The following is a 55586-nucleotide window of genomic DNA, read 5'->3' on the forward strand; positions in this document are numbered from 1 at the left end:
GGGCTTCCTGATTGGCGGCGTGCCGCAGAATTTCTCGGTGTCGGCGCGTCTGGGTGGCACACCGTTTTTTGTGATCGAAGCCGATGAATACGACAGCGCCTTTTTCGACAAGCGCTCCAAGTTCGTTCACTACCGCCCGCGCACGGCGATCCTGAACAACCTGGAATTCGATCACGCTGACATCTTCCCTGACCTGCCGGCCATCGAGCGGCAATTTCACCATCTGGTACGAACCATCCCAAGCGAAGGCCTGGTGATTCACCCGACCACCGAACCGGCCTTGCAGCGAGTGATCGAGATGGGCTGCTGGACGCCGGTGCAAACCACCGGGGCTGGCGGCCAGTGGCAGGTCAAGCTGCTCAGCGAAGACGGTTCGAGATTCGAAGTGATGTTTGAAGGCGTGGCCCAGGGCGTGGTGGATTGGGACATGACCGGCCAGCATAACGTTGCCAACGCCCTGGCTACCCTGGCGGCTGCGCGCCACGTGGGTGTGGTGCCGTCCATGGGCATTGCGGCACTGAGCGCATTCAAAAGCGTGAAGCGTCGGATGGAGAAGGTTGCGGAGGTGCGAGGCATCACCATCTACGACGATTTCGCTCACCACCCGACCGCCATCGCCACCACCCTCGACGGCTTGCGCAAGCGTATTGGCGATGCGCCGTTGATCGCGATCATCGAGCCGCGCTCCAACTCCATGAAGCTCGGCGCGCACCGCGACGGTTTGCCGGAAAGCGTGGTCGATGCCGACCAGGTGATCTGGTACGCGCCGGCCAACCTGGGCTGGGACCTGGCGGCCACCGCGGCGCTGTGCACGGTGCCGTCGATTGTCAGCGATTCGCTGGAGGGCATCATCGATCGCGTGAAGAGCCAGGCCCAGCCCGGTACCCACGTGGTGATCATGAGCAACGGCGGTTTCGGCGGCCTGCACGGCAAACTCGCCGAGGCGCTCAAATGAACAACGGTCCGGACCGCATCACGCTGGCAATGACCGGCGCTTCCGGCGCCCAGTACGGTTTGCGCCTGCTCGACTGCCTGGTGCGGGATGACCGCGAAGTGCACTTCCTGATTTCCAAGGCCGCACAGTTGGTGATGGCCACCGAAACCGACGTCACGCTGCCGGCCAAGCCGCAAATGATGCAGGCCTTCCTGACCGAATACACGGGCGCTGCCGCCGGGCAGATTCGCGTGTACGGCAAGGAAGACTGGATGTCGCCGGTGGCCTCGGGCTCCGGCGCGCCGGCGGCGATGGTGGTGGTGCCGTGTTCCACCGGCACGCTGTCTGCCATCGCGACCGGGGCCTGTAACAACCTGATCGAGCGTGCCGCCGACGTGACGCTCAAAGAGCGCCGCCAACTCATTCTGGTGCCGCGTGAAGCGCCGTATTCGAGCATTCACCTGGAGCATATGCTCAAGCTGTCGAACATGGGCGTGACGATCCTGCCGGCATCGCCGGGCTTCTATCATCAGCCGCAAACCATCGATGACCTGATTGATTTCGTGGTGGCGCGGATTCTCAACCTGCTGAACATTCCCCAGGACATGCTGCCGCGTTGGGGCGAACACCATCTGACCAGCGATGAATAAGCTGCTGCTGATTCTGCTGGCGTTGCAATTGGCCGGTTGTGCCACGGCGCGCACGCTGGATGCCGCCAAGCCGGGCGCGCCGGTGGTGTACGCAGGCACGCGGCTGGATCTGTATGCGATGAATGGCGGGTGTTGTGCCAAGGACCGTTTCGGCGCCGAGGCGCCGAGCTATCCGGGGGTTGACCTGCCGGCCAGTGCGCTGCTCGACACGCTGCTGTTGCCGTTGTCGTTGTTGACGGTGTTGGGGGTGAATTTTCAGGCGACGGGCGGGTTGTAGCGTTCGGTCTTGAATCGGTCGCGCTCCCTTCGCGAGCAAGCCCGCTCCCACATTCGATAGCGCTCATCCAGGCGATTCAGTCAACTGTGGGAGCGGGCTTGCTCGCGAAGGCAGACGTACAGGCACCGCAGATTATTTGCCCAGCTTCCTCAGCTCATCCGACTCGACAATCCGCACCCCATCCTGCTCTTCCAGCGCCAGGCGCCACATCGCGCGGGCCAGTTGGCAGGCTTCGATCCCGCGGTATTTGCCAGGGATCAAGCGGGACAACGGCCCGACGAATTGCTCGGCCGCCCGTCGTTCGAGTCGCTCGCCCAGCAAGAGTGAAGGTCGGCAGATGGTCAGCTGTGGCCAGTCCTGAGCCCGCAATGCGTGCTCCATCTCGCCTTTGACTTTGTTGTAGAAAATCGAAGATCGGCGATCAGCCCCCAGCGCGCTGATCACGATCAGGTGTCGTGCGCCCATCTCCCGCGCACGTTTGGCGAAAGCCACCACCATGTCCAGGTCCACCGCGCGAAACGCCTGTTCCGAGCCGGCTTGCTTGATGGTGGTGCCCAGGCAGCAGTAGGCGATGTCGACGCGACCGTTCAATTGCGGCAGAAACACCGCCGGGTCACCCACCGGGTTTTCAAGGTGAGGGTGCTTGGCCAATGGTCGGCGTGAAGGCGCCAATACCCTTGAAATCGTCGGCTCATTGAGCAGACGGTCGAGTAGATGTTCACCGGTCAAACCGGTGGCTCCGGCAAGCAATACGTGCTGAGGCGTCAAGTACATAGTGTTTCTCCCTTGATACTGTCAGCTTAGTTGGTCTTTGCATCCTTGCTGTCAATGGAGACACTTTGCAGGGCTTTTCGTGCTTGCTGTTTACGCAGCAACTGCCAGTGCGATAGCACGGTTTTCGGGGCCCAGATCTGTGGTTCGGAGGCTTCGAAGCTGTCGGCCAGCTCACGCTCGGCGACGGTGGCCTTGGCCAGCTTGAAGGCTTGTTCCAGGTCATCGGTCTGGTTCAGGGCCTGGGCGAACAGGGCGTCGCCGAAGTAGGTGAAATTAGCTTCTTCCGAGCAACCGAAGGACACGCGGTCGGCCCGTGACGCGGTCATGATCAGGGTGCGTTCGTCCTTGAGGGCGGGAATGAAGCCGCCGGAGTAGCAGGACGAAATCACGATGACCTTGTCGCGGTTTTTCAGCGGCGCGAGCACCGCGGCCAGTTCGTCGGCCGGCAGGTCGGCCAGCTCCATGCGAGGCTGGTCGAGCACCAGTTCGTGTTCACTGGTGCCGTGGCTGGTCAGGTAGATGAAGATCAAATCTTCGGGGCCGCTGCGTTCGGCCAGCGTCAAGGCTGCGCGGCGCAGGTTTTCCCGAGTGGCCATTGGCCGGTCGCCGAGGTGATCGCGATGGTTCACCAGGCGGATCTGACCAAAGGCGCCAAAGCGACTGGTGAGCATGTTGGCGACGTAGTCGGACTCTCGCAGGAACACGCTCTGCTTGCCGTCGCCGCCCAGGGTCAGGGTGTACAGCTCTATGGCCGGGGTTGAGGCGGGCACGTTGCTCAGCGCCTGTTCGAGCAGGCGGCCCTGGGCCAGCAGGCCGAGTTCAAGGGTGTCGGGCAGCAACTTGCCATCGGCGTCACGCACGCGTTGGCCGTTGATCCAGGTGCCGCTGAGCACTGAGCCGTCCGTCAGCACCAGGGTGCCGCGTCCGGAATAGGCGTCGCTGTCGAACTGGCCGGTGTAGAAGCTCCCGTCGGCCAGGTTCAAGCGACCTTGGCCGCTGAAGCGCCAGTCGTTGAAGTGACCGATGTAGTGGCTGCCGTCGGCGCCGATCAGTTCGCCCTTGCCATTGAGCGAGCCTTCCTTGAATTGACCCAGCCAGACATCGCCATCCGCGTTTTCGTAGCGACCCTTGCCGTGCAGTTGATTGTTCTTGAAGCCGCCGACGTAGATGTCGCCGTCAGCGCTGTTGAATGTCCCGTTGCCCTCCAGTTGCCCGTCGACGAAACGGCCGGTGAACTGATTGCCGCTGCCATCGCCGCGCTGGCCTTCGCCGTTGGGTTTGCCATGGGCGAACTGGCCCTGGTACGCGCTGCCGTCTTCGAGTTCCAGGCGACCCAGCCCTGAATACTGATCGGCCTTGAATTCACCACGGTAAGTCATGCCGTTTTCTTTGAGGGTGCCTTCACCGTCGCGCCGGCCGAGCTTGAAGCCGCCGTTGTAGCTGCCGCCACTGGTGGTCAGGCTGCCCTGGCCGTCGAACAGGCCTTGACTGAATTGACCCCGGTAGACCTCGCCGTTGCTGCCGTGCCATTCGCCCTGGCCATGCCATTGGCCCTTGTCGAAATCGCCGGCGTACCAGCTGCCGTTCGGGTAATCGATGCGGCCCTGGCCTTGCAACAAGCCATTGACCAGATCTCCGCGATAACGTCCGCCGTCCGGCAGGCGGGCGTCGGGAGGCAGCGGTGATTCGCCGTCGCCGCAAGCGGTGAGCAAGAGGGTCAAGGCAAGGAGTGCAAGTGGGCGCATAGCGGGTTCCGGGCAATTAGGCGACCGAGTATGCCGCAGCTATGTGTCCTTATACAGCCGGTAGAAACGCGGGAGCGCGAAACAGCATGAGCTGCTTCGCATCCAGGAGGAGTTACACGAAGCAGAGCGACAGGGGTTCGGCGATATACGCCGGTTTGTCCGAGCCCTCGATTTCCAGGGTGGTGGTGGCCTTGAGCAGCCATTGGCCAGGTTTCTTCTCGGTGACTTCAGTGAGGTCGACCTTGAGGCGCACCCTTGAATTGACCTTGACCGGCTGAATGAACCGCACGCTGTCCAGGCCGTAATTGACCACCATCTTCAGTCCCTGGGGGACGACGAGGATGTCTTCCATCAATTTCGGGATCAGCGACAGCGACAGGAATCCGTGGGCAATGGTGCTGCCAAAAGGCGTTTGCGCGGCCTTGACCGGATCGACATGGATGAACTGAAAGTCCCCTGTGGCTTCGGCGAACAGGTTGATGCGCTCCTGATCGATCGTGAGCCATTCGGAACGTCCAAGTTCCTTGCCGACATAATCATTGAGCTCTGCAACTGGAACATAGGGCATTGAGACTCTCCTTGGGTTCATCGGTTTTATAGTTTTGAGGTTGGGGGGATTTGACCTCCCGGCTTACTACTTTAGATCAACATGGCAAAACGCTGCGGTCAACTGACCATGCTTTTGGCGAATGCCGGTCTATAGCGCCAGCATGCTTATAATGCTCACCCGCCATTGCGGGTGACGGTTTTCGCGGGAGATTAAAGATGTTGTTACGAGGTTTGACCTGGCTGGTGCTGTTCCAATTGCTCGGCACCGCGATCAATCACTTGTTTTTACCGGTGCTGCCGGGGCCGATTGTGGGCCTGCTGTTGTTGCTGGTGTTTCTGATCAGCCGCGGTCAGGTCGGTGAGCCGCTGAACCAGGCTGCCAGCAGCCTGCTGCGCTACCTGCCGTTGCTGCTGGTGCCGCCGGCCGTGGGTGTGATGGTTTATGCCAAGGACATCGCGGCGGACTTCTGGGCCATTGTCGGCGCGCTGGTCCTGTCGCTGTTGTTGTCCATGGCCTTCGCGGGCGTGCTGATGCAGCGCCTGATCAAGCGTCACGCGCACCCTGGCGAGGACAGCCAATGACCCTTGACTGGCACGGCGCCTGGACCTCGGTTATCCATCATCCGTTGTTTGGCATCGGCATTACCCTGGGTGCCTATCAGCTGGTGCTGGCGGCTTTCGAGAAAACCCGCTGGATCTTTTTGCAGCCGGTGCTGGTCTCCATGTTGCTGGTGATCGGTGTGCTGGTGGGCTGCGGGCTGACGTACGCCGAGTACCGCAAGAGCACCGAGATCCTCAGCATCCTGCTCGGCCCGGCCACGGTGGCGCTGGCCGTGCCGCTGTATCTCAACCTGCGGCGCATTCGGCAGTTGTTCTGGCCGATATTTACTACGCTGGTGATAGGCGGTGTGGTCGCCACGGGCATGGGCGTGCTGCTGGGCTGGTGGTTCGGCGCCGAACACATGATCCTGATGACCATGGCGCCGAAGTCGGTGACGTCGCCGATTGCCATGCTGGTGGCCGAGCAGATTGGCGGTGTCGCGGCACTGGCGGCGGTGTTTGTGTTGATCACGGGAGTGATTGGCGCGATCTTCGGTCCGAGCCTGTTGAGTCGGCTTGGCGTCCACAGCCCCGAGGCGCGCGGCATGGCGTTGGGCATGACGGCCCATGCGGTCGGCACCGCGGTGGCGATGCAGGAAAATGAAGAGTGCGGCGCCTTCGCGGCGCTGGCGATGAGTTTGATGGGCGTGGCCACGGCGGTGTTGCTGCCGTTGGCGGTGTCGATGGTGGTTTAAGGAAATGTCTATGAGTCTGCCGCTTTTTCCGCTGAACACGGTGCTGTTTCCAGGTTGCACCCTCGATTTGCAGATTTTCGAGGCGCGCTACCTGGACATGATCGGCCGCTGCATGAAGCAGGGCGGCGGCTTCGGCGTGGTGTGCATTCTTGACGGTGAGGAAGTGGGCATTGCACCGGCAGGTTATGCACTGGTCGGGTGCGAGGCGCTGATCACCGATTTCAAACAACAGGACAATGGCCTGCTGGGGATTCGTGTGCAGGGCGGTCGGCGCTTCCACGTGTTACGTACCGACGTGCAGCGCGACCAGTTGATCCTCGCCGAGGTCGAGTGGCTGGAAGAGGAACCGGAGCAACCGCTGCAGGATGAAGACGCCGACCTGGTGGCCTTGCTCAAAGCCCTGGCCGAACACCCGATGGTCGAAGCGCTGAACATGGGCACCGAAGCGACCGGGCAACAGTCGCTGGCCAATCAGTTGGCGTACCTGTTGCCGTTCGCCGAACTGGACAAGATCGACCTGTTGCAGCTCGATGATCCACAGCAACGGCTGGATGCGATCCAGGCGTTGCTGGACGAGTTGCAGGGTGAGTTGTTTGCCTGAAAGATCGCAGCCTTGTGGGCGCTGCCGAAGGCTGCGATCTTTTGGTCTTCAATACGCGTAACGCAACATCGTATGCGGCAAATGCCGCAGCACGAAGAACCCGAACAGCGCCACCAGCGAGGGCAGCACCAGCCACCAGACCTTGGACGGCATGGCGGTGAGCGAAGTCCGGTACTGAATCAACCCCAGGCTCGCCGCGCAGACACAGGCCGCCAGCATCGCGCCTGCCAGTACATCCGTTGGCCAGTGCGCACCGAGATATACCCGCGACAGTGCAATCGCCAGTGCCGGCAGACAGCCCACCAGCAACCAGGTCAGGCGCATCCGTGGCGGTTGTCCGCGCCCCGCCAGCACGGCCAGGGTCAGGAACAGCGCGAAGGCGCCCGATGCATGGCCGCTGGGCATGCTGTAGCTGGTCAGCGGGTCGCTCAAGACTTCCGGGCGCATGCGGGCGAAAAAGTGTTTGGTCGCGGTGTTACCCAATGCGGTGAACAACAGCGTGCTGCACGCGAAGATCGCCTGGCGCCACTGCCGGGTGATCAGCAGCAGCGCCACCAGCAAGGCACTCATCATCAGCATGTTGCGGAACTCACCGATCAGCGTGAACACCACGGCCACTTCATCGAGCATCGGGCTGCGATGTTCCTGCACCAGGGTCATGACGCCTTGATCGAGGGCGCTCAGGTGCGAAAAGCCAATAAACAGTGCCGCCAGGATCAGAAAACTCATGCCGGTGATGAATATCGTGGCCTTGCGATGCTTGCGCAGGCTGCTGGTCGCGCTCAGTCCGACCATGACCGCAATGCTGCCGGCGACGACCCCGGCCTGCGGCCAGAAGCCTTCGGGCAATGGCAGGCGAATCGCTGCACCGGTCGCCCAGCCCGGTAGCAGGTAGGCCACCGACCATCCCGCACCGGCCAGCAGGCTGACGGCGAAGAAGCGCGGGAACGGCATGTCGAACATCCCCGCGACCATCGGCAGCATGGGGCGCAAGGGGCCGATGAAGCGACCCACCAACAGGCTGGCGATGCCATAGCGCTGGAAGTACGCCTCGGCACCGGCGATCCACTCCGGGTGGTGGCGCAGACCCGGCAGGCGCCGGATGTTCTGATGGAAATGCCGGCCGAGGAAATACGACACCACATCGCCGAGCACGCCGGCGAGGAAACCCAGCATCAGGGTCTCACTCAGCGACAGCGCGCCGCTGCCGGCCAATACCGCCACGGCGAACAGCAGCACTGTGCCGGGGACGATCAGCCCGGCAATGGCCAGGCATTCGACGAACGCCACGATGAACACCGCGGCGGCCAGCCATTGCGGGTTGGCCGTCAACCAGCCGGTCACGCTATCGAGCCATGGGCCCATAAAGACAACTCCATCTTTCTTCATTTGACTGTAGGAGCTGCCGCAGGCTGCGATCTTTTGCCTTTAAAAGATCGCAGCCTGCGGCAGCTCCTACAGGGGATTGTGTTCACAGCACAAAGTAATCGCGACCTTCGACTTGCCCCCGTCGCAACGGGTTCCGTGTGCAATAGGCCGCATACGATGCGTCGACAAACCGGTACATCAGGTGTTCGTCACGCCCATGGGGAATGCCCAGGCGCGTGGTCTGGATGACATGGGCGGGCATCTGGCCGACATCTTCCACCAGCAGCACCTCATGATCGAAGCGCTTGGCGTCCCAGACGGGCACCTTCAAACCCAGGGATTTGCACAGCAAGGTTTGCCCGGCGCAGAGTTTTTGCGAAGGGCGAGGGCGGCCCTGGCTGTCCGGGTTATTCAACAGCATTTGCGCCAGGCTCGCCGACCCGCTCAGTTCGTCGACCCAGGGGTAGGCGGATTTGATCAGTACCGCATTGCCCGGACCGTGCGCGCTGAAGTTCAGGGAGTCACCGCCTCGGGCGTAGTACATATAGATGTGCCCGCCATCCAGAAACAAAGCCTTACGTTTTTCTGTGTAGCCAAGGGAGGCGTGGCTGCCTTTTTCTACGCAGTAATAAGCTTCGGTCTCGATGATTCGAGCGCTGAGCCACAAGTCCCCGACCCGATGACGAATGACTTTACCCAGTAAGTCCCGGGCCAGGGTTTGCGCGTCCCGGTCGAAAAAAGCGTCCGGCAGGCCCTTGGGCAAACTCGCGGCGGGCGCTTGAACAGTCAGGTTGGACATGATGAACGGCGTTTATCAGGGCTGATTGAGTCGTGATGATAACAATTTGCAGCTTAATCCCGGCTGAACGTCGGCAAATCGCCCTCCATTTCGACCATCCGCCCGTCACCGCTGTTAGTCGGGAGACGCGACAGCTATAATCTGCCGCTTTACTCTTTACCAAGACCTTATCAAAGACCACGCCAGACCATGACTGAGTCCGTTCTTGACTACATGACCCGCCTGGGTCGCGCTGCCCGCGAGGCTTCCCGCGTCATCGGCCGTGCCAGCACTGCGCAGAAGAATCGCGCGCTGCAGGCCGCCGCCAACGCGCTGGACGCTGCCCGCGCCGAGCTGACGGCTGCCAATGAGCTGGATCTGGCGGCTGGTCGCGCCAATGGCCTGGAACCGGCATTGCTCGAACGTCTGGCGCTGACGCCGGCCCGTATCGACGGCATGATCGTCGGTCTGCGCCAGGTGGCGGCATTGCCGGATCCGGTCGGCGCGATCCGCGACATGAGCTATCGGCCGTCGGGGATCCAGGTCGGCAAGATGCGCGTGCCGCTGGGCGTGATCGGCATCATTTACGAGTCGCGGCCGAACGTGACCATCGACGCCGCCAGCCTGTGCCTGAAGTCCGGCAACGCGACCATCCTGCGCGGCGGCTCCGAAGCCATTCATTCCAACCGTGCCATCGCCGCCTGCATCCAGCGCGGCCTGGCCGAAGCCGATCTGCCGGCTGCGGTGGTGCAAGTGGTCGAGACCACTGATCGTGCCGCCGTGGGCGCGCTGATCAGCATGCCCGAATACGTCGATGTCATTGTGCCCCGTGGTGGCCGCGGCCTGATCGAACGGGTCAGCCGCGATGCCCGCGTGCCGGTGATCAAGCACCTGGACGGCATCTGCCACGTCTACGTCAGTGCCCACGCTGACCTGCCGAAAGCCCGGCGCATTGCGTTCAACGCCAAGACCTATCGCTATGGCATCTGCGGTGCCATGGAGACGCTGCTGGTCGATCAAATCGTTGCCAAAGATTTCCTGCCGTCGATGGCGGCCCAGTTCCGCGAAAAAGGCGTCGAGCTGCGCGGCTGCGAACGCACCCGGGCGATCATCGATGCGCTACCGGCCACCGAAGAAGACTGGAGCACCGAATACCTCGCGCCGATCCTGTCGATCCGCGTGGTCGACGGGCTGGAGCAGGCCATCGAGCACATCAATCATTACGGCTCCCACCACACTGATTCGATTGTCAGCGAACACCAGGGCGACACCCGGCGTTTCGTGGCTGAAGTCGACTCCTCGTCGGTGATGATCAACACCCCGACGTGCTTCGCCGATGGCTTCGAATACGGATTGGGTGCCGAGATCGGCATTTCTACTGATAAGCTGCACGCCCGCGGCCCCGTGGGTCTCGAAGGTCTGACCTGCGAGAAGTACGTTGTGGTCGGTGATGGCCAGTTGCGCGGACAGGAGCCGGTCTGACTTGGGCGACCTCGGCCCGTCAGCCCCGATGACCGCCAGCGCGCCTCGATCCAGGCGCATCGGCATACTGGGCGGGACTTTCGACCCGGTGCACGTCGGCCATCTGCGCGGTGCGCTGGAAGTCGCCGAATCGCTGGCGCTCGATGAGCTGCGCCTGGTGCCCAGTGCCAGGCCACCCCATCGGGATACGCCGCAAGTGTCGGCGAATGACCGTCTGGCGATGGTCGAGTGCGCGGTGGCCGGTGTGGCACCGTTGGTGGTGGACGCCCGCGAATTGCAGCGGGACAAACCGTCCTACACCATCGATACCCTGGAGCTGATGCGTGCCGAGCTGGCCGCTGAAGACCAGGTTTTTCTGCTTTTGGGCTGGGACGCATTTTGCGGCCTGCCCACTTGGCACCGCTGGGAAGAGTTGCTCCAGCATTGCCATATCCTGGTGCTACAGCGCCCGGACGCCGACAGCGAACCGCCGGATGCCTTGCGCAACCTGCTGGCAGCGCGCTCGGTAAGCGACCCGCTGGCCCTCAAAGGGCCGAGCGGACAGATTGCATTCGTCTGGCAGACACCGCTCGCGGTATCCGCCACCCAGATCCGTCAACTGCTGGCCAGCGGTAAGTCGGTACGTTTCCTGGTGCCCGACGCGGTCCTGGCCTACATCGATGCGCACGGACTTTACCGTGCGTCGAACTGAAGAGGAGTGCCTCAAGGCACGTGGCAACAACGTGTATTGAAGCGCCCGAACATACGAGCAAAACGAGTTTTATATGACGAACAACGACGTAAGCAAAGTTAAGCGCAAAGGCACGTTCAAGAGTGCCCCGCTGCCGGAAAAAGTTCTCGCCGCCGAACCTCCGAAAGGTGACGAGCTGGTCAAGATCGCCGTAGCGGCCCTGGAAGACGTCAAGGCCCAGGACGTGCTGGTGATTGATGTCCGTGAGAAACAAAGCATCACTGACTACATGATCATCGCCACGGGTACGTCCAACCGCCAGATCGGCGCGATGCTCGATAAGGTCCGCGAAGCGGTAAAGGCCCTGGGCATCAAGCCGTTGGGTGAAGAAGGCAAGGGCGACAGCGACTGGGTGTTGCTGGACATGGACGATGTGATCGTCCACATGATGACTTCCAACGCCCGTCAGTTCTACGACCTGGAGCGCCTGTGGAAAGGTGCCGAGCAGAGCCGTGCCGCCGATGGCAAACACCACAGCCCTGAAGTTGGTCACGAGCATTTCAACAAGCTCAACAAAGACCAGGAATAAGGAACGGCTGTGCGACTGCGACTGATCGCCGTCGGTTCACGCATGCCCAAGTGGGTGGAAGAAGGCTGGCATGAATATGCCAAGCGTCTTCCGTCCGAGCTGGCGCTGGAACTGGTGGAAATACCGCTCAATACCCGTGGCAAGAACGCCGACGTGGCGCGCTTCATCCGTCAGGAAGGCGAAGCCATGCTGGCCAAGGTCGGGCCGAACGAGCGCGTTGTCACCCTCGAAGTCCACGGCAAGCCCTGGAGTACCGAGCAACTGGCGGTCGAGCTCGATCGCTGGCGCCTGGATTCGCGCACGGTCAATTTCATGGTCGGCGGCCCCGAAGGGCTGGCGCCGGAAGTCTGTGCGCGTGCCGATCAGCGCTGGTCGCTCTCGCCGCTGACATTGCCGCACCCGTTGGTGCGCATTTTGATCGGCGAACAGCTGTATCGTGCCTGGACCGTGCTGTCCGGCCACCCTTACCACAAGTAATCCTGCCCTCATGTCTCAACCGATCCGCATCAAGGACCACGAAAAAGACGCCCGTCTGGTGCGTGGCCGCGTCGTGTTCGGGGCAATTGCCGTGGTGGCGCTTATTTGTGTGCTCATTGCGCGCCTGTATTTTCTGCAGGTGATCCAGTACGAGTACCACTCGACCCTGTCGGAAAACAACCGCGTCCATGTGCAGCCGATTCCGCCGACGCGCGGGCTGATTTTCGACCGAAATGGCGTGGTGATTGCCGATAACCGGCCGAGCTTCAGCCTGAGCATGACCCGCGAACGCTCCGGCGACTGGCAACAGGTGCTGGACGTGATCGTCGAGGTGCTGGAGCTGACGCCCGAGGATCGGGTGATCTTCGAGAAGCGCATGCGCCAGGGGCGCCGGCCGTTCGAACCGGTGCCGATCCTGTTCGAGCTGACCGAGGAACAGATCGCACGGATCGCCGTGAACCAGTTCCGGCTGCCCGGGGTAGAAGTGGTGGCGCAATTGGTTCGCCACTACCCGCAGGGCGCGCATTTCGCGCACTCGGTGGGCTACATGGGGCGGATCAACGAGAAAGAGTTGAAGTCCCTTGATCCGGTCAACTACAGCGGCACCCACCACATCGGCAAAACCGGCATCGAACGGTTCTACGAGCCGGAGTTGCACGGCCAGGTGGGATACGAGGAAGTCGAGACCAACGCCCGGGGCCGCGTTCTGCGCGTGCTCAAGCGTACCGATCCGATTCCCGGCAAGGACATCGTCCTGAGCCTGGACATCAAGTTGCAGGAAGCCGCCGAAGCCGCGCTTGGCGGTCGACGCGGTGCCGTGGTGGCGCTGGACCCGAAAACCGGCGAGGTGCTGGCGATGGTCAGCCAGCCGAGTTTCGACCCGAACCTGTTTGTCACCGGCATCAGCTTCAAGGCTTATTCCGAGCTGCGCGACTCCATCGACCGACCGCTGTTCAACCGTGTGCTGCGCGGTTTGTATCCGCCAGGTTCGACGATCAAGCCGGCCGTGGCGATTGCCGGCCTGGACGCAGGGGTGGTGACGGCCTCGTCCCGGGTGTTCGACCCGGGCTACTACATGCTGCCCAACTATGACCACAAGTACCGCAACTGGAACCGTACCGGTGACGGCTTCGTGGATCTCGATACGGCGATCATGCGTTCCAACGACACCTATTTCTATGATCTGGCCCACAAGCTGGGGATCGATCGGTTGTCGGCGTACATGAGCAAGTTCGGCATCGGCCAGAAGGTCTCCCTGGACATGTTCGAAGAATCGCCGGGGTTGATGCCGACCCGGGAATGGAAGCGCGCGACGCGTCGTCAGGCGTGGTTCCCGGGTGAAACGCTGATTCTCGGGATCGGCCAGGGCTACATGCAATCGACACCGTTGCAGTTGGCCCAGGCCACGGCCCTGGTGGCCAACAAGGGCATCTGGAACCGCCCGCACCTGGCCAAGACCATCGAAGGCGAGAAACCGGTGGATCAGAACCCGATGCCGGACATCATCCTGCGCGACCCGTCTGACTGGACCAAGGTCAACCACGGCATGCAGCAGGTAATGCATGGCGCCCGGGGTACGGCACGCAAGGCTTCAATCGGTGCGCAATACCGGATCGCCGGCAAAAGTGGTACGGCCCAGGTGGTCGCGATCAAGCAGGGCGAGAAATACGACCGTTCCAAGGTTCAGGAACGCCATCGCGACCACGCCTTGTTCGTGGGTTTTGCACCCGCCGATGATCCGAAGATCGTGGTGTCGGTGATGGTCGAGAACGGTGAATCCGGCTCCGGCGTCGCCGCGCCAGTGGTTCGTCAAGTCATGGACGCCTGGTTGCTGGACCAGGACGGCCACCTCAAGGCCGAGTACGCCAACCCTATCAGTGCGGAGGCTACCGCCCATGATGAATAACTTTGATCGCATGCTCTCCAGCGAGGATGTGATGCGGCGTCGCGCGACGCTGTTGCAGCGAATGCATATTGATGGCGTGTTGCTGATCCTGCTGTTGACGCTGGCCGCCGGCAGCCTGTTCGTCCTCTATTCCGCCAGTGGCAAAAGCTGGGACCTGCTGGCCAAGCAGGCCACTTCATTCGGCATCGGTCTGGTGTCGATGATCGTCATCGCCCAGTTCGAGCCGCGCTTCATGGCGCGCTGGGTGCCGGTTGGCTATGTGGTCGGCGTGTTGTTGCTGGTGGTGGTGGACGTGATGGGCCACAACGCCATGGGCGCCACGCGCTGGATCAACATCCCCGGTGTGGTCCGCTTCCAGCCATCGGAGTTCATGAAGATCCTGATGCCGGCGACCATTGCCTGGTACCTGTCCAAGCGCACCTTGCCTCCACAGCTCAAGCATGTGGGCATCAGCCTGATGCTGATTGGTGTGCCGTTCATTTTGATCGTGCGCCAGCCGGACCTCGGCACTTCGCTGCTGATCCTGGCCGGTGGCGCGTTCGTGCTGTTCATGGGTGGCCTGCGCTGGCGCTGGATTCTCAGTGTGCTCGCCGCTGCCGTGCCCGTGGCCATCGCCATGTGGTTCTTCATCATGCACGACTACCAGAAGCAGCGGATCCTGACGTTCCTCGACCCGGAAAGCGATCCGTTGGGCACCGGCTGGAACATCATCCAGTCCAAGGCAGCCATTGGCTCCGGCGGCGTGTTCGGCAAAGGCTGGCTGCTGGGCACCCAGTCGCACCTGGATTTCCTCCCGGAAAGCCACACCGACTTCATCATTGCGGTCCTGGGGGAAGAGTTCGGTCTGGTCGGTATCTGCGCACTGCTGCTGATCTACCTGCTGTTGATCGGGCGCGGGCTGGTGATTACCGCGCAGGCCCAGACGCTGTTCGGCAAGTTGCTGGCGGGCGCCCTGACCATGACGTTTTTTGTATATGTTTTCGTAAACATCGGTATGGTCAGCGGCTTGTTGCCGGTGGTGGGGGTGCCGTTGCCGTTCATTAGCTACGGAGGAACTTCGCTGGTGACGCTGCTGTCAGCGTTTGGGGTTTTGATGTCGATCCATACCCATCGCAAGTGGATCGCGCAGGTTTGAATAAGGTGAAGAGTTCAATGCAAGCAATGCGTGGCTGGGCGACTCGATATGCGCCGTGGGTCGGCCTGGTAAGCATCCTTGGCACCGCGCAGGAAGCGTTGGCCGGCGATTACGAAGGTTCACCCCAGGTGGCGGAGTTCGTCGGTGAAATGACTCGCGACTACGGGTTCGCCGGCGAACAGTTGATGGGGGTGTTCCGTGAAGCCGAGCGCAAGCAGTCGATTCTGGACGCGATCTCGAAACCTGCCGAACGGGTCAAGCAGTGGAGTGAATATCGCCCGATGTTCATCACCGACGCGCGCATCGCCCGTGGCGTGGACTTCTGGCGCCAGCACGAAGCGGTATTGGCCCGTGCCGAGCAAGAGTATGGCGTGCCTGCGCAGGTCATCGTTTCGATCATCGGCGTCGAGACATTTTTCGGTCGCAATACCGGCAATTTCCGCGTCATCGATGCCTTGTCGACCCTGGGTTTCGACTATCCTCCCCGTGCCGAATTTTTCCGCAAGGAATTGCGCGAGTTCCTGTTGCTGGCCCGGGAAGAGCAGGTTGACCCGTTGACCCTCAAGGGCTCCTACGCGGGTGCCATGGGGTTGCCGCAATTCATGCCGAGCAGCTTTCGCGCCTATGCGGTGGATTTCGACAGCGACGGTCACATCAATATCTGGAACAACCCGGACGATGCCATCGGCAGCGTCGCCAGCTATTTCAAGCGGCATGGCTGGGTCGCCGGCGAACCGGTGGTCAGCCGCGCCGATGTGCGGGGCGATCAGGTGGACGAAGGTTTGACCACCGGGATCGAGCCGACTAAAACCGTTGGAGAGTTGCGAGCCCTGGGCTGGTCAAGTCATGATGCGCTGCGCGATGATATGCCGGTTACCGCTTTCCGCCTGGAAGGCGACAATGGCCCTGAATACTGGATGGGCCTGAAGAATTTTTATGCAATCACGCGTTATAACCGCAGCGTGATGTACGCCATGGCGGTACATCAACTGTCTGAACAGCTGGTCCAAGCACGGGGCGTCAAGTAATGCGGGCATTGCCTATGAATAAACCCCTGAAGCTGATGGCATTTGCCGCGTTGGCCCTGCTGGTCGCCAGTTGCTCGACCAGTCGCTCTCCGACGCAGAAGTCGTCCACCGCCGTGCGCTCGGCGCCGGGGCTGGACATCAATCGCGCCCACAAGGATGGCGCGCCGTGGTGGGATGTCGATGTGACGCGCATCCCGGATGCCACGCCGACCCTGCACACCGGTCCGTACAAGGCCGCTCCGTACTCGGTACTTGGCAAAACCTACTTTCCGCTGCAAGAGTCCAAGACCTACGTGCAATCGGGCACGGCGTCCTGGTACGGCACCAAGTTCCATGGCCAGAACACCGCCAACGGCGAAGTCTATGACCTGTACGGCATGAGTGCCGCTCACAAGACCCTGCCGCTGCCGAGTTACGTTCGGGTGACTAACCTGGACAACAACAGGACCGTGATCCTGCGGGTCAACGACCGCGGGCCGTTCTATTCGGACCGGATCATCGACCTGTCCTACGCCGCCGCCAAGAAGCTCGGTTACGCCGAAACCGGCACCGCGCGCGTCAAGGTCGAAGGCATCGATCCGCAGCAGTGGTGGGCAGCCAAGGGCCGTCCGGCGCCTTTAATGCTCAACGAGCCGCAGGTCGCGCAGAATAGCGCCCCGGTGATCACGGCCTCGGCCGGCACTGTCGAGCAATGGACACCACCGCCGCAGCAACACGCCGCCGCAGTCGTCCCTGTTCAACTTGCCGACGCAAAAAAAAACGCTTCTGCACCAGCCTCTGGCCAGTATCTGCAGGTGGGCGCGTTCGCCAACCCGGACGCTGCAGAACTCCTGAGGTCGAAGCTCAGCGGGATGGTGAACGCTCCGGTGTTCATCAGCTCGATCGTGCGTAACCAACAGACGCTGCATCGGGTGCGCATGGGGCCGATCGGTTCGCCGGGAGAAATCCAGCAGGTGCAGAACAGTGTGCGCCTGGCCAATCTCGGTTCGCCGAGCGTGGTCACAGAGTAAAACGTAGGACTTGATTGACGGTTCGCTTGCGGTTTTGGGGGGCGGACCAGGTTGTTGGCTCTTTGAAGAACAAAAGCCCGGCAAGGGTTGCAGAGTGAACGACTGAATACGCGACAGCCCTTTAGAAGCTGTCTGATTAGTTTTTGCCCTCGGGCAAGTTTCCATTAGCGATTTCGAGAGACGGATGAACATCACCACCTTTGCCAAACGCCTGTGCCTTCTAGTCCCGCTGCTCCTCTCACCTGCCGCGTTCGCGGTCGAGATGATGCCGTCGCCACCGCAACTGGCCGCCAAGGCCTACGTGCTCATGGACGCCAGCAGCGGCAACGTGCTGGTCGAAAACAATGGTGACCAGCGTCTGCCGCCAGCCAGCCTGACCAAGCTGATGACAGCGTACATCGCGACCCTGGAAATCCGTCGTGGCCAGATCGGTGAAAACGATCCGGTGACCGTCAGCGAAAACGCCTGGCGTACCGGCGGTTCGCGGATGTTCATCAAGGTCGGCTCGCAGGTCACGGTCAGCGACTTGCTGCACGGCATCATCATCCAGTCGGGCAACGACGCGAGTGTCGCGCTCTCCGAGCACATCGCCGGCAGCGAAGACGCCTTCGCCGACATGATGAACAAAACCGTTGGCGACCTGGGCATGACCAACAGCCACTTCATGAACCCGACCGGTCTGCCGAACCCCGAGCACTACTCGTCGGCTCACGACATGGCCGTGCTGGCTCGCGCAATCATCCACGAAGACCCGGCTCACTACGCGATCTACTCGCAGAAAGAGTTCTTCTGGAACGGTATCAAGCAACCGAACCGCAACCTGCTGCTGTGGCGCGACAAGACCGTCGATGGCCTGAAGACCGGCCACACCGACGAAGCGGGCTACTGCATGGTGTCTTCGGCCGTGCGTGATGGCATGCGCCTGATCGCCGTGGTGTTCGGCACCAACAGCGAAGTGGCTCGTGCCGCCGAGACCCAGAAGCTGCTGACCTACGGTTTCCGTTTCTTCGAAACCCAGACCTTCTATCAGAAAGGTGCCGAGCTGGCTCAGGCCCCTGTCTGGAAAGGCGCCACCAATCAGGTCAAGGCCGGTCTGGCTGAAGACCTGACCATGACCCTGCCCAAAGGCCAGCTGAAAAAGCTCGCGGCCAGCATGACCATGAACCCGCAACTGGTTGCGCCCATCGCCAAGGGCGACGTGATCGGTAAAGTCGAAGTCAAACTGGAAGACAAGGTGGTGCACAGCGCCGACCTGATCGCTCTGGATGGCGTCGAAGAGGGTGGTATCTTCCGCCGCATGTGGGATAGCATCCGTCTATTCTTCTACGGCTTGTTCAACTGATAGTGTGCACCTGCATGGCCCCGCGCTCATTCGGCGTGGGGCTATGCCCGTCGCCACGGCTTACGCTTACGAGGCCGTTACGCCATGACCGATACCGAAGTAAAGGCGCCTAAGATCGAATTCCCTGCCAATGATTACCCGGTTAAGGTGATCAGCGACACGGGTGTGGGCAACAAGGACAAGATCATCGACATCGTTCGCAAACACGCAAAGATCAATGATGAGCGTGTGGACGAGCGTCAAAGCAGCAACGGTAAATACACCACGATTCAGTTGCACATCGTCGCCACCGATCAGGACCAGCTGTACAACATCAACAGCGAACTGCGGGCTACCGGCTTCGTGCACATGGTGCTGTGATGTCCGGCACGCTGGGCTTTCGCGAGCTTGGCCAGATGGCTTACGAGCCGGTCTGGCATGCCATGCAGCGCTTCACCAACGAACGCGGCAGCGATGCAGCCGACGAAGTCTGGCTGGTCGAGCACCCCTCGGTTTTCACCCAGGGGCAGGCCGGCAAGGCCGAGCATCTGTTGCTGCCGGGAGATATCCCGGTGGTGCAGGTCGATCGTGGTGGCCAGGTGACTTACCACGGCCCCGGCCAACTGGTGGTCTACCTGTTGCTGGACGTGCGCAAGCTGGGTTTCGGCGTGCGTGAACTGGTGACCCGCATGGAGTCATGCCTGATCGAGCTGCTCGCCAGCTACGGCGTGGCGGCTGCGGCCAAGCCCGATGCACCGGGTGTCTACGTTGACGGCGCGAAAATCGCTTCCCTGGGTCTGCGGATCCGCCATGGTTGTTCCTTTCATGGCCTGGCCCTGAACGTGGACATGAACCTGGAACCGTTTCGACGGATTAATCCCTGCGGCTACGCCGGGCTGGCGATGACCCAGCTGAGCGATCACGCAGGATCGATTGAATTTGCCGAGGTAAGTGCCCGGCTGCGCGCGCAGCTCGTCAAACACCTCGACTATGCTGAGCAGACGACCCTCACGGGCGGAATCGACTGATATGACTACTGATGCAGTGCAAACCATGATCCCGACGCTGGATGTCACCGAGCGTCCGGCCCCGCGTGCCAAGGTTGAAGCCGGCGTAAAGCTGCGCGGCGCCGAGAAGGTTGCACGCATCCCGGTGAAGATCATTCCGACCACTGAGTTGCCGAAGAAGCCGGACTGGATTCGCGTACGCATTCCGGTGTCTCCGGAAGTCGACCGCATCAAGGCGCTGTTGCGCAAACACAAGCTGCACAGCGTGTGCGAAGAGGCCTCCTGCCCGAACCTGGGCGAGTGCTTCTCCGGCGGTACCGCGACGTTCATGATCATGGGCGACATCTGCACCCGTCGCTGCCCGTTCTGCGACGTCGGCCACGGCCGTCCGAAGCCACTGGACGTCAACGAGCCGGAAAGCCTGGCCATCGCCATTGCCGACCTGCGCCTCAAGTACGTGGTGATCACTTCGGTGGACCGCGACGACCTGCGCGACGGCGGTGCCCAGCACTTCGCCGACTGCATCCGCGAAATCCGTAAACTGTCGCCGAACGTGCAGTTGGAAACCTTGGTTCCCGACTACCGTGGCCGCATGGACGTCGCCCTGGAAATCACCGCTGCCGAGCCGCCGGATGTGTTCAACCACAACCTGGAAACCGTGCCGCGCCTTTACAAGGCCGCGCGCCCTGGTTCGGACTACCAGTGGTCGCTGACCCTGCTGCAACGCTTCAAGCAGATGATGCCGCACATTCCGACCAAGTCCGGGCTGATGCTCGGCCTCGGTGAGACCGACGACGAAGTCATCGAAGTCATGAAGCGCATGCGCGAGCATGACATCGACATGCTGACCCTGGGCCAGTACCTGCAACCGTCCCGCAGCCACTTGCCGGTGCAGCGTTTTGTGCACCCGGACACCTTTGCGTGGTTCGCCGAGGAAGGTTACAAGATGGGCTTCAAGAACGTCGCCTCCGGTCCGCTGGTACGTTCCTCGTACCACGCCGACGAACAGGCCAAGCTGGTCAAGGCCGAGCTGATGTCGTCCTGATCGGCTACCAGCAATGAAAAACGCCCGCATGGCTTTTCGCCTTGCGGGCGTTTTTTTGCCTGGCCTACGGTAACAACAGCCGCTTCCCGCGATCTGGGGGGAAATGAACCCCTTCTGTTTGTCTCCGTTCCTGACTACTGTGTGCTGAAGTTTTCACCCAGGGAGATTCATGGATGACCGTTCGACCGACCCACACCCTTTGTCCTCACACCCCGGTTCCGGCCTTGCCATCCCAGGGACTGATCGGCGTTATTGCGCCGGCCGGACCCGCTGCGCTGGACACCGATAAAGCCGTGCAATGGATGCGCGCGCGAGGCTATGGGCTGAAAATCTTTCCAGGCGTCTACCAGGCGGACGGCTACCTGGCCGGCAGCGACGAGGTGCGGCTCAACGACCTGCACGCCGCATTCGCCGACAGCGAGGTGGATGCCATCATTTGCCTGCGCGGGGGCTACGGCACGCCGAGGCTGCTGGATTGCATCGACTTCGAATTGCTGCGCAACCATGCCAAGCCGTTCGTTGGGTACAGCGACATCACCGCGTTGCATCTGGCAATCAGTCGCTACGCAGGCTTCGTGACGTTCCATGGCCCGCTGCTCAATGCAGATCTGCTGGGTGACAAGCAAAGACCCACAGAACCGTCGTTTTTCAACATGCTGCGTGGGCAAGTGAAGGCGGGCAGCGTACTGGCGCACCCGGTGGCCTATCCGTTGACGACCATCGAGCCAGGCATCGCCCACGGACGCTTGCTGGGGGGCAATCTGGCGATGATTGCCGCCACTCTGGGCACGCCTTACGAGATCGAGGCCGAGGGTGCCATCCTGTTTATCGAGGACATCAACGAGCCCCTGTATCGCATCGACCGCTTGCTGACCCAGCTGCGACTGGCCGGAATCCTGGGCAAGCTGCGTGGGGTGCTGGTCGGGGATGTGGCGGGGGTTGAGGTGCCTGCGCTGGAGCGGTTGCTCAAGCAGACGTTCGAGCCGTTGCGGATTCCGGTGCTGTCCGGCTGGCGCAGCGGGCATTGTGACCCGAACCTGACGTTGCCGATGGGGGCGCTGGTCAGGCTGGATGCGGGGAACAAGGAGTTGATGGTGGAGCAGGATGTAGTGTTCAAGCGCTAGATCGCAGGCGCCTGACAGTCAGTCTTCGCGAGCAAGCCCGCTCCCACGGTTGACCGGGTTCCATGATGAAAATACGGTCGAGGGTGGGAGCGGGCTTGCTCGCGAAAGCGGTATCAGCCCTGCATCTGATTAACGGTTTCGCAGACCTTCAAGCAACTTGTGCGTCGGATACCCGTCCGCCGGCCAGCCAAACGACTGTTGGGCGCTACGGATTGCCTTGCGGGTATTGGCACCGATAATGCCGTCCGCAGTGCCCGCGTCGTAGTTCTGTGCGCTCAGCAGGTTTTGCAGTTCGATCCGCTCGGTGCGGCTCAGCGGCAGATCATCTTTGGGCCAGGCGCCGCTGATCAGGCCGCCACCGTTGAAGCGCTGGGACAGCAAGCCCACTGCCAGGGCGTAGGACGACGAATTGTTGTACTTGAGGATCGCACGGAAGTTATCCAGCACCAGGAACGCCGGGCCGCGATAACCGGCCGGCAGCAACAGGGCCGCGGACAGTTGCTCGGAACCTGGCGCAACCTGGGCGCCATTGGCCAGGACAACGCCCAGTTGACGCCACTCGGCGACGGTCTTGCGGATCGTTCCGTCGGCCAGCACGTAGTTGAAGTTGCCAGGCAGCTGTACTTCGAAGCCCCACGGCTGGCCTTTCTGCCATCCGGAGCTTTGCAGGTAGTGCGCGGTCGAGGCCAGGGCATCGGTGGAGCTGCCCCAGATATCACGACGGCCATCGCCATCGAAATCCACCGCGTGGGTATTGTAGGTGGTCGGGATGAACTGGGTCTGGCCCATGGCGCCCGCCCAGGAACCCAGCATTTTCTCGGGTGTGATATCACCCTGTTGCAGGATCTGCAGCGCGGCGATCAATTGCGCGTGGGCGAAGCCCGGGCGCCGGCCTTCGTAAGCCAGGGTCGCCAGCGAGTTGATCACCGACTTGCTGCCCTGGAACTGGCCGAAGTTGCTTTCCATGCCCCACACCGCGACCAGAGCCTCACGGTCGACACCGTAGCGCTGTTCGATGCTTTGCAGGATGGCGGAGTTCTCGCTGACCAGTGCCTGACCTTTGCGGACCCGCAACGGCGACAGGGCGCCGTCGAGGTATTCCCACACCGGGCGGGAAAACTCCGGTTGGCTGCGGTCGGCACGAATCACGCTGGGGTCGAAGCTGACGTTGGCGAAGGCGCGGTCGAACAGCTCGGCGCGGATACCGGCGGCCAGCGCATCCTTGCGGAAACCCGCCTGCCATTCGGCGAAGGTCTGGGTGGGTTGGATGTCGAGGTTTTCACCAATCGGGGCTACGGGCGCCATGATGGCGGGAGCGGTGGCGACAGGAAGTGTCTGGAGCGGCTGTGCGTCGGCGGCGGTGGGTTTTTCCGCGCAGGCGACGAGCAAAATGAGGCTGGAGGCAGCAATCAATTGGCGCAGGTGCCAACGACGGGAAATACAGAGGGGCATGCACGGGTCCAGGGAAAACGTATCAAGTGCAGACCTTAACATGTTGAGCGGTTGCTTGCCTTTCAGGCCGCCAGAAAGTAAGAAGCCTCCCAGCTTTTAGACTGGAAGGCTTCGCGGCGGTAGCTGCCTTTGCCCTTGCCGGCTCGTTCCTGACGGCTGCGGAACAGTGGCTGGGCGATGATGGATTTGGCCTTGTTGGGTTCATGCCTGGATGGCTTTTTGCTCATGATGGGTTCTCGCCAGTGAGTGGTTTTGCGGGGCAAATCATCGGCCTAAGTCGGGGGTCTGTCCATAGGGCAGCAGAGCAAAAGATCGCAGCCTGCGGCAGCTCCTACAGAAGAGCGCGGCCCCTTGCAGGAGCTGCCGCAGGCTGCGATCTTTTGATTTTACTCTGCAGGCAACGACAATCGCTGCCCAGCCATCAATAACGTCAACCGACTCAAGCTCATCCACGGCGAACCGGCCGCCTGGCCCTTGATCTGTGCGTCAATGCGCTGCGCTTCGAGCAGCAACTGTGCCCAGCGTTGCGCCGAGTAGCGTTGCAGGGCTTTGCTCATCAGCGGTTTACGCTTGTCCCAGACGGGCGGTCGGGCCTGGCTGAAGGCTTTATCCAGGGGGGTGCCCTGACTGTATTGCAGGGAAATGTTGGCCAGCAGGCGCAGTTCCCGCGCCAGTGCCCAGAGAATCACCGGAGGTTCGACGCCTTCACCGCGCAGCCCTTCGAGCATGCGCAGGGCGTGGGCCGCTTCACCGTTGAGTATCGCATCGGTCAGCCCGAAGACATCGAAGCGCGCACTGTCGGCCACCGCCGCCTGCACGGTTTCGACGGTGATCTGACCGCCTTCGGCCATCAGCTTGAGCTTCTCGATTTCCTGGGCCGCGGCCAGCAGGTTGCCCTCGACCCTGGCAGCGATCAGTTCGACAGCGTCCTGGCTGGCCGAGAGGCCGGCCTGGGACAGGCGTTGACGGATCCAGGACGGCAACTGGCTGGCATCCACCGGCCATATCTGCACGAACTGAGTGTGCGGGCCTTCGACCAGCGCCTTGCCCCATTTGGTTTTCTGCGCGCTGCCATCGAGTTTCGGCAGGCTGATCAGCAGCACCGTGTCTTCGGCCGGTCGCGAGCAGTATTCGATGAACGCGGCGGCGCCTTTGTCGCCGGGTTTGCCGGAGGGCAGACGCAGTTCCAGCAGGCGTTTTTCAGCGAACAACGACATGCTGGCCCCGGCCTGGAGCAATGTACCCCAGTCGAAGCTGGCGTCGGCGGCAAAGACCTGGCGTTCATCGAAGCCCTGTTGACGGGCGGCGGCACGGATGGCGTCGGCGGCTTCCTGGCACAGCAAGGGGTCGTCGCCACTGATGACGTAGACCGGCGCGAGGGCGCCTTGCAGGTGTTTGGAGAGTTGGGCGGGAGCGAGCTTCATAAGAGGGGGCGAACGGGGCGCGCGGGCGCCCCGTAAGTCTTACTGCTGCGGCAGTTCGAGAGGCGACTGGCGCGGCGTTTCCGCTTCAGCCTTCTGTGCCGCTTCCAGTGCCGCGGCTTCTGCCTTGGCTTTGGCTTCGGCGGTCTGTTGCAACTGCGCCAGCTGGGTAGGCGTGATCTGCTGCAGGCGCAGCATCATGCGTTGTACGAGGTCGCGACGCATGTCCTTGCGGGCATCGGCGGCTTCCTGGTCGGAACCCACCAGGTTGTTACCGTCGTGGATGAAGACCTTTTGCACTTCGAGCTTGTCATCGATCAGAGACAGGTTGCCCTGGCTGAGAATCCGGTAGCTGAGCACGGTGTTGAGCTGGTATTCACCCGTACGACCGGCACCGGCGTAGCTGAGGATGCGCTGGGTTTCCTGCTCATCAGTGAGCACCAGCTTGTACGGTGCGCCGGTGTAGACTTTGACGCCGCTGCTATCGAGGACCTGGCGCAGTTGCGTCACGGTTTCGCCATAGGAATTGCGGGCGCTGAGGTCGATTTCCTTGATCGCCAGTTCAGTGGTGCCGGTGCCGCGCAGCTGGAAACCGCAGGCGCTCAGCAGGACCGCGAGGCCCATCACCAGCAAGTTGCGTTTGATCATTGTGTTGCTCCCCTTGAAACCATGTGGGCCGGTCAAGCGGCCCGAAAGGTTTTACTCGGCGCCAGGCTCGGCCTGGCGCCCGATCCAATTAGCTGGCGACGATGTTGACCAGTTTTCCGGGCACCACGATCACTTTACGAATGGTCAGGCCATCGACAAAGCGCAGTACGTTTTCGTTGGCGCGTGCGGCGGCTTCGACTTCCTCGCGGCTGGCGCTGGCCGGCATTTCGATCTGCCCACGCAGCTTGCCGTTGACCTGGATCACCAGTTGCAGGCTGTCCTGCACCAGCGCGCTGTCGTCCAGCACCGGCCAGCCGGCATCGATCACCGGGTCGGCGTGACCCAGGCGATGCCACAGTTCGTGGCTGATGTGCGGGGTGATCGGCGCCAACAGCAGCGTCACGGTTTCCAGGCCTTCCTGGACCAGTGCGCGATCCTGCCCGGTGCCTTGCGGGGCTTTTTCCAGCACGTTCATCAGCGTCATCACCTGGGCGATGGCGGTGTTGAATTTGTGGTTCTGGCCGACGTCGTGGCTGGCCTGCTTGATGGCCTGGTGGATCGAACGGCGAATGGCTTTCTGCTCGTCGTTCAGGCCGGCGACATCCAGTTTGCCTGGAAGACCCTGGGTGACGTGGGCTTGAGCCAGGCGCCAGACGCGCTTGAGGAAACGGTGCGAGCCTTCCACGCCGGAGTCGGACCATTCCGCGCTCATGTCAGGTGGCGAGGCGAACATCATGAACAGGCGGCAGGTGTCTGCACCGAACTGGTCGATCATCGACTGTGGGTCGACGCCGTTGTTCTTCGACTTGGCCATCTTCTCGGTGCCGCCGATTTCCACCGGCAGGCCGTCGGCGATCAGCTTGGCGCTGATGACCTTGGCCTTGCTGTCGCGTTCGAGTTCGACGTCTGCCGGGTTGAACCAGGTGTAGGCACCGTTGGCTTCGCGACGATAGTAAGTCTCGGCGATCACCATGCCCTGGGTCAGCAGGTTCTTGAAGGGCTCGTCGGAGCTCACCAGGCCTTCGTCACGCATCAGCTTGTGGAAGAAGCGCGCGTAGAGCAGGTGGAGAATCGCGTGTTCGATACCGCCGATGTACTGATCCACCGGCAACCAGTGGTCGGCCGCGGATTTTTCCACCAGGCCGCCTTCATAGTGCGGCGAGGCGTAACGGGCGTAGTACCACGAGGACTCGACGAAGGTGTCCATGGTGTCGGTTTCACGCTTGGCAGGCTGGCCGCATTTCGGGCAGCTGCACTCGTAGAACTCGGGCATGCGTGCCAGTGGCGAACCGGCACCATCGGGTACGACATCCTCCGGCAGCACCACCGGCAGTTGATCTTCCGGCACCGGCACGTCACCGCAGCTGTTGCAGTGGATGATCGGGATCGGGCAGCCCCAGTAGCGTTGACGGCTGATGCCCCAGTCGCGCAGGCGGAACTGGGTGCGCGACGCGCCAAGGTTTTTCTTGATCAGCGCGACTTCCATGGCGTCGAACGCGCCAGCGAAGTCGAGGCCATCGAACTCGCCGGAGTTGATCAGCGTACCGTGCTCGCCGTAGGCGTCCTGCCATGGGCTCGGGTTGGTGTCACCGGAGCTGGTGCGCACCACGGATTTGACCGGCAGGTTGTACTTGTGGGCGAACTCGAAATCACGTTCGTCGTGAGCCGGAACGGCCATCACAGCGCCATCACCGTAGTGCATCAGCACATAGTTGGCGACCCACACCGGCAGTTTTTCGCCGGTCAGCGGGTGTTCGACGAACAGGCCGGTCGGCAGGCCTTTTTTCTCCTGGGTGGCGACGTCGGCTTCAGCGACGCTGCCGCCCTTGCATTCAGCGATGAACGCTTGCAGCTCAGGGTTGTTCTGCGCGGCCAGGGTGGCCAAATGGTGCTCGGCAGCCACGGCCACGTAGGTCGCGCCCATCAGGGTGTCCGGACGGGTGGTGAAGACTTTCAGGGTGCCGGTCTCGCCGATGGAATCGACGTTGTAAGGGAACTGCACTTCCATGCCGCGGGACTTGCCGATCCAGTTGCGCTGCATGGTTTTGACCTGTTCAGGCCAGCCCGGCAGGTCGTCGAGACTCTCCAGCAGTTCATCCGCGTAGGCGGTGATCTTGAAGTAGTACATCGGGATTTCGCGCTTTTCGATCAGCGCGCCGGAACGCCAGCCGCGACCGTCGATCACCTGCTCGTTGGCCAGGACGGTCTGGTCGACCGGGTCCCAGTTCACGGTGCCGCTCTTTTTGTAGATCACGCCTTTTTCGAACAGGCGAGTGAACAGCCATTGTTCCCAGCGGTAGTAATCGGGCTTGCAGGTGGTCACTTCGCGGGACCAGTCCACTGCCAGGCCCAGGCTGCGCAGCTGGGTTTTCATGTAGGCGATGTTTTCGTAGGTCCACTTGGCGGGCGCTACGTTGTTTTTCATCGCGGCGTTTTCCGCCGGCATGCCGAAGGCGTCCCAACCCATGGGTTGCAGGACGTTCTTGCCTTGCATGCGCTGGTAGCGGGAGATCACGTCGCCGATGGTGTAGTTGCGCACGTGCCCCATGTGTAGCTTGCCGCTGGGGTAAGGGAACATCGACAGGCAGTAGTAGGTCTCCTTGCCTGGCTGTTCACTGACTTCAAAGGACTTTTGCTCGTCCCAGAACGACTGGGCGGCGGCTTCGATTTCACGGGGCTGATATTGTTCGTGCATGGCTACTTTTGAACTGAATAGGGGTGGCCTAATCCTCTTCAATGCAACGCTGGACGATGAAGGCGCCAATTCGGCGTTTCGCTGTCCAGGCGAGCTGGAAGTGGAGTTACAGGAAGCGCCGTAGCATACATGACCGCACTCTACCGAGGGAAACCCTGATTACGGCCGCGCGTCTCGCCAAAACCGCTGCGAGGGCCGTTGGTCGCGGCGTTCAGCCGGTTTGTGCATGGAAGCTAAGCTCTAACTGGGGAGTATGTCTTATCTTCCAATGAGGTGAGGGATGGTTGAGTTACAGCAAAAAGCTACAAAACCGGAGCTGTACGAAAGACTGATCGATCGTCTGGGCATGGCGCTGGAAGCGGCAAAAACCGCTGGACGGCTGCGTGACGAGCGCCCGCTGGAGCTGGAATTGCGTGGCTTGAGCCCCGCAGAATTTGCCCTGGTCAAGGCGTACCTGGATCGCAGTGAACGTGAGACACACGGATGCTTGTCCGAGGCAGTGAAGCAACTCGACGCACCACGTTCAGCCAAGATCATCTGGCTAAAGGACAAAGTCCCCGGTAGAGACGCGGTAAAGGTCCGGTCTCTGCATTTCAAGTAAGGGCATAGAACCATGCTCCATGTTTTTTTGAAGCATAGTCCTTCCGTATTGATTGTCGCATTGCAACAACCCACTTAGGCTTCGGGCATCTTCATGGAGATGCTCGATGCCTTTTCGTTATTTCGTGAAACAACTTCTCTTGCCGCCAGGCCTCCTGTTGCTGCTGCTTTTGCTTGCCTGGTGGTGGCGCCGCTCAAGGCCGCGGCTTGCCGGGTTGTGTTTTGCCTTCGGCCTGGGTGGATTCTGGCTGATGAGTCTGCCGGTCGTGGTGCAGTGGACCGCCGGGTTGCTTGAGCGCGAACCCCCGCTGGCGCGCGACGAATGGGCGACCCTGGCGCAGCGCGCGGACGCCATCGTCGTGCTGGGTTCGGGGCGCGAGCGGGGCGATTCTGCGTGGGGTACCGACCAGCCGACCGGTGTTGGCCTGGAGCGCCAGCGCTATGCAGCTCGCCTGGCCAAGGCCTCGGGGTTGCCGATTCTGACCAGTGGTGGCCTGCATTACGGCACGCCGCCCACTGAAGCCCAATTGATGGCTGACTCATTACGTGATGACTTCGGCGTGTCGGTGCGCTGGCAGGAAGGGCGCAGCCGTACCACTTGGGAGAACGCGCAACTCAGCGCCGAGGTGTTGCTGCCTGAAGGCGTCAAGCGCGTGGTGCTCGTGACCCAGGCCTGGCATATGCCGCGCGCGGTCTGGAGCTTCCGCAAGGCAGGGTTTGAAGTGGTGCCGGCGCCGGTCGGATTCCTGGGGCGCGACAACGGTGAGCCGCTGGGCGGCTGGATGCCGGAGTTCAAGGCGATCTGGCGAAGCGGGCAGTTGATGAATGAGGCGGTGGGGCAGGTGGGGTATTCGCTCTTCTACCGCTGAAAGCCAAAAGATCGCAGCCCTGTAGGAACTGCCGCAGGCTGCGATCTTTTGCAGGCACCGCGATTAAACGGTCTTGGCCATCCGGCTCGCCACCAGCGCCCAGCCAAACAACAGCACGCACACAATGATCAACGGCCACGAACGCCATTGCAGATAAGGCGTGAGGTTGTGCATCGGCACGACTTCGCCGTACAGGATGCCGCGCTCGAACTGCGGGATCTGCGTGGTGATCTGGCCGAACGGGTTGATCAGGCCGGTCACGCCGTTGTTGGTGGCGCGGATCATCCAGCGGCCGGCCTCCAGAGCGCGCATCTGTGCCATCTGCAGATGTTGCAGCGGACCGATGGACGTGCCGAACCAGGTGTCGTTGCTGATCGTCAGCAGCAGATCGCTTTGGGCGGCGAGGCCGGCGGCGAATTCCGGGTACACCACTTCGTAACAGATGAACGGCGCGATCTGGTAACCCTTGGCTTGCAGCATGGCCTGATCGGCCGGGCCGCGGGCGAAGTCCGACATCGGCAAGTCGAAGAAAGCGATCAGCCCGCGCAGCACGTCTTGCAGTGGAACGTATTCGCCGAAGGGCACCAGCTTCTGCTTGAGGTAGGTGCCATCGCCTTCGCCGACCACGGTGATGCCGTTGAAGAAGCGTTTTTGCTGGTGGACGACTTCACGGATCGGCACGCCGGTAATCATCGCCGAATCCCGTTCCGAGGCGAATTTCCCCATCATGTCCAGGTAGCCTTCGGCGGACTCCTTGAGCACCGGGATCGCGGTTTCCGGCCAGATCAGCAGGTCGACGCGCTTGGAGCTGAAGCTCATGTCGCGGTACAACGCCAGCTGCGCATTGAGCTGCGCCGGGTCCCACTTCATGCTTTGTTCGATGTTGCCCTGAATCGCGGCGACGCTCAGTGGCGCACCTGCCGGGCTGGTCCAGGCGTGGTGCTTGAGTGCCAGGCCGGCGACCCATGGGCCGACCAGCAACACGGCGCCCAGCGCGATGAAGCCTTTGTGGCCGCCGCGCACCAGGCGCAAACCGTTGTAGATCAGCGCGGCAGTCAAGGCCAGCGTGAAGGAGATCAGCCACATGCCACCGACGGGGGCGAGCCCGGTCAGAGGGCCATCGAGTTGGCTGTAACCGGAGTAAAGCCACGGAAACCCGGTGAGGAACCAGCCACGGAACGCTTCCTGGCCAACCCAGAGCGCCGCGAACGCCAGGGCATCGGCCAGCGGTGCTTCGTTGCGTCGCAGCCAGCGCGCCCAGATCCAGGCGGGCAGGGCGAAGAACCAGGCGATCGCCGCCGTGAAGATCAGCATCAGGAAGCCGGCCAGCAGGACTGATGCGCCGCCGAAATGGTGAATGCTGTAGTAGATCCAGCTGGTACCGGCGCCGAACAGGCCGAAACCGAAGCACCAGCCACGGCCGAGGGCCTGGCGGGGGGTCAGTTCACGCAAGCCGGCATAGAACAACCCGACCGCCAGCAAGGCCAGCGGCCAGATATCGAACGGCGCCAGGGCCAGGGTAGTGATTGCACCGGCCGCCACGGCCAGCAGGTTACCGGGCCAGCCGGGGCGGGTCATACGATGCATTTCTGTCCTTAGTGTTTACCGGGCGATAGGCGTCAGGCGCAGCAAATGAATCCGACGGCTGTCGGCGTTCAGGATGCGGAAGCGCCAGGTGCCGATTTCAGTGATTTCGTTGCGTTTTGGCAAGTGCCCGAAGGCGCTCATCACCAGGCCGCCGACGGTATCGAATTCGTCGTCGGAGAACTCGCTGTCGAAAAATTCGTTGAAGTTCTCGATCGGCGTCAGGGCCTTGATCAGGAAATCACCGCTGGGCAGCGGCTTGATGTAGCTGTCCTCTTCGACGTCATGCTCGTCTTCGATGTCGCCGACGATCTGCTCCAGCACGTCTTCAATGGTCACCAGGCCCGCCACGCCGCCGTATTCGTCGATGACGATGGCCATGTGGTTGTGGTTGGCGCGGAACTCGCGCAGCAACACGTTCAGGCGCTTGGACTCCGGCACGAACGTGGCCGGGCGCAGCAGGTCCTTGATGTTGAAGCTGTCGCCGTTCTCCTTGAGGATCAACGGCAGCAAGTCCTTGGCCAGCAACACACCCATGACGTCATCGTGGCTTTCGCCGATCACCGGGTAGCGGGAGTGGGCCGAGTCGACCACGGCAGGCAGGAACTCGCGAGGTGTCTGGGTCGCCTTGATGCTGATCATCTGCGAGCGCGGGACCATGATGTCCCGTACTTGCAGGTCAGCCACCTGGATGGCGCCTTCGACGATGGCCAGCGCTTCGCTGTCCAGCAGTTTGTTCTGATGTGCGTCGCGCAGCAGCTCCAGCAGCTCCTGGCGGTTCTTCGGCTCGTGGGCAAAAGCCTGGGTGAGCTTACCCAGCCAGGACTTCTGCCCGTTGCTCGATCGATCTTCGCTCATAGCGATTACTCTGAATCCTTTGTTGTAACGGTTGGGGAGTGTTCGGTTTCGTCGTCCGCGTACGGGTCGGGAAAGCCCAGTTCAGCAAGCAAGGTACGTTCCAGTGCTTCCATCTCTTCGGCTTCCTCGTCATCTATATGGTCGTAACCCAGCAGATGCAAGCAGCCGTGAATCACCAGGTGCGCCCAGTGGGCCTTGAGGGCCTTGCCTTGCTCGGCGGCTTCGCGCTCGACCACGGCGACACAGATCACCAGGTCGCCGAGTAACGGGATGTCGAGAAACTCGTCCGGCACGTCGGCCGGGAATGACAAGACGTTAGTGGCGTAATCCTTTTGCCGCCAGGTGTGATTCAGCTCGCGGCCTTCGGCTTCGTCGACCAGGCGAATGGTCATCTCGGAGTCGGCGGTGCGCTGGCGCAGCGCCAGTTCGCACCATTGGCGCAATTCCGCTTCGCTGGGGACAGGGGCCTGGGTCGCGATTTGCAGGTCAAGCTCAAGCATCGCGGCGGTTGTCCTTTGGCGCTTCATCGGCTGCGCGGTTCTCGAAGCGCTCATAGGCTTCGACAATGCGCTGCACCAGCGGATGGCGCACAACGTCCTTGGGCTGGAAGTGGGTGAAGCTGATGCCAGGCACGTCCTTCAAGACTTCGATCACATGGTGCAACCCGGACTTGGTGCCTTTGGGCAGGTCGACCTGGGTGATGTCACCGGTGATGACGGCCGTGGAGCCGAAGCCGATCCGCGTCAGGAACATTTTCATCTGCTCGACCGTGGTGTTCTGGCTTTCGTCGAGGATGATGAAACTGTTGTTCAGCGTGCGACCGCGCATGTAGGCCAGCGGCGCGACTTCGATGACCTGGCGCTCGATCAGCTTGGCGACGTATTCGAAACCGAGCATTTCGTAGAGGGCGTCGTAGAGCGGGCGCAGGTACGGGTCGATTTTCTGGCTGAGGTCGCCGGGCAGGAAACCGAGCTTTTCACCCGCTTCGACCGCCGGGCGAACCAGCAGGATGCGGCGGATCTGCTCGCGCTCCAGCGCATCCACCGCGCAGGCAACGGCCAGATAGGTCTTGCCGGTACCGGCCGGACCAATGCCGAAGTTGATGTCGTTACCGAGGATTTCCTTCACGTAGCGCACCTGATTCAAGCCGCGAGGGCGAATCATGCCTTTCTTGGTGCGCAGGGCCACGGAAGCCTCGGCGGGCGAGTGGTTGTCCAGCTCTTCGACGGCGGATTCCTGCAGGAACAGGTGAACCATGTCCGGCGACAGCTCGGTACCCTTGGTTTCCCGATACAGTCGGCGCAGCAGGTTTTCCGCGGAGGTGGTGTGTTTAGGCTCGCCGATCAGTTCGAACTGGTTTCCGCGGTTGCGGATCTCGATGGTCAGGCGCTGTTCGATCAAGCGCAGATGCTCGTCGAATTGCCCGCACAGATTGGCGAAGCGGCGGGCCTCAAAAGGCTCGAGGATGAAACGATGTGGTTCGATGGGTGCGTTCAAGGTCGTATTTAGCCGCCCTGGGGCAATAGTGATGAAATCAAGGATAGCGCCAGTGGCGCGGGTACGAAAGCTCTTAGTTTTCGCAATCTGATGCTCGTGTCCGGCGCGATCTCCGTGGGAGCGGGCTTGCTCGCGAAGGCGCTGTGTCAGTCAATGCCTATGCAACTGACACGCCGTCTTCGCGAGCAAGCCCGCTCCCACAGGGGTAATGCGGTGTTACTGGAGCAGCGAACCCCGCAGCGAATGCGGTTGCGCGGCATCAATGTGCACATCGGCGAACTGGCCGATCAGGGTCGGATTGTCGCAGCGGAAATTGACGATACGGTTATTTTCCGTCCGGCCTTGCAGCTCGCCGGGGTCTTTTTTCGAATAGTCGGTAACCAGGATGCGCTGGATCGAACCGACCATTTGTCGGCTGATTTCAAAACCCTGCTGGTTCAGGCGATGTTGCAGGGCATTCAGGCGTTCCTTTTTCAGCTCTTCCGGCGTGTCATCGGTCAGGTCGGCGGCGGGTGTGCCGGGGCGCTGGCTGTAGACGAACGAGTAGGAAAAGTCGAAACCGACGTCCTGGATCAGCTTCATGGTCTGTTCGAAATCTTTTTCGGTCTCGCCGGGGAAACCGACGATGAAGTCCGAGCTGATGCAGATGCCTGGCACCGCAGCCCGCAGCTTGCGCAGCTTGGATTTGTATTCCAGCGCGGTGTGGTTGCGCTTCATTGCGGCCAGGATGCGGTCCGAACCCGATTGCACCGGCAAGTGCAGGTGTTTCACCAGTTCAGGCACCTCGGCATGGGCCTGGATCAGGCTGTCGGAGAACTCCAGCGGGTGCGAGGTGGTATAGCGGATGCGGTCGATGCCCTCGACAGCGGCCACCACCCGGATCAATTCGGCCAGATCGGCCAGGCGACCGTCATGGGTCGTGCCGCGATAACCGTTGACGTTCTGCCCCAGCAGCGTCACTTCGCGCACGCCGTGTTCGGCCAGGTGGATGATCTCGGCAATCACGTCGTCGAACGGGCGGCTGACTTCTTCGCCACGGGTGTAAGGCACTACGCAGAAGGTGCAGTACTTGCTGCAACCTTCCATCACCGACACGTAGGCGCTCGGGCCGTCGATGCGGGGCTCTGGCAGGTGGTCGAATTTTTCGATTTCCGGGAACGAGACGTCGACTTGCGGCAGTCGGGTGATGCGCGCGGCGTCGATCATGTCCGGCAGGCGATGCAGGGTTTGCGGGCCGAACACCACGTCGACATAAGGCGCGCGGTCGCGAATGGCGGCGCCTTCCTGGCTGGCCACGCAACCGCCGACGGCGATCACCATGTCCGGGTTGGCCAGTTTCAGTTCGCGCCAGCGGCCCAGTTGCGAGTAGACCCGATCCTGGGCCCGTTCGCGGATCGAGCAGGTATTGAGCAGGATCACGTCGGCGTCTTCAGCCCGGGCGGTGACTTCCAGGGCCTGGTGTTCGCCCAGCAGATCGACCATGCGCGAGCTGTCGTACTCGTTCATCTGGCAACCGTGGGTTTCGATGTAAAGCTTCTTGGCCATGGAAAAGGGTCATCACGTGATTCGAAGAACCGCGCATTATAGGGAACATGTTCCCAGGTTCCTACCGCTGCGCGTCCGGTGGCTATGGTATAGTTCGCGCCCTCTTTTTATCCCCCGATGTGTTACTCGCCCACCATGACCAAACGTGAAGCTCCAATCTACAAGGTGATTTTCCTCAACCAGGGCCAGGTGTTCGAAATGTACGCCAAGCAGATCTATCAGAGCGATCTGTGGGGCTTCCTGGAAGTGGAAGAGTTCGTCTTTGGCGAGCGCACGCAAGTGGTCGTCGATCCGAGCGAAGAGAAACTCAAGGCGCAATTCGAAGGTGTCGTGCGCAGTTTCGTGCCAATGCATTCGATCGTGCGCATTGATGAAGTCGAGCGCCTGGGTACCCCGAAAATCAGCGAAGCCCGCGGCGCGGTCGGCAATGTGATGCCGTTTCCGATGCCGATGCCTGAGAAGTAAGGCTCAAGACCGCGTTCCCCCGTTCGCGACCAAGCCCGCTTCCACATTTGAAATGCATTCCAATGTGGGAGCGGGCTTGCTTGCGAAGGGGTACGTAGAAATCAGGGCAGTGGCGAGAAAGGCGTACGCCCGTCGGCGCTTTGCAATTCCATCAGGTATTTACGGAAAATTTGCCCGAGCACCTGGGTGGCGACTTCCAGTTCCTGGCGAGGCATTTTCTCGGTGACTTCGTCAGCGGTGTCCAGTGCCTCTTCGGCGCCATTGACCGCCGCCATTTTCAGCAGGATGTACGCCTGGACGTTATTGGCCGGGACGCCTTCGCCGTGGAAAAACATGGTGCCGAGCTTGAATTGCGCCTGGGCGTGGCCTTGCAGCGAGGCCTTCTCGAAATAGCTCAGGGCTTGATTGAGGTCGCGCGGCGCATTTTTGCCTTCGTAGTAGAACTCACCCAACTCGTATTGCGCCTGGGCATCCCCTTCATCCGACGCTTTCTGGCAGGCCGCGAGTGCTTGCGCCAGGTCTTGCGGCTGGGTATTGAGGGTGCAGCGACCCATCGCTGGGATTAACAACGAGTTGCCGCCTGCTTGTGCGAGCGCGAGCAGGGGCTGAAGGAGCAACAGGCAGCCCAGTGAAAGGGCGCGGCCGGTGCGGTTCATGGGAATCGACTTACCTCTGAAGGGCGCGCGGACCCATCGAGGGGATCCAATAAGCGCGCATTATGAAATAAGCAGGGCCAACCTTACAAAGTCTTTACTCGTTTTTCTGCTGCGCGGGAAATATATCGCGCACATTGCGGGGGATTATTGGCCGATCAGTAGGAAAAAGCGCGTGAATGTAGGTGAAAGCTGACGCTGGTGATAGCCAGCGTCAGCGCGACGGCGTTATTTCAAGGCAGCGAACGCGCGTTCGGCGGCGTCCAGGGTCAGCTTCAACTCGGCGTCGCCGTGGGCGATCGAGGTGAAGCCGGCTTCGAAGGCGCTTGGAGCAAGGTACACACCGCCTTCCAGCATCAGGTGGAAGAAGCGGCCGAACAGGGCGGCGTCGCTGGCCATGACGTCATCGAAGGTCACGATATCGTCGGCACCGCTGAAGTACAGACCGAACATGCCGCCGGCCTGGGTGGTCACGAACGGAATGCCCGCCGCATCGGCACGCACTTGCAGGCCATCGAGCAGGCGGGTGGTGTAGTCGGTCAGCTCGGCGTGGAAGCCCGGACGGCTGATCAGGCGCAGGGTGGTCAGGCCGGCCGCCATTGCCAGCGGGTTGCCCGACAAGGTGCCGGCCTGGTAGACCGGGCCCAGCGGGGCGATGCGCGACATGATTTCGCGCTTGCCGCCAAAGCAGCCCACCGGCATGCCGCCGCCGATGATCTTGCCGAAGGTGGTCAGGTCTGGCGTTACGCCGTAATGCGCCTGGGCGCCGCCGAGGGCAACACGGAAACCGGTCATCACTTCGTCGAAGATCAGCACCACGCCGTGCTTGTCGCACAGGGTGCGCAGGCCTTCGAGGAAACCCGGGGCCGGAGGTACGCAGTTCATGTTGCCGGCGACCGGCTCGACGATGATGCAGGCCACTTCCTGGCCGACTTCGGCGAGCATGCTTTCAACGGCATCGATGTCGTTGAACGGCAGGGTCAGGGTGTGCTTGGCGAAGGCCGCCGGTACGCCGGCCGAGCTTGGCACGCCTTGGGTCAGGGCGCCGGAACCGGCCTTTACCAGCAGGCTGTCGGAGTGGCCGTGGTAGCAGCCTTCAAACTTGATGATGCTGTCACGGCCGGTGAAGCCACGGGCCAGACGGATCGCACTCATGGTCGCTTCGGTGCCGGAGCTGACCATGCGTACCATTTCCATCGACGGCACCAGCGAGCAGACCAGGTCGGCCATCTGGGTTTCCATCTCGGTCGGTGCGCCATAGGACAAGCCGTGTTCAAGCTGCTTGCGCACGGCATCCAGCACGTCCGGATGGCTATGGCCGAGAATCATCGGGCCCCAGGAGCCGACGTAATCCACATAACGCTTGTTGTCTTCGTCGGTGACGTAGGCGCCTTCGGCGTGTTTGAAGAACAACGGCGTGCCGCCCACGCTTTTGAATGCGCGAACCGGTGAATTCACGCCGCCGGGAATGTGTTTCTGGGCATTGGCAAACAGGGTTTCGGAACGAGACATGATCGAACTCTCAGACTTTTAGTAATTCATTGAATGCGCGGGCGCGGCGGGTCACTTCAGCCGTGCTCTCGGCGCCAAACAGGCCATGCACCACCGCCAGCAGATCGACCCCGTGGGCCACCAGCGGGGCGGCGTTGTCCAAGGTGATGCCGCCAATCGCGCAGATCGGCAGGTGCAACTGCTTGCGCGCCTGGTCGAGCAGTTCGAGGCTACAGGTCGGTGCGCCAGGCTTGGTGCTGGAGTTGAAGAAGCGGCCGAAGGCGACATAACTGGCGCCTTCTTTGGCGGCCTGGTCGGCAAGATCGAGTTGTGCGTGGCAGGTCGACCCGATGATGGCCTTCGAACCCAACAGCGCCCGGGCCGGGGTCAGCGGGCCGTCGGTCTGGCCCAGGTGTACGCCGACGTTCAGGCGCGCGGCCAGTTCGGCGTCATCGTTGATGATCAACCGGGTCTTGTAGCGTTCGCACAGGTCGCGCAGGGCTTGGGCCTCACGCAGGCGCCGGGCTTCGTCGCTGCTCTTGTCGCGGTATTGCAGCAGGGTGACGCCGCCTTCCAGCGCCGCCTCCACGTACGACAGGAATTTACCGGCCAGCAACTGGCTGTCGGTGATGGCGTACAAGCCACGTAGTTTCATCGCACAGGCCTCATGGCGTTACGAACAGAAGTCCAGCGGCAGGCGGCGCGGCACGAACTGGCCTTTGCCCAGCTGCTCGGCATCACGCAGGGTGCGCCATGTGTAGTTAAGTGCAGTCTGTACGGCGCTGGCGAGGTTTTCACCTTGGGCCAGACGGCCGGCGAGGGCGCTGGCCAGGGTGCAGCCGGAGCCGTGATAGCTGCCGGGCAAGCGCTGGCAGGTGTAGGTTTCGCGCAGGCCGTCGCGGCTGTAGAGGCGATTGTGGATTTCAGTCTCGTCGCCGTGGCCGCCGGTGATCAGCAGGTGTTTGACGAACGGCAGGAGTTTTTCAGCGCACTCGTCCGCGGTGCCTTCGGGCAGTTCGGCGAGGATCCGGGCTTCGGGAAGATTGGGGGTGGCGATGATCGACAGGGGCAGCAGGCGTTCGCGCATGGCGTAGCCCACCTCATCCTTGCCCAGGCGTCCGCCGCCGCCGGCGCGCAGCACCGGGTCGCAGACCACGGGCAGATGCGGGTGCGCCGAAAGCAGTTCGACAACGGTGTCGACCATTTCCAGGGAACCGAGCATGCCTAGCTTGACCGCCGCGACTTCGGAATCGTTGAGCACGGCATTGGCCTGGGCCAATACCCACTCACGGTCGAGGACGCGGAAGTCCGTGACGTTGACGGTGTCTTGCACGGTCAGGGCGGTGACGGCCGGAGCCGCATGGCAACCCTGGGCGAGCAGGGCTTCGATATCTGCCTGCAAGCCGGCGCCACCACTGGGGTCGTGGCCGGAGAGACAGAGGACAACGGGGCGAGAGCTGTAGATATTCATGGTGCGCGAGCTTACCACCAGTCGACCGACGAGTCATGGCGGTCCCCGTAGGAGCGAGCTCGCTCGCGATGGTCGCGAATGATGACGCGGGGTTGCAGGATAAACGCGGCGACTGTCAGAGCATCTCGAGCGCGCTCGCGCCGACAGGTAGGTTTGCGCCTTCATGTATTCATACCCTTTGACCGATCAAACAGCTCTAGCTCAGCAATCTTCGCTGGAACGCCCGTTCTAGAGCCTTTGTGGGAAAAGTTTCTGTAGTGCTCAATAGCCATCAGCGGCTATGCTAGAGTGGATCCAAACCAATAACAGGTATCACCGGTTTTACGTCTGCTCAAAGGGAAATGGGGGGCTTGCTGACTGAACCGGACAGGCCACGCTGGGGCATAAATGCGCTATTTGCTGATGTTGCTGCTGTGTTTGCCCCTCTTGGCGAGCGCCGTCGAATTCGATGAGTTCACTCAAAGCCTCCCTCTGGGCCGAACCCTGCAAGTGTTCGAAGACGCCGACGGTCAGGCGAGCATCGCGCAGGTGCGGGCGCTAGACGCGTCCGGGCACTTCAAGCCCCACGATAAAACCACCCTCAACGCCGGCTATTCGCGTTCGGTGTTCTGGCTGAAAATCGACTTGCACTACCGCCCGACCAACCCCTCGGCGCATCGCACCTGGCTGCTTGAACTGGCTTATCCACCCCTCGATCACCTTGACCTGTACTTGCCCGATGCGGCCGGCCACTATCAATTGGTGCGCCAGACCGGCGATGCCCTGCCGTTTGCCAGTCGCGAGATCCGCCAGAACAACTACCTGTTCAACCTGGATTTCACCCCCGGCCAATCGCAAACCCTGTACCTGCGCCTGCAAAGCCAGGGCTCGATCCAGGCGCCGGTCACGTTGTGGTCGAGCACCGCGTACCTTGAAGAGCAACCGGTGCGGCTTTATGTGCTGGGGCTGATCTACGGCGTGTTGCTGGGGATGCTGGTCTACAACCTGTTCATCTACCTCAGCGTGCGCGACACCAGCTACCTCTATTACATCTTCTATATCGCCTCGTTCGGCCTGTATCAGTTGTCGGTGAATGGTGCGGCCGTGGAGTATTTCTGGCCGGACAATCCCTGGTGGACCAATGCGGCGACGCCGTTTTTCATTGGTTGCGCCGGGCTGTTCGGCAGTCAGTTCGCCCGCAGTTTCCTGCAGACGGCCACCCACAGTCGCTGGCTTGACCGCTTGTTGCTGGCGTTGGTGCTGTTCAGTGCGTTGGTGGTCGGGTTGTCGCTGATGACCAGCTACGCACTGGCCTTGCGTCTGGCGACAGCCTTGGCGCTGACTTTCACGGTGGTGATTTTTGCCGCGGGGATTTTCGCCTGGCTGCGCGGGCTGCGAGTCGCGCGTTATTTCATCATTGCCTGGTCGGCGTTTTTGCTCGGCGGCATCATCAATACCCTGATGGTGCTGGGCTACCTGCCGAACGTGTTCCTGACCATGTATTCCAGCCAGATCGGCTCGGCCATCGAAGTGGCGCTGTTGTCCCTGGCCCTGGCCGACCGCATCAATGCCATGCGCGAACAGCAGGCACAAACCCTGCTCGATGCCGGGCAAAAGCTGGAAGTCCTCAACCAGCAGCTGGCGCGCAGTAACCAGCTCAAGGATGAATTCCTCGCGACCCTGACCCACGAATTGCGCACGCCCATGAACGGCGTGATCGGTTCGCTGGAGCTGATGCAAACCGTCGAGATGGGCCAGGAACTGGAGCAATACCAGCAGACCGCCGCGGGCTCGGCGCGGGACATGATGCGCATGGTCAACGGCATTCTCACCCTGACCGAGTTGCAGGCCGGCAAGCTCAAGGCCTCCCCGGCGACTTTCAGCCTGCGCGGCGTGGTCGAGGCGTTACGCGCGCAGTTCGACGGCAATGCGTGCAGCAAGTCGCTGGACTTCAAGGTCGAGGTGGCGCCGAACGTGCCGGATCGCCTGCACGGCGACAGTGCCAAGCTGGCGCAGTGCCTGGAGTGCTTGATCGACAACGCCATCAAATTCACCCGGATCGGCGGGGTGGCGCTGCGGGTAAGCGGGAAAACGGTCACGCCGGATCGACTGGCGTTGTCGTTTGCCGTGATCGACACCGGTATCGGCTTCGCCGATTTGGGGGAGGCGACGATGTATCAGCGGTTCTTCCAGCTCGATGGCTCGATGACCCGCGAATATGGCGGCCTGGGCGTCGGCCTGGCGATCTGCCGGCAGTTGGTCGAATTGCTCGGCGGGCACCTGACACACCGTTCCGAGCCGGGGCGTGGCAGTCGTTTCCAGCTGGACGTCGAATTTCAAACCACGGCCACCCAGCCCGCGTCCATGCCCTTGATGGCCCGGGAGCTGCCGCGCCTGCGAGTGCCGCAGGATTGCACCGTGCTGCTGGTGGATGACGACAACGTCAATCAATTGGTCATGCGCGGGATGCTGCTCAAACTCGGCTTCCGGGTGCGCACCGCAGACAGCGGCAGTGTCGCGCTCGATTTCCTGCAGCGCGAAACCGTGGATGCCGTGCTGCTCGATTGCCAGTTGCCGCCGCTGGAGGGGGTGTCCGTCTGCTGCCAGATCCGTGCATTGCCGGGTTGCGCCGAGTTACCGGTGTTCATGATCGCCCTGGCCGTGGATCGAGAGCGCTGCCCGACCGGTACGCTGATCGATTATCTGAGCAAACCGGTGAAATTCGAAGATTTGCAGGCGGCACTCCATCGCCGGGTGCTCTGCCCGCAACAGGGCGAAAGCGCCGGCAGTTAGGCAGATATGACACTTTGTTCGGCCAAGGGGCGGTGCTTAACTGAAATCCCTTGGCTGACCAAAGGAGCCCCGTCATGAACCTGCATCAGTTCGCTGAAACCCACGAAGTCACTAATCAGCCGCCGTCGCTGGACGGCGCCAACCTGTACCGCATCGATGTGCCCTTGCAGGAGTGGTCGCGGCGTTTCGGGGCCGGGTGGGCCGAGTCGCGGATCGAGGCTTACGGCGCGCTTGCCGGCGGGCCGCTGATGGAAGCGGGGTTTCTGGCCAACCAGCATAAACCGGTGTTCAACAGTCACGATCGCTATGGTCATCGCATCGACCTGGTGGAGTTTCACCCGGCCTACCACCAGCTGATGCGCACGGCCATCGAGCATGGCTTGACCTCGCTGCCCTGGGCACATCCGCAGGACGGCGCCCACGTTGCCCGCGCCTCCATGACGTATCTGCACAGCCAGGCCGAAGCCGGCAGCGGCTGTCCGCTGACCATGACCTTCGCCAGTGTCCCGGCATTGCGCCTGCAACCGGACCTGGCGGAAAAATGGCTGCCGAAGGTCCTCGCCACCGACTACGACCCGCGCAATGTCGGCATGGCCCACAAGGCCGGGGTCACCATCGGCATGGCCATGACCGAGAAGCAGGGCGGCACCGACGTGCGGGCCAACACCACCAAGGCTTACCCGGTGGGCGCCAGCGGTCCTGGCCAGCCCTACGAACTGGTGGGGCACAAATGGTTCTGCTCGGCGCCGATGTGCGACGCCTTCCTGACCCTGGCGCAGACCGACAAGGGCTTGACCTGCTTCCTGCTGCCGCGCCATCGGCCGGACGATACGCGCAATCAGTTCTACATCCAGCGCCTGAAAAACAAACTCGGCAACTGCTCCAACGCCTCCAGCGAGGTGGAGTTCCGCGGTGCCCTGGCCTGGATGATCGGCGAAGAGGGGCGGGGCGTGCCGACCATCATTGAAATGGTGGCCATGACCCGCTTCGATTGCATGGTCGGCTCAAGCGCCCTGATGCGCCAGGCCCTGACCCAGGCCAGCCATCATTGCGCCCATCGCCTGGTCGGCGGCAAACGGCTCAGCGAACAACCCTTGATGCAGAACGTGCTGGCCGACCTGGCGCTGGAAAGCGAAGCGGCACTGGCTTTGAGCCTGCGCATGGGCCGGGCGCTGGATCATCTGGAGGATTCGCAGGAAGCGAAGTTCGCCCGACTGGTGACCGCCGTGGGCAAGTACTGGATCTGTAAACGCGCGCCGGCCATGATCAACGAAGCGGCCGAATGCATGGGCGGCGCCGGTTATGTCGAAGACAGCATCCTGCCAAGGCTCTATCGCGAGGCGCCGGTCAACTCGACATGGGAAGGCTCCGGCAACGTGCAATGCCTGGACGTGTTGCGGGCCCTGTCGAAGGAGCCGGGGGTGCTGGATGCGTTGTTCAGCGAGTTGGGTGACGGCCATGGCGACAAGCGCCTGGCGGCCCACATCGATCAGCTGCAGGCGGCGTTCAAGGACACCAGCGACATCCAGTACCGCGCGCGGCAACTGACAGAAGATATTGCATTGGGGCTTCAGGCGAAGTTGTTGCTGGAGGCCGGTAATTCGGCCGTCAGTGATGCTTTTATCGCCAGTCGCCTGAATGGCGGTGGCCGGGTCTACGGTGCGCTGCCCCGTGGGCTGGATGTGGAAGCAATCGTTACCCGTTCCACCCCGCAAGGCTTCTGAACAACAGCCTCCCCCTGTGGGAGCGGGCTTGCTCGCGAAGGCGGCGAATCAGTCGACACCTGCATTGGCTGACATACCGCTTTCGCGAGCAAGCCCGCTCCCACATTGGATCCTGGTGGACTTGGCATTTGTGTAATCGTCACTGTTCCCGTGAAGCGACGATGCAGGCAAGATGAAGCTCTGCAAGTCAGAACACAGGATGCTGATCGTGACCGAAGCTTTTATTGTCGTTCAAACCGCCGAGCAAGCCGTGGATCGGCTTGCGCTCTTGCACAATCGTGCAACCACCGCGCTGAACCAGGCGCTCAAGCGCTACCTCAAGGACCGGGTCGAGCCGGACGCCGAGCAACGGGCGATGTTTCGTTATCCCGAACTGCGTCTGACCTACCATTGCCAGGGCGAAGTCCCGCAGACCACCCGCGCGTACGCCAAAGTCCAGCTGCCGGGCACCTACAGCGTCACGGTCACCCATCCATCGGCTTTCCGTAAATACCTGCTGGAACAGCTGGTGCCGCTGATGCACGACTTCACCGTGACGGTGGAAGTGGGTATCAGCCAGCAGAACATTCCTTATCCCTATGTGGTCGAGCAGGGCGATGAGCTGGCCGGTTCCGGCGTCACCGCGGCGGTATTGGCGCGAGTGTTCCCCAGCACGGATCTGTCGGCGGCGACCGATGGCATTGCCGATGGCCTGTACGATTGGGAAAACACCGATCCGCTGCCCCTGGCCTTGTTCGACGCGGCTCGGGTGGACTTCTCCCTGCGCCGCCTGGTGCATTACACCGGCAGCGACTGGCGCCATGTGCAACCGTGGATCCTGCTGACCAACTATCACCGCTATGTCGACCAGTTCATCGTCCACGGCCTGGAGCAGTTGCGCAGCGACCCGCGTTTCGTGCGCATGGTGTTGCCGGGCAACGTGGTGATCGAAAAGAGCATGGACCACGGCGAAGCCTCGGCCATTGCCGCCGGTGTGGTCTGGCACCGTTACCAGATGCCGGCGTATCACCTGATCGCCAGCGACGGCCACGGCGTGACGCTGGTGAACATCGGTGTCGGCCCCTCCAACGCCAAGAACATCACCGATCACCTGGCGGTGCTGCGTCCGCACTGCTGGCTGATGATCGGCCACTGCGGCGGCTTGCGTCAGTCGCAGACCATCGGCGACTACGTACTGGCGCACGCCTACATGCGTCGCGACGGGATTCTCGACCGCGTAGTGCCGCCGAACATTCCGATCCCGGCCCTGGCCGAAGTGCAGATGGCCTTGCAACAGGCGGCGGCGAACATCACCGGCGAGAAGGGCGACGAGCTGAAAAAACGCCTGCGCACCGGCACCGTGCTGACGTACGACGACCGCAACTGGGAGCTGCGCTGGGCCCAGGAGCGACCGCTGATCAACCTGTCCCGCGCCGTGGCGGTGGACATGGAAAGCGGCACCATCGCCGCCCAGGGTTATCGCTTGCGGGTGCCCTACGGCACATTGCTCTGCGTTTCGGATAAACCGCTGCACAGCGAAATCAAGCTGCCAGGCTCGGCCAACGCGTTCTATGAGCGTGCAGTCAGCCAGCACCTGAAAATCGGTATCGAAGCGGTGGACCTGTTGCGTACCGAACTCAACTCGCTGCATTCGCGCAAACTGCGCAGCTTCGACGAGCCGCCGTTCCGCTAACGGTTGTCATGGTCATTTGGCTGTCAGGGCACTAGCATTAGCAGCCCTGACCGTTAGATGTTCTCTTTGCCATGTCCCGTCCACAACGCCCCGTTTCCCGCCATCCTGGCGCGAAGCCTTCGCCTTCTGCCCCGCGTCGTGTCGCCAAGGCGCCACCGGCCGAGCCAAAACTGATCCTGTTCAACAAACCGTTCGACGTGCTGACGCAATTCAGCGACGGTGAAGGGCGTGCGACGCTCAAGGACTTTATCGGGATTCCGGGGATTTACCCGGCAGGACGGCTGGACCGCGACAGCGAAGGTTTGCTGCTGCTGACCAACGACGGCCAGTTGCAGGCGCGCATTGCCGACCCGAAGCACAAACTGGCCAAGACCTATTGGGTGCAAGTCGAAGGTGAACCCAGCGCCGAGCAGTTGCAGCGCTTGCGTGACGGTGTCGAACTGAACGACGGCATGACCTTGCCCGCCGAGGCGCGGCCACTGGATGAGCCCGCGTTGTGGCCACGCAATCCGCCGGTGCGCTTTCGTAAAAGCGTGCCGACCAGCTGGCTGGAGCTGGTGATTCGCGAAGGCCGCAATCGGCAGGTGCGGCGCATGACGGCGGCGGTCGGCTTGCCGACGTTGCGGCTGGTGCGGGTCAGGATCGGCGACTGGACGATCGAAGGGCTCGATCAAGGCCAGTGGAAGGAAGTGCCGGCGCGGTTATAGCGTGCCGGTCTCGATCAGGCCGATCACCACGCTTTTGATCACAAATGCCGCGACGCCCAGGCCGAGCACGAAGAACAGGATGAAGGAGCCAAAGCGCCCGGCCTTGGACTTCTTCGCCAGATCCCAGACGATGAAACCCATGAAAATGATCAGGATGCTGACCAGGCCGGTCATCATCCACTCTTCGAATACTGCAGGATCCATCGGACATCTCCAGCGCGGGCGGGGCTAAAAGGCGCTGGAGTATAAGGCATGGCGGGTGCTGGCAGAGCAGGGCTGCGGCGGTGTGTCGCAGCTATTCGTCGCCCGGCTGGTGTTGGGCTGGCTCTTGTAGGAGCTGCCGTAGGCTGCGATCTTTTGATCTTGCTTTTAAGAAACAAGATCGAAAGATCGCAGCCTCGTTTCACTCGTCAGCGCCTACAAAGGGATGCGCTTCAGCTACGCAGATGGGTCAAAGGCAGTTCGGTACTGTTCAGCACCTGGTTCAACACAAAACTCGAGCGCACACTGGTCACCCCTTCAATCCGGGTCAAATGCCCCAACAGCAACTTCTGATAATGGTCCATGTCCGGCACCACGACCTTCAGTTGATAGTCGGCATCCATCCCGGTGACCAGGCTGCATTCCAGCACCTGCGGCAAGGTGCGGATGGCCGCTTCGAAGTTTTCGAAACGCTCCGGCGTGTGCCGGTCCATGCCGATCAGCACATACGCCGTCAGGCTCAGGCCGAGCATCTTGCGGTCGAGCAGCGCGACCTGGCGGGTGATGTAGCCGTCGTCCTCCAGTTGCTTGACCCGGCGTGAACAGGGGGACGGCGACAGACCGATGCGTTCGGCCAGCTCCTGATTGGAAATGCGCGCGTCGCGCTGCAATTCAGCCAAAATGCTCAGGTCGTATCGGTCGAGTTTGCTCATCAAACGTTTCCTTGTTGTAACTATTGCGACAGATTATCTATCCAGGGTTAAAAATTGCGCAAGTGATGTTTAATTCAGCAATCTTCGCAATCCTCTGCCGGCGCTCCGAGCCTATTCTTATCACCAGAATCACTGCTCGGACAAACAGTCCAGTGCGGCTCGCCCAATCAGGCCAGCTGCGGTCGCCACCCCCACAGGGGATGTGCCGGCCCCCGAGCTGCACACTGTCCAGAAGACGGCGTGAGGTGAGCCGACGTCAAAAGCGTCGAGCACGGACGAAGTTCTCAAGGGGAGGCCGAAAGGTCTCCCCTTTTTCTTGCCCGCGATTTTTTGCGCCCCTTGATGACCCGTCGCTCAATAAATAAGTTTCGCGACTGATAACCTGTTGCAGAACCGGCCTGGGCATTACCAGTCTTAGCTACAAGCGCCGTTCGCCTACTGACTTGTAGGAGCGAGCAGGGCTCGCCCCTACACAATCCACCACCCGCAGTGAGGATAAGCATGAAGTCGCGCATCTGGCAGTTGGCCGGAGTTGGTTTGCTGTGTGTCAGTGTCACTGCGCAAGCGCTGGCCGATGAACCGCAGAATCGCGGCCCCGATGGCGGGCAGCACGGGGACGGTGGCCATCAGGGCAACTACCAGGGAAATGGCGGCAACAATCAGCCGCATGGGCAAAATGGCCAGCCGCAGAATCAGCCCCGTCCGCAGCCCGATTTCAACAGCCGGGTGCGATCGCCGCCGCCGCCCCCGCAACTGCCGGCCAATGACCTGCCGATCCAGCCTCGTCCCGACGCCGTGCAGCAGACCCAGCCACCGCGCCGTGGTTACTATCAGGACCAGCCGCGGCGCAACGATCCCAACCCGCACTGGAATGGCTATATCGGTGCGCCGTCCCATGACGATCGCGGGCCAGGTCGTGGCAATGGCTGGGGCCCGGGACCGCAGTATCGGCCCGGCCATGTGATCGACCGTTTCCCGGACCGTGACTACCGCGTGCCTTACCGGGGCATGGATTACTACTATTCCGCGGGCTACTGGTATCGCCCGCTGGGCCCGCGTTACGTGGTGGTGGAGCCACCGCGCGGGATTCGGGTCCGCTATTTGCCGGACTACGCCGAGCAGGTCCTGATCGGCGGGTCGGTGCTGTTCCTCGCGGCCGGTTCGTATTACGCCTATCAGGAAAGTACCCAGGATTACGAAGTGGTCGAGCCACCGCTGGGCACCGTGCAACCGCAACAGCAGCCGCAACCCGCCAGCAACGGTTATGACGTGGTGGCATACCCGGCCAGCGGGCAGTCGCCGGAGCAAGTCAATCGGGATGGCTATGAGTGCTATCAATACGCAATCCAGCAAAGTGGCTTCGATCCGCGAACCGCGACCTATCAACCGGACCCGTCGGTGGTGCAAGCCTACCGCCAGGCCCAGGGCAATTGCCTGAGCAGTCGCGGTTATCAGGTGAGTTTCTGAGCCCTGGCGGCGTTCACCACTTCCTGCGGGTCGGCGTGCACCAGCACTTCGGCTCGCGGGTAGGCGGCGTGGATCGCCGCGGCCGCTTGATCGCTGATGCCATGGGCGACTGACAGCGTCAGCTCCCCCGGCAATTCCAGGTGCAATTGCACAAACCACTGGTTGCCCGAGATTCGCGTGCGCAAGTCATGGGCGCCCAAGACCCCCGGCACGCTGCAAGCCAGCTCCAGCATGTGTTGGCTGACGTCGGCTGGCAGTTCTTCATCCATCAACACCGCGAAACTTTCCCGGGCGATTTGCACCGCGCTCCAGAGGATGTACGCGGCGATCCCCAGGCCGAACCAGGCATCGACCTGATGCCAGCCAAACCCGGCCAGCACCAGCGCCACCAGAATGCTGCCGTTGAGCAACATGTCCGAGCGGTAATGCAGGGAGTCGGCGCGCACCGCGTTGGAGCCGGTGGCCTTGACCACCCGGTGCTGCAACACCAGCAGCGCCAGGGTCAGGCCCAGCGAAAACACAATCACCCCGATGCTGATCCACGGCGCGCCCACCGGTTCCGGATGCTTGAGCCGGTCGAACGCCTGCAACGCGATCAATACCGCACTGCCGCCGATGAACAACGCCTGCGCCATGCCGGCCAGGGACTCGGCCTTGCCATGCCCGTAGCGATGGTCGTCATCGGCCGGGCGCAGGGCGTAGTGCACCGCCAGCAAATTGAGCAGCGAAGTGACGCCGTCGAGTGCCGAGTCGGTCAACCCGGCGAGCATGCTCACCGAACTGCTCAGCCACCAGGCGATGGCTTTGGCGATGATCAGCGTGCACGCCACCGCCACCGAGGCACGGGTCGCCAGCCGCAGCAGGCGGGCGTGTTCGGAGCTGGAAGTCATACGGACGGCTTTTCCTTGAGTCGCACCGATTACGCGGCCGGTTGCAGGCCGAACATGGCCAGTTGCTGGGTGCTGCCCTTGTGCTGGATCAGGCGTGGATCATCCAGCGGCAGGCTGCGGCCCAGTTCACGCTCCAGAATAGTCTGCAGCTTGAGGTTATCGACCTTGCCGTCGGCACCGATGGCGTCCTTGAGTTTTTCCGGGTCGACCTGGGCGGTCTTGCCGGGTTCGAAGTAGATCGCGCCGGTGGCGAAGTCCACGGCAAACGCGATCAGGCCGGGGATGATGTAGAACAGCAGGCCCACGGCATCGAGCACGGCGATGGCCGGGTCGATCTTGCCGTCGATCTGGCCACGGCGGTCCGGGTAGAAGATCGAACCGCACGCAGTCACCTGGGTCAGCAGGGTCGCGATCAATACACCGCCAATCAGGCGAAAGGGAACACGCATATGCAATCTCCTTGGTCATCTCGAAACGAAGCGTCGTCGCTACAAATTAGGACCGCAACGAACACTGGGCAGTTCGCCGTTATACTCGCGGCTCTGTTTTGGAGCCAGCATGATTTCTTTGCCGATCGATGAAGTTTTACCCGCCCTGCGTGAAGCCCTCGCGACACGCCACGAAGCCGTGCTCGAAGCGCCGCCCGGCGCGGGTAAAACCACCCGCGTGCCCCTGGCCTTGCTCAATGAGTCGTGGCTGGCCGGGCAGACCATCCTGATGCTCGAACCGCGCCGGCTGGCGGCGCGGGCGGCGGCGGAGCGGCTGGCCAGCGAGCTGGGCGAGAAGGTCGGCGAAACCGTGGGTTATCGCATTCGGCTCGACAGCAAGGTTGGCCCCCATACGCGTATCGAAGTGGTCACCGAGGGCATCCTCACCCGGCGCTTGCAGGACGACCCGGCGCTGGAAGGCGTGGGGCTGCTGATTTTCGACGAGTTCCACGAACGCAGCCTCGACGCCGACCTGGCGCTGGCCCTGAGCCTCAATGGCCGGGAACTGTTCCGTGACGATCAGCCGCTGAAAATCCTGCTGATGTCCGCTACCCTGGAAGGCGAACGCCTGGCCGGGTTGCTCGACGATGCCCCGATCCTGCGCAGCGAAGGCCGCATGTACCCGGTGGCGATGCGCTGGGGCCGGCCGTTCCAGGCCGGCGAATTCATCGAGCCACGACTGGTGCAGACCATCCTCGAAGCCTTGAACGATGAAACCGGCAGCGTGCTGGTGTTCCTGCCGGGGCAGGCGGAAATCCGTCGTGTTCATCAACAACTGGCCGATGCGCTGGGCGACAACCCCCAAGTATTGCTCTGCCCGCTGCACGGCGAACTGGACCTGAATGCGCAACGTGCGGCGATCGACCCGGCACCGCCAGGCAAACGCAAAGTGGTGCTGGCCACCAACATCGCCGAGACCAGCCTGACCATCAACGGCGTGCGCGTGGTGATCGATGCCGGGTTGGCGCGGGTGCCGCGTTTCGATCCTGGCAGCGGCATGACCCGCCTCGACACCCAGCGCATTTCCAGGGCCAGCGCCACCCAGCGCGCGGGCCGTGCCGGGCGGCTGGAGCCCGGCGTGTGTTATCGCCTGTGGTCGCAGGATCAGCATGAGCAACTGGCGGCCTATGGCAGTGCGGAGATCCTGTCGGCGGACCTCGCCGGCCTGGCCTTGCAACTGGGTCGCTGGGGCGTGACGCCTGGGCAATTGGTCTGGCTCGATGTGCCACCGGCCGCCGCGTACGCCCAGGCACAGGATCTGCTCGAACGCCTGGGCGCGCTGGAAGGCGAATCGTTGACCCGTCACGGACAGGCCATGGCCGAACTGCCGGCCCATCCGCGCATCGCTCATTTACTGTTGCGCGGGCAGGCGCTGGGGCTGGCGGAGATGGCGTGCGACGTCGCGGCGTTGCTCGGCGAGCGCGATATTTTGCGCGGTGCGGGCGCCGACCTGCACAGCCGGCTGGTGTTGTTGTCCGGCGAAGAACGGGCCGCTCGCGGTGCCCAGGGCGGCGTGCAACGGGCCCGGCAACTGGCGCGGCAGTATCGCGGTTATCTGCGCGGCAAGGCGACGGAGCCGGTCAGCGATCCTGATCATCCGCGCTGGCTCGGCGCGCTGCTGGCGCTGGCTTATCCGGATCGCGTCGCCCAGCAACGGCGGGCCGGGGGCGCCGAGTATCGCCTGGCCAACGGGCGTGCCGCATTGTTCGCCGATGCGGACAGCCTGATGAAACAACCGTGGCTGGTCATCGCTGACCTCGGCAGTCGCCAGGGCCAGCGTGAAGAGCGGATTTACCTGGCGGCGGATTTCGATCCGGCGCTGTTCGACTCGGTGCTGGCCGAACAGGTGCGTTGCGTTGATCAGCTGGATTGGGACGAGCGCGAAGGCGTGCTGCGTGCCGAGCGCCAGCGCAAGGTCGGCGAGCTGATCCTCAGCCGCGAACCGCTGACCGGCCTCGACGAATCCGCCCGCAGTCAGGCGTTGGTCAACCTGGTGCGACGCAAAGGCCTGGAGCTGTTGCCATGGACGCCCGAGCTGCGTCAGTGGCAGGCCCGTGTCGCCTTGTTGCGCCAACTGGACCTGGGCAGCAACAACGGCGAAAGCGAGTGGCCGGATGTCAGCGACGCCGCGCTGCTCAACACCCTTGAACACTGGCTGATGCCCTATCTGGGCAAAGTCTCGCGGCTCAGTCATTTCGCCAGCCTCGACCTGTCGAGCATCGTCCGCAACCTGCTGCCGTGGCCGCTGCCGCAGCGCCTCGACGAACTGGCGCCCCATCACTTGAGCGTGCCCTCGGGCTCGTCGATTCGCCTGGATTACAGCGAGCAGCCGCCCATCCTGGCGGTGCGGTTGCAGGAGCTGTTCGGCCTGGCCGAAACCCCGCGCATCGCCGGCGGCCGGCAAGTGGTCAAACTGCATCTGCTGTCCCCGGCACGGCGACCGGTGCAGGTGACCCAGGACCTGGCGAACTTCTGGCGCAGCACCTACGCCGAGGTGAAGAAGGATTTGAAGGGGCGCTACCCGAAACATTATTGGCCGGACGATCCGTTGGTGGCCGAGGCCACGGCCCGCATCAAACCGCGCAAATAACAAAATACTGTAGGAGCGAGCCCTGCTCGCGATGGACGCCAACGATAACGCTGGAAGCCTGACACCCCGCGGCGTCCTCGAATTCATCGCCAGCAGGGCTCGCTCCTACAGGGGCGGGATCAACTGCCCAGCTTTTTCCTACCCCAAAGCCACAAAAAACCTGCTTTCTCCCTTTCCCGTGCATGAACAGAATACAAATCCGCCTGCACAGGAAACTTAAGGAGCGAGCCATGACGTTCTCAATTATCGGGCGCTGCCCTGAAACCGGGCAGCTCGGTATCGCTATTAGCTCATCAAGCATTGCGGTCGGCGCGCGTTGCCCTTGGGCGCGGGCGGGGGTCGGTGCGGTTTCTACGCAGAACATTACGTTGCCGGCGTTGGGTCCGCAGATCCTGGATCTGCTGGAGCATCAACACCTGGACGCCGAGGCGGCACTGGACAAGGCGCTCACGTCCAATGGCTGGAGTCAGTACCGCCAGGTCACGGTGATCGATGGGGCTGGCCGCATTGCCTGCTTCAGCGGCAAGGAGTCGCTGGGGGTGCATAACGCGGTAAAAGGTGAGCACTGTGCTGCGGCGGGTAATTTGCTCAGCGACGTGCAGGTCATCGCCGCGATGGTCGAGGCCTTCGAGGCCGAGCCCGGTCAGCTGGCCGATCGCCTGTTGGCCGCCATGCACGCGGCCATGGCGGCCGGCGGCGAGGCGGGTCCGGTTCATTCGGCGGCGCTCAAGGTGGTGGGCGACTACACGTGGCCGATCATCGATTTGCGGGTCGATTGGGCCGACGAAGATCCCATCGGCCAGCTTGACGGGCTCTGGCAGGCGTATCGACCGCAAATGCAGGACTACCTGGTGCGCGCGCTGAACCCGACGGCTGCACCGAGTTACGGAGTGCCGGGGGATGAGTAATGCGTCCAGCCGCGACCTGCTGGAGCGTCTGGTCAGCTTCCCCACGGTCAGCCGGGATTCCAACCTCGAATTGATTCGTTTCATCGAAGCGTACTTGGCCGGGCACGGCGTGCAGAGTGAGCTCTTCTTCAACGAAGAAGGCACCAAGGCCAATCTGTTTGCCACCATCGGCCCGCTGAAGTCAGGCGGTGTGGTGCTCTCCGGTCACACCGATGTGGTGCCGGTCGAGGGGCAGGCCTGGACGGTCGATCCGTTCCGTCTGACGGAAAAGGAGGGGCGTCTCTACGGGCGTGGCACGGCGGACATGAAAGGCTTCATCGCCTCGGTGCTTGCGGCGGTCCCGGTGTTCGTCCGGCGCCCGCTGCTTGCCCCGGTGCACCTGGCATTTTCCTATGACGAGGAAGTGGGATGCCTGGGGGTAAGGCCGATGCTGGCCGAGTTGCGGAAGCGACCTGAAAAACCGCGCCTCTGTCTGATCGGTGAACCGACCGAGCTCAAGCCTGTGCTGGGTCACAAGGGCAAATTGGCGATGCGCTGCGAGGTGCGCGGTGCGGCCTGTCATTCTGCCTATGCGCCTTATGGGGTGAACGCGATTGAATATGCCGCGCAACTGATTGGCCGGTTGGGCGCCATCGGTGCCGAACTTGCCCACCCCGATCACCATGACGAGCGATTTGATCCGCCGTTTTCAACGGTGCAAACGGGTGTCATCAAAGGTGGCCGGGCGCTGAACATCGTGCCTGCCGAATGTGAGTTCGATTTTGAGGTGAGGGCGCTGCCGGACTTCGATGCTCAAGAAGTGGCGAACCAGTTGCAGGTGTACGCCGAGAAACAGCTACTGCCTAAGATGCGGGCGGTGCAACCGGACACGGACATTCGCCTGCGACCGCTGAGTGCTTATCCCGGATTGGCGACGTCACCGGAAAGTGAAGCCGCGCGATTGCTGGCACACCTGAGTGGTTCCTCGGCGTTCGGAACGGTGGCGTTCGGCACCGAGGGCGGGCTGTTTGACCAGGCGGGCATCCCCACCGTGGTCTGCGGCCCCGGCAGCATGGACCAAGGGCACAAGCCCGATGAGTTCATCGCGCTGGAGCAGTTGAATGGTTGTGACGCGATGATGATTCGACTGGCTGACTATTTATGCACCGACGCGGCATGACGGATGCTGTCCTGTGTAGGAGCTGCCGAGTGCAACGAGGCTGCGATCTTTTGATTTTAAAAGACAAGATCAAAAGATCGCAGCCTCGTTGCTCTCGGCAGCTCCTACCGTTGGCGTGTGTCAGTCAGCCTTCACCTTCTGGCTCAACTGTTCTCGGCAGAAGTCCACGAACAATTGCGCAGGCTTGGTCAGTTGGCTGCGTTTGAGGTGGGCGGAGGCCAGTCCGGAGGTTGAGACCGGTTCCTTGATATCGACGGTGACCACCTTTTTCCCGTCGTAAGTGCATTCCGAGTGCGGGCGGGTCACGAGGATCGAGAAGCCGAACCCCTGGCCGACCATGCCGCGCACCATCTCGATCGACGGCGAGCTGAATACGATGTTCGGTGTCAGCTCCAGTTCGTGGAACAGGCTGACAAAATAGGTCCTGCTCGGTTGCACATCGAGCAGAATCATCGGCTCGCTGCACAGGTCCCTGAGCGAGACTTCTTTCTGGCCGGCAAAGCGATGGCCTTCAGGCAGCAGCACGTAGGGCTTTTGCGGTGGCATCAGCGGGGTGGTTTCAATGGTGCTGTCCAGCCCGTGGTCGTAGAGGAAGACGACGTCGAAGGTGCCGGCGGTCAAGCCCTGGACCAGCTCTTGCTGCTCGCCGTCGCGAATTCGAATGTCCACGCCCGGATACTGCTTGCGAAACTCGGCGATCAGCCCGGGCAGGTACAGTGGCGCGACCGTCTCGAAGCAGCCGATGTCGATCTGCCCGGACACCGTATCGTTGTCCGCCAACGCATTCTGTTCGAACTCCCTGGCCATGCGCAGCAGTTCTTGCGCCTTGTGGTAGAAGCGCGTGCCGGTGGGTGTCAGGGACACGCCCTGGGCGTGGTGGCGGATGAACAGCTGGACGTTGAAGGATTCCTCCAGGCTTTTGATCGCCGTCGAAACCGATGGCTGCGCAATATAGAGCTGCCTGGAAGCTTCGGCCACGCTGCCGGCTTCTACCGTTGTGACGAAGTACTTGAGTTGCCGCAATGTATAGGAAGCCACACGCACCTCTTTGGGTTGTTGTTCGCGGTGAAAGCCAGGCTGGCCCCTGTCGCACGAAGGCGTGACTGAACCTTACCCCATGGCGGTTCCGGGCTGGCGAGGGGCTTGCCCAGTTTTTTCTTATACCCCGAGCATATTTTTAATAATTTGCCTGCGCGCCCGGTTGACGCACTATCGCTACATCCTCCGAAAACAACCCGGCCACTGCGGCGGTCGAGCAGCAAGCGTAGCGTGTTCGACCTT

General features: G+C 62.0%; 54 protein-coding genes (1 of these 54 only partly in view). 30 read left to right on the forward strand and 24 right to left on the reverse strand.

Going from position 1 to position 55586, the window contains the following annotated elements; genetic code table 11:
* The 3 genes in view from mpl to F8N66_RS28605 are tightly spaced (each overlapping or abutting the next) and all read left to right on the forward strand, a layout consistent with a single transcriptional unit that may run on beyond the window.
* Positions 1-955 carry the 3' portion of a UDP-N-acetylmuramate:L-alanyl-gamma-D-glutamyl-meso-diaminopimelate ligase gene (mpl, locus tag F8N66_RS28595; RefSeq protein ID WP_150773281.1) on the forward strand. The gene continues 395 nt to the left of window position 1, outside the view, so the window shows 955 of its 1350 coding nt (coding positions 396-1350); its start codon lies off the left edge, out of view; it ends in the stop codon at positions 953-955.
* A complete protein-coding gene (gene ubiX, locus F8N66_RS28600; RefSeq protein ID WP_150773282.1) occupies positions 952-1584 on the forward strand; it encodes a flavin prenyltransferase UbiX in 633 nt (210 codons plus the stop codon). The genes mpl and ubiX overlap by 4 nt, the downstream gene beginning before the upstream one ends.
* Positions 1577-1861 (forward strand): YceK/YidQ family lipoprotein, encoded by a 285-nt coding sequence (locus tag F8N66_RS28605; RefSeq protein ID WP_150773283.1) that lies wholly within the window; start codon positions 1577-1579, stop codon positions 1859-1861. The genes ubiX and F8N66_RS28605 overlap by 8 nt, the downstream gene beginning before the upstream one ends.
* Positions 1862-1993: 132 nt before the next feature.
* Here F8N66_RS28605 and F8N66_RS28610 read toward each other — a convergent pair whose 3' ends face one another.
* The 3 genes from F8N66_RS28610 to F8N66_RS28620 form a co-directional block, all read right to left on the reverse strand.
* Positions 1994-2635 (reverse strand): oxidoreductase, encoded by a 642-nt coding sequence (locus tag F8N66_RS28610; RefSeq protein ID WP_150773284.1) that lies wholly within the window; start codon positions 2633-2635, stop codon positions 1994-1996.
* Between the two features lie 26 nt (positions 2636-2661).
* Complete coding sequence (locus tag F8N66_RS28615; protein ID WP_150773285.1) at positions 2662-4380, reverse strand: C13 family peptidase; 1719 nt, start codon at positions 4378-4380, stop codon at positions 2662-2664.
* 112 nt (positions 4381-4492) lie between these two features.
* Complete coding sequence (locus tag F8N66_RS28620) at positions 4493-4948, reverse strand: MaoC family dehydratase (protein ID WP_150773286.1); 456 nt, start codon at positions 4946-4948, stop codon at positions 4493-4495.
* 197 nt (positions 4949-5145) lie between these two features.
* Between F8N66_RS28620 and F8N66_RS28625 the strand changes: the two genes are divergently transcribed.
* The 3 genes from F8N66_RS28625 to F8N66_RS28635 are packed head-to-tail and all read left to right on the forward strand — an operon-like array spanning position 5146 to position 6825.
* Positions 5146-5511 carry a CidA/LrgA family protein gene (locus F8N66_RS28625; protein WP_150773287.1) on the forward strand — a complete coding sequence of 122 codons (366 nt, stop codon included), beginning with the start codon at positions 5146-5148 and terminating at the stop codon, positions 5509-5511.
* A complete protein-coding gene (locus F8N66_RS28630; protein WP_150773288.1) occupies positions 5508-6224 on the forward strand; it encodes an LrgB family protein in 717 nt (238 codons plus the stop codon). Before F8N66_RS28625 ends, F8N66_RS28630 begins: the two co-directional genes overlap by 4 nt.
* A gap of 10 nt (positions 6225-6234) precedes the next feature.
* Positions 6235-6825 carry an LON peptidase substrate-binding domain-containing protein gene (locus tag F8N66_RS28635; RefSeq protein WP_150773289.1) on the forward strand — a complete coding sequence of 197 codons (591 nt, stop codon included), beginning with the start codon at positions 6235-6237 and terminating at the stop codon, positions 6823-6825.
* 48 nt (positions 6826-6873) lie between these two features.
* Here F8N66_RS28635 and F8N66_RS28640 read toward each other — a convergent pair whose 3' ends face one another.
* Together F8N66_RS28640 and F8N66_RS28645 are read right to left on the reverse strand one after the other, a co-directional pair.
* Positions 6874-8190 (reverse strand): bifunctional DedA family/phosphatase PAP2 family protein, encoded by a 1317-nt coding sequence (locus F8N66_RS28640; RefSeq protein WP_150773290.1) that lies wholly within the window; start codon positions 8188-8190, stop codon positions 6874-6876.
* Between the two features lie 106 nt (positions 8191-8296).
* Positions 8297-8992 carry a DNA-3-methyladenine glycosylase gene (locus F8N66_RS28645; RefSeq protein ID WP_150773291.1) on the reverse strand — a complete coding sequence of 232 codons (696 nt, stop codon included), beginning with the start codon at positions 8990-8992 and terminating at the stop codon, positions 8297-8299.
* A 189-nt stretch (positions 8993-9181) separates the two neighbouring features.
* Here F8N66_RS28645 and F8N66_RS28650 point away from each other — a divergent pair, with 189 nt between their 5' ends.
* The 13 genes from F8N66_RS28650 (at position 9182) to F8N66_RS28710 (ending at position 21765) form a co-directional block, all read left to right on the forward strand.
* Positions 9182-10453: a glutamate-5-semialdehyde dehydrogenase gene (locus F8N66_RS28650; RefSeq protein ID WP_150773292.1), complete on the forward strand. Its 1272-nt coding sequence runs from the start codon at positions 9182-9184 to the stop codon at positions 10451-10453.
* A gap of 28 nt (positions 10454-10481) precedes the next feature.
* Positions 10482-11144 carry a nicotinate-nucleotide adenylyltransferase gene (gene nadD / locus F8N66_RS28655; protein ID WP_191623067.1) on the forward strand — a complete coding sequence of 221 codons (663 nt, stop codon included), beginning with the start codon at positions 10482-10484 and terminating at the stop codon, positions 11142-11144.
* A gap of 73 nt (positions 11145-11217) precedes the next feature.
* Complete coding sequence (gene rsfS, locus F8N66_RS28660; protein WP_150773294.1) at positions 11218-11712, forward strand: ribosome silencing factor; 495 nt, start codon at positions 11218-11220, stop codon at positions 11710-11712.
* Positions 11713-11721: 9 nt separating this feature from the next.
* On the forward strand, positions 11722-12189 hold the full coding sequence (rlmH, locus tag F8N66_RS28665; RefSeq protein WP_007937439.1) for a 23S rRNA (pseudouridine(1915)-N(3))-methyltransferase RlmH: 468 nt from the start codon (positions 11722-11724) through the stop codon (positions 12187-12189).
* Between the two features lie 10 nt (positions 12190-12199).
* The gene (mrdA, locus tag F8N66_RS28670) at positions 12200-14095 is read left to right on the forward strand and encodes a penicillin-binding protein 2 (RefSeq protein ID WP_150773295.1); all 1896 of its coding nucleotides are present in this window, start codon (positions 12200-12202) and stop codon (positions 14093-14095) included.
* Between the two features lie 31 nt (positions 14096-14126).
* Positions 14127-15230, forward strand: coding sequence for a rod shape-determining protein RodA (rodA, locus tag F8N66_RS28675; RefSeq protein ID WP_191623068.1), 1104 nt, complete (start codon positions 14127-14129; stop codon positions 15228-15230).
* 17 nt (positions 15231-15247) lie between these two features.
* Positions 15248-16258 (forward strand): lytic murein transglycosylase B, encoded by a 1011-nt coding sequence (mltB, locus tag F8N66_RS28680; protein ID WP_150773297.1) that lies wholly within the window; start codon positions 15248-15250, stop codon positions 16256-16258.
* A complete protein-coding gene (locus F8N66_RS28685; protein WP_150773298.1) occupies positions 16258-17268 on the forward strand; it encodes a septal ring lytic transglycosylase RlpA family protein in 1011 nt (336 codons plus the stop codon). The genes mltB and F8N66_RS28685 overlap by 1 nt, the downstream gene beginning before the upstream one ends.
* A 184-nt stretch (positions 17269-17452) precedes the next feature.
* The gene (locus F8N66_RS28690) at positions 17453-18610 is read left to right on the forward strand and encodes a D-alanyl-D-alanine carboxypeptidase family protein (RefSeq protein ID WP_150773299.1); all 1158 of its coding nucleotides are present in this window, start codon (positions 17453-17455) and stop codon (positions 18608-18610) included.
* Between the two features lie 84 nt (positions 18611-18694).
* On the forward strand, positions 18695-18970 hold the full coding sequence (locus F8N66_RS28695) for a DUF493 domain-containing protein (protein ID WP_077045559.1): 276 nt from the start codon (positions 18695-18697) through the stop codon (positions 18968-18970).
* Entirely contained in the window at positions 18970-19617 is a 648-nt protein-coding gene (lipB, locus tag F8N66_RS28700) for a lipoyl(octanoyl) transferase LipB (RefSeq protein ID WP_150773300.1), read from the forward strand. The genes F8N66_RS28695 and lipB overlap by 1 nt, the downstream gene beginning before the upstream one ends.
* Before the next feature lies 1 nt (position 19618).
* Positions 19619-20641 carry a lipoyl synthase gene (gene lipA, locus F8N66_RS28705; protein ID WP_150773301.1) on the forward strand — a complete coding sequence of 341 codons (1023 nt, stop codon included), beginning with the start codon at positions 19619-19621 and terminating at the stop codon, positions 20639-20641.
* Positions 20642-20814: 173 nt separating this feature from the next.
* A complete protein-coding gene (locus tag F8N66_RS28710) occupies positions 20815-21765 on the forward strand; it encodes a S66 peptidase family protein (protein WP_150773302.1) in 951 nt (316 codons plus the stop codon).
* A gap of 129 nt (positions 21766-21894) precedes the next feature.
* On the opposite strand, the gene F8N66_RS28715 is transcribed toward F8N66_RS28710, so the two are convergent.
* The 5 genes from F8N66_RS28715 to leuS form a co-directional block, all read right to left on the reverse strand.
* A complete protein-coding gene (locus F8N66_RS28715; protein WP_150773303.1) occupies positions 21895-23217 on the reverse strand; it encodes a lytic murein transglycosylase in 1323 nt (440 codons plus the stop codon).
* 62 nt (positions 23218-23279) lie between these two features.
* Positions 23280-23444: an alternative ribosome rescue factor ArfA gene (arfA, locus tag F8N66_RS28720; RefSeq protein WP_150773304.1), complete on the reverse strand. Its 165-nt coding sequence runs from the start codon at positions 23442-23444 to the stop codon at positions 23280-23282.
* Between the two features lie 159 nt (positions 23445-23603).
* Complete coding sequence (gene holA / locus F8N66_RS28725) at positions 23604-24641, reverse strand: DNA polymerase III subunit delta (RefSeq protein ID WP_150773305.1); 1038 nt, start codon at positions 24639-24641, stop codon at positions 23604-23606.
* Between the two features lie 39 nt (positions 24642-24680).
* Positions 24681-25286: an LPS assembly lipoprotein LptE gene (gene lptE / locus F8N66_RS28730; RefSeq protein ID WP_150773306.1), complete on the reverse strand. Its 606-nt coding sequence runs from the start codon at positions 25284-25286 to the stop codon at positions 24681-24683.
* An 88-nt stretch (positions 25287-25374) separates the two neighbouring features.
* Positions 25375-27981: a leucine--tRNA ligase gene (leuS, locus tag F8N66_RS28735; protein WP_150773307.1), complete on the reverse strand. Its 2607-nt coding sequence runs from the start codon at positions 27979-27981 to the stop codon at positions 25375-25377.
* A gap of 280 nt (positions 27982-28261) precedes the next feature.
* Here leuS and F8N66_RS28740 point away from each other — a divergent pair, with 280 nt between their 5' ends.
* Positions 28262-28582, forward strand: coding sequence for a hypothetical protein (locus F8N66_RS28740; RefSeq protein WP_150773308.1), 321 nt, complete (start codon positions 28262-28264; stop codon positions 28580-28582).
* Between the two features lie 106 nt (positions 28583-28688).
* Positions 28689-29450 (forward strand): YdcF family protein, encoded by a 762-nt coding sequence (locus F8N66_RS28745; protein ID WP_150773309.1) that lies wholly within the window; start codon positions 28689-28691, stop codon positions 29448-29450.
* Between the two features lie 63 nt (positions 29451-29513).
* On the opposite strand, the gene lnt is transcribed toward F8N66_RS28745, so the two are convergent.
* The 5 genes from lnt to miaB form a co-directional block, all read right to left on the reverse strand.
* Positions 29514-31037, reverse strand: coding sequence for an apolipoprotein N-acyltransferase (gene lnt, locus F8N66_RS28750; RefSeq protein ID WP_150773310.1), 1524 nt, complete (start codon positions 31035-31037; stop codon positions 29514-29516).
* A gap of 15 nt (positions 31038-31052) precedes the next feature.
* Positions 31053-31892, reverse strand: coding sequence for an HlyC/CorC family transporter (locus tag F8N66_RS28755; protein WP_150773311.1), 840 nt, complete (start codon positions 31890-31892; stop codon positions 31053-31055).
* A gap of 5 nt (positions 31893-31897) precedes the next feature.
* Entirely contained in the window at positions 31898-32392 is a 495-nt protein-coding gene (ybeY, locus tag F8N66_RS28760; protein WP_150773312.1) for an rRNA maturation RNase YbeY, read from the reverse strand.
* Positions 32385-33389 (reverse strand): PhoH family protein, encoded by a 1005-nt coding sequence (locus F8N66_RS28765; protein ID WP_150773313.1) that lies wholly within the window; start codon positions 33387-33389, stop codon positions 32385-32387. The genes ybeY and F8N66_RS28765 overlap by 8 nt, the downstream gene beginning before the upstream one ends.
* 216 nt (positions 33390-33605) lie before the next feature.
* Positions 33606-34934 (reverse strand): tRNA (N6-isopentenyl adenosine(37)-C2)-methylthiotransferase MiaB, encoded by a 1329-nt coding sequence (gene miaB / locus F8N66_RS28770; RefSeq protein WP_150773314.1) that lies wholly within the window; start codon positions 34932-34934, stop codon positions 33606-33608.
* A gap of 135 nt (positions 34935-35069) precedes the next feature.
* On the opposite strand from miaB, the gene F8N66_RS28775 reads away from it, so the two are divergent.
* Positions 35070-35399 (forward strand): DUF1820 family protein, encoded by a 330-nt coding sequence (locus F8N66_RS28775; protein ID WP_003185742.1) that lies wholly within the window; start codon positions 35070-35072, stop codon positions 35397-35399.
* A 101-nt stretch (positions 35400-35500) separates the two neighbouring features.
* Here the strand turns inward: F8N66_RS28775 and F8N66_RS28780 are convergent, their stop codons facing one another.
* The 4 genes from F8N66_RS28780 to F8N66_RS28795 all read right to left on the reverse strand — a co-directional run bounded on the left by F8N66_RS28780 (position 35501) and on the right by F8N66_RS28795 (position 39014).
* The gene (locus F8N66_RS28780; RefSeq protein WP_150773315.1) at positions 35501-36055 is read right to left on the reverse strand and encodes a tetratricopeptide repeat protein; all 555 of its coding nucleotides are present in this window, start codon (positions 36053-36055) and stop codon (positions 35501-35503) included.
* 225 nt (positions 36056-36280) lie between these two features.
* Positions 36281-37564 (reverse strand): glutamate-1-semialdehyde 2,1-aminomutase, encoded by a 1284-nt coding sequence (gene hemL, locus F8N66_RS28785; protein WP_150773316.1) that lies wholly within the window; start codon positions 37562-37564, stop codon positions 36281-36283.
* 10 nt (positions 37565-37574) lie between these two features.
* On the reverse strand, positions 37575-38198 hold the full coding sequence (thiE, locus tag F8N66_RS28790) for a thiamine phosphate synthase (RefSeq protein ID WP_150773317.1): 624 nt from the start codon (positions 38196-38198) through the stop codon (positions 37575-37577).
* Between the two features lie 18 nt (positions 38199-38216).
* Positions 38217-39014 carry a hydroxymethylpyrimidine/phosphomethylpyrimidine kinase gene (locus F8N66_RS28795; RefSeq protein WP_008052407.1) on the reverse strand — a complete coding sequence of 266 codons (798 nt, stop codon included), beginning with the start codon at positions 39012-39014 and terminating at the stop codon, positions 38217-38219.
* A gap of 387 nt (positions 39015-39401) precedes the next feature.
* Between F8N66_RS28795 and F8N66_RS28800 the strand changes: the two genes are divergently transcribed.
* From F8N66_RS28800 to F8N66_RS28820, 4 genes are all read left to right on the forward strand, one after another.
* Entirely contained in the window at positions 39402-41786 is a 2385-nt protein-coding gene (locus F8N66_RS28800) for a hybrid sensor histidine kinase/response regulator (RefSeq protein ID WP_150773318.1), read from the forward strand.
* A gap of 74 nt (positions 41787-41860) precedes the next feature.
* On the forward strand, positions 41861-43510 hold the full coding sequence (locus F8N66_RS28805; protein WP_150773319.1) for an acyl-CoA dehydrogenase family protein: 1650 nt from the start codon (positions 41861-41863) through the stop codon (positions 43508-43510).
* A gap of 172 nt (positions 43511-43682) precedes the next feature.
* Positions 43683-45182: an AMP nucleosidase gene (gene amn / locus F8N66_RS28815; protein WP_191623063.1), complete on the forward strand. Its 1500-nt coding sequence runs from the start codon at positions 43683-43685 to the stop codon at positions 45180-45182.
* 71 nt (positions 45183-45253) lie between these two features.
* Entirely contained in the window at positions 45254-45889 is a 636-nt protein-coding gene (locus tag F8N66_RS28820) for a pseudouridine synthase (RefSeq protein ID WP_150773322.1), read from the forward strand.
* Here F8N66_RS28820 and F8N66_RS28825 read toward each other — a convergent pair.
* Together F8N66_RS28825 and F8N66_RS28830 are read right to left on the reverse strand one after the other, a co-directional pair.
* A complete protein-coding gene (locus F8N66_RS28825; RefSeq protein ID WP_046815823.1) occupies positions 45884-46093 on the reverse strand; it encodes a DUF2788 domain-containing protein in 210 nt (69 codons plus the stop codon). The two genes, F8N66_RS28820 and F8N66_RS28825, sit on opposite strands and share 6 nt — an antisense overlap.
* A gap of 230 nt (positions 46094-46323) precedes the next feature.
* Positions 46324-46803, reverse strand: coding sequence for an Lrp/AsnC family transcriptional regulator (locus tag F8N66_RS28830; RefSeq protein ID WP_007894448.1), 480 nt, complete (start codon positions 46801-46803; stop codon positions 46324-46326).
* A gap of 501 nt (positions 46804-47304) precedes the next feature.
* Here F8N66_RS28830 and F8N66_RS28835 point away from each other — a divergent pair.
* Positions 47305-48270 carry a DUF6515 family protein gene (locus tag F8N66_RS28835; RefSeq protein WP_150773323.1) on the forward strand — a complete coding sequence of 322 codons (966 nt, stop codon included), beginning with the start codon at positions 47305-47307 and terminating at the stop codon, positions 48268-48270.
* Here F8N66_RS28835 and F8N66_RS28840 read toward each other — a convergent pair.
* Both F8N66_RS28840 and F8N66_RS28845 read right to left on the reverse strand, forming a co-directional pair.
* Complete coding sequence (locus F8N66_RS28840) at positions 48255-49160, reverse strand: cation diffusion facilitator family transporter (protein WP_150773324.1); 906 nt, start codon at positions 49158-49160, stop codon at positions 48255-48257. The genes F8N66_RS28835 and F8N66_RS28840 overlap by 16 nt on opposite strands.
* Positions 49161-49189: 29 nt before the next feature.
* Positions 49190-49609 carry a polyribonucleotide nucleotidyltransferase gene (locus F8N66_RS28845; protein WP_150773325.1) on the reverse strand — a complete coding sequence of 140 codons (420 nt, stop codon included), beginning with the start codon at positions 49607-49609 and terminating at the stop codon, positions 49190-49192.
* Positions 49610-49718: 109 nt separating this feature from the next.
* Here F8N66_RS28845 and hrpB point away from each other — a divergent pair, with 109 nt between their 5' ends.
* From hrpB to argE, 3 genes are all read left to right on the forward strand, one after another.
* Entirely contained in the window at positions 49719-52238 is a 2520-nt protein-coding gene (hrpB, locus tag F8N66_RS28850) for an ATP-dependent helicase HrpB (protein ID WP_150773326.1), read from the forward strand.
* Positions 52239-52468: 230 nt separating this feature from the next.
* Positions 52469-53146, forward strand: coding sequence for a DUF1028 domain-containing protein (locus tag F8N66_RS28855; RefSeq protein ID WP_150773327.1), 678 nt, complete (start codon positions 52469-52471; stop codon positions 53144-53146).
* On the forward strand, positions 53139-54305 hold the full coding sequence (argE, locus tag F8N66_RS28860; protein WP_150773328.1) for an acetylornithine deacetylase: 1167 nt from the start codon (positions 53139-53141) through the stop codon (positions 54303-54305). The genes F8N66_RS28855 and argE overlap by 8 nt, the downstream gene beginning before the upstream one ends.
* A 120-nt stretch (positions 54306-54425) precedes the next feature.
* On the opposite strand, the gene F8N66_RS28865 is transcribed toward argE, so the two are convergent.
* On the reverse strand, positions 54426-55343 hold the full coding sequence (locus tag F8N66_RS28865) for a LysR family transcriptional regulator (RefSeq protein ID WP_150773329.1): 918 nt from the start codon (positions 55341-55343) through the stop codon (positions 54426-54428).
* Positions 55344-55586: the final 243 nt, after the last annotated feature.

The organism is Pseudomonas fluorescens (assembly GCF_902498195.1).
In the GTDB taxonomy this organism is placed as follows: domain Bacteria; phylum Pseudomonadota; class Gammaproteobacteria; order Pseudomonadales; family Pseudomonadaceae; genus Aquipseudomonas; species Aquipseudomonas fluorescens_BU.

Coding starts and splice junctions, on each gene's coding strand:
- leuS (WP_150773307.1), bottom strand. CDS start 27,981: ATGCACGAACAATATCAGCCCCGTGAAATCGAAGCCGCCGCCCAGTCG.
- F8N66_RS28840 (WP_150773324.1), bottom strand. CDS start 49,160: ATGACTTCCAGCTCCGAACACGCCCGCCTGCTGCGGCTGGCGACCCGT.
- argE (WP_150773328.1), top strand. CDS start 53,139: ATGAGTAATGCGTCCAGCCGCGACCTGCTGGAGCGTCTGGTCAGCTTC.
- F8N66_RS28740 (WP_150773308.1), top strand. CDS start 28,262: ATGGTTGAGTTACAGCAAAAAGCTACAAAACCGGAGCTGTACGAAAGA.
- F8N66_RS28650 (WP_150773292.1), top strand. CDS start 9,182: ATGACTGAGTCCGTTCTTGACTACATGACCCGCCTGGGTCGCGCTGCC.
- mrdA (WP_150773295.1), top strand. CDS start 12,200: ATGTCTCAACCGATCCGCATCAAGGACCACGAAAAAGACGCCCGTCTG.
- F8N66_RS28695 (WP_077045559.1), top strand. CDS start 18,695: ATGACCGATACCGAAGTAAAGGCGCCTAAGATCGAATTCCCTGCCAAT.
- hemL (WP_150773316.1), bottom strand. CDS start 37,564: ATGTCTCGTTCCGAAACCCTGTTTGCCAATGCCCAGAAACACATTCCC.
- lipB (WP_150773300.1), top strand. CDS start 18,970: ATGTCCGGCACGCTGGGCTTTCGCGAGCTTGGCCAGATGGCTTACGAG.
- F8N66_RS28775 (WP_003185742.1), top strand. CDS start 35,070: ATGACCAAACGTGAAGCTCCAATCTACAAGGTGATTTTCCTCAACCAG.
- F8N66_RS28855 (WP_150773327.1), top strand. CDS start 52,469: ATGACGTTCTCAATTATCGGGCGCTGCCCTGAAACCGGGCAGCTCGGT.
- ybeY (WP_150773312.1), bottom strand. CDS start 32,392: ATGCTTGAGCTTGACCTGCAAATCGCGACCCAGGCCCCTGTCCCCAGC.
- F8N66_RS28635 (WP_150773289.1), top strand. CDS start 6,235: ATGAGTCTGCCGCTTTTTCCGCTGAACACGGTGCTGTTTCCAGGTTGC.
- F8N66_RS28640 (WP_150773290.1), bottom strand. CDS start 8,190: ATGGGCCCATGGCTCGATAGCGTGACCGGCTGGTTGACGGCCAACCCG.
- F8N66_RS28715 (WP_150773303.1), bottom strand. CDS start 23,217: ATGCCCCTCTGTATTTCCCGTCGTTGGCACCTGCGCCAATTGATTGCT.
- ubiX (WP_150773282.1), top strand. CDS start 952: ATGAACAACGGTCCGGACCGCATCACGCTGGCAATGACCGGCGCTTCC.
- F8N66_RS28605 (WP_150773283.1), top strand. CDS start 1,577: ATGAATAAGCTGCTGCTGATTCTGCTGGCGTTGCAATTGGCCGGTTGT.
- F8N66_RS28745 (WP_150773309.1), top strand. CDS start 28,689: ATGCCTTTTCGTTATTTCGTGAAACAACTTCTCTTGCCGCCAGGCCTC.
- amn (WP_191623063.1), top strand. CDS start 43,683: ATGAAGCTCTGCAAGTCAGAACACAGGATGCTGATCGTGACCGAAGCT.
- miaB (WP_150773314.1), bottom strand. CDS start 34,934: ATGGCCAAGAAGCTTTACATCGAAACCCACGGTTGCCAGATGAACGAG.
- lipA (WP_150773301.1), top strand. CDS start 19,619: ATGACTACTGATGCAGTGCAAACCATGATCCCGACGCTGGATGTCACC.
- F8N66_RS28690 (WP_150773299.1), top strand. CDS start 17,453: ATGAACATCACCACCTTTGCCAAACGCCTGTGCCTTCTAGTCCCGCTG.
- F8N66_RS28615 (WP_150773285.1), bottom strand. CDS start 4,380: ATGCGCCCACTTGCACTCCTTGCCTTGACCCTCTTGCTCACCGCTTGC.
- hrpB (WP_150773326.1), top strand. CDS start 49,719: ATGATTTCTTTGCCGATCGATGAAGTTTTACCCGCCCTGCGTGAAGCC.
- F8N66_RS28835 (WP_150773323.1), top strand. CDS start 47,305: ATGAAGTCGCGCATCTGGCAGTTGGCCGGAGTTGGTTTGCTGTGTGTC.
- lptE (WP_150773306.1), bottom strand. CDS start 25,286: ATGATCAAACGCAACTTGCTGGTGATGGGCCTCGCGGTCCTGCTGAGC.
- nadD (WP_191623067.1), top strand. CDS start 10,482: ATGACCGCCAGCGCGCCTCGATCCAGGCGCATCGGCATACTGGGCGGG.
- lnt (WP_150773310.1), bottom strand. CDS start 31,037: ATGCATCGTATGACCCGCCCCGGCTGGCCCGGTAACCTGCTGGCCGTG.
- rsfS (WP_150773294.1), top strand. CDS start 11,218: ATGACGAACAACGACGTAAGCAAAGTTAAGCGCAAAGGCACGTTCAAG.
- F8N66_RS28800 (WP_150773318.1), top strand. CDS start 39,402: ATGCGCTATTTGCTGATGTTGCTGCTGTGTTTGCCCCTCTTGGCGAGC.
- rodA (WP_191623068.1), top strand. CDS start 14,127: ATGCGGCGTCGCGCGACGCTGTTGCAGCGAATGCATATTGATGGCGTG.
- holA (WP_150773305.1), bottom strand. CDS start 24,641: ATGAAGCTCGCTCCCGCCCAACTCTCCAAACACCTGCAAGGCGCCCTC.
- F8N66_RS28620 (WP_150773286.1), bottom strand. CDS start 4,948: ATGCCCTATGTTCCAGTTGCAGAGCTCAATGATTATGTCGGCAAGGAA.
- thiE (WP_150773317.1), bottom strand. CDS start 38,198: ATGAAACTACGTGGCTTGTACGCCATCACCGACAGCCAGTTGCTGGCC.
- F8N66_RS28830 (WP_007894448.1), bottom strand. CDS start 46,803: ATGAGCAAACTCGACCGATACGACCTGAGCATTTTGGCTGAATTGCAG.
- F8N66_RS28795 (WP_008052407.1), bottom strand. CDS start 39,014: ATGAATATCTACAGCTCTCGCCCCGTTGTCCTCTGTCTCTCCGGCCAC.
- F8N66_RS28610 (WP_150773284.1), bottom strand. CDS start 2,635: ATGTACTTGACGCCTCAGCACGTATTGCTTGCCGGAGCCACCGGTTTG.
- arfA (WP_150773304.1), bottom strand. CDS start 23,444: ATGAGCAAAAAGCCATCCAGGCATGAACCCAACAAGGCCAAATCCATC.
- F8N66_RS28780 (WP_150773315.1), bottom strand. CDS start 36,055: ATGAACCGCACCGGCCGCGCCCTTTCACTGGGCTGCCTGTTGCTCCTT.
- F8N66_RS28845 (WP_150773325.1), bottom strand. CDS start 49,609: ATGCGTGTTCCCTTTCGCCTGATTGGCGGTGTATTGATCGCGACCCTG.
- F8N66_RS28820 (WP_150773322.1), top strand. CDS start 45,254: ATGTCCCGTCCACAACGCCCCGTTTCCCGCCATCCTGGCGCGAAGCCT.
- F8N66_RS28625 (WP_150773287.1), top strand. CDS start 5,146: ATGTTGTTACGAGGTTTGACCTGGCTGGTGCTGTTCCAATTGCTCGGC.
- F8N66_RS28805 (WP_150773319.1), top strand. CDS start 41,861: ATGAACCTGCATCAGTTCGCTGAAACCCACGAAGTCACTAATCAGCCG.
- mltB (WP_150773297.1), top strand. CDS start 15,248: ATGCAAGCAATGCGTGGCTGGGCGACTCGATATGCGCCGTGGGTCGGC.
- F8N66_RS28755 (WP_150773311.1), bottom strand. CDS start 31,892: ATGAGCGAAGATCGATCGAGCAACGGGCAGAAGTCCTGGCTGGGTAAG.
- F8N66_RS28630 (WP_150773288.1), top strand. CDS start 5,508: ATGACCCTTGACTGGCACGGCGCCTGGACCTCGGTTATCCATCATCCG.
- F8N66_RS28825 (WP_046815823.1), bottom strand. CDS start 46,093: ATGGATCCTGCAGTATTCGAAGAGTGGATGATGACCGGCCTGGTCAGC.
- F8N66_RS28685 (WP_150773298.1), top strand. CDS start 16,258: ATGCGGGCATTGCCTATGAATAAACCCCTGAAGCTGATGGCATTTGCC.
- F8N66_RS28645 (WP_150773291.1), bottom strand. CDS start 8,992: ATGTCCAACCTGACTGTTCAAGCGCCCGCCGCGAGTTTGCCCAAGGGC.
- F8N66_RS28710 (WP_150773302.1), top strand. CDS start 20,815: ATGACCGTTCGACCGACCCACACCCTTTGTCCTCACACCCCGGTTCCG.